This is a genomic window from Actinomadura montaniterrae, assembly GCF_008923365.1.
GTDB lineage: Bacteria > Actinomycetota > Actinomycetes > Streptosporangiales > Streptosporangiaceae > Spirillospora > Spirillospora montaniterrae.
Window position 1 is genome coordinate 1 of the sequence record NZ_WBMR01000032.1, and the last position, 55,797, is coordinate 55,797.

The window sequence follows — 55,797 nt, forward strand, 5'->3', positions numbered from 1 at the left end:
ACGCGGCCCCGGCGCCCGAGGGCGCCCCGGCCGAGCAGCTCGCGCTGCGCGGCCGCACCGAGAAGATGTCCCGGATCCGGCAGACGATCGCCCGCCGCATGGTGGAGTCGCTGCAGGTGTCGGCGCAGCTGACCACCGTGGTCGAGGTGGACATCACCAAGATCGCGCGGCTGCGGGAGCAGGCCAAGGCCGACTTCCAGGCCCGCGAGGGCGTCAAGCTGTCGTTCCTGCCGTTCTTCGCGCTCGCGACCGTCGAGGCGCTGAAGGCGCACCCGAAGGTCAACGCGGTCATCGACAGCGAGACCAACGAGGTCACCTACCACGACGTGGAGAACCTCGGCATCGCCGTCGACGTGCCCGAGCGCGGCCTGATGGTCCCGGTCGTGCACAACGCCGGGCAGCTGAACCTCGGCGGCCTGGCGCAGCGGATCGCCGACCTCGCCGAGCGCACCCGCACCAACAAGGTGCACCCGGACGAGCTGGCCGGCGGCACGTTCACGCTGACCAACACCGGCAGCCGCGGCGCGCTGTTCGACACCCCGATCCTCAACCAGCCGCAGGTCGGCATGCTCGGCACCGGCGCCGTCGTCAAGCGGCCCGCCGTCATCGACGACCCCGACCTCGGCGAGGTCATCGCGGTCCGGTCGATGGTCTACCTGGCGCTGACCTACGACCACCGGCTGATCGACGGCGCCGACGCCGCCCGCTTCCTCGGCACGATCAAGCACCGCCTGGAGGAGGGCAACTTCGAGGCCGACCTCGGCCTCTGACCCCTCCGGCACGTCCGGGACCCCGGCGCCCCACGCGGGCGGCGGGGTCCCGCGCGTCTCCGGGGAACCCCGGGAACGTCCCGGCGGAAACCCGGGACCGCGGTGAGAATCTCACCGCACGCCGGGGGCGTCCCCGTAGGGTGGGGACATGAGGGTGACCGTGACGGGCTCGTCGGGCCTGATCGGATCGGCGCTGGTGCGGGCGCTGCGGGAGGACGGGCACGACGTCGTGCGGCTGGTGCGCCGCGAGCCGGCGGCGCCCGACGAGGCGCGCTGGTCCCCGCCGGACGGCTGCGTCGAGGCGGCGGCGCTGGAGGGCGCCGACGCCGTCGTGCACCTGGCGGGCGCGGGCGTCGGCGACCGGCCGTGGACCAGGGCGTACAAGCGCCGGATCAGGGACAGCCGGCTCGACGGCACCCGGACGCTCGCGGAGGCGATCGCGGCGGCCGGCCACCGCCCGCCGGTGCTGGTGTGCGGGTCCGCGATCGGGTTCTACGGCGACACCGGCGACCGGGAGGCCGACGAGAAGTCCCCGATGGGCGCCGGGTTCCTCGCCGCGCTCGTACGGGACTGGGAGGCCGCCGCCGCGCCCGCGCGCGAGGCGGGGGTCCGGGTCGTCCACCCGCGCACCGGGGTGGTGCTGGCGCGCGGCGGCGGGATCGTCGGGCGGACGCTGCCGCTGTTCCGGCTCGGGCTCGGCGGCCGGCTCGGCGACGGGACGCAGTGGACGAGCTGGATCTCGCTCGCCGACGAGGTCGCGGCGCTGCGGTTCCTGATCGAGCACGAGGTGTCGGGTCCGGTGAACCTGACCGCGCCGAACCCGGTGACCAACGCCGCGTACACCGCGGCGCTGGCGCGGGCGCTGCACCGCCCGGCGCGGCTGGCCGTCCCGAAGGCGGTGCTGCGGGCCGCGCTGCGCGACTTCGCCGACGAGGGCCCGCTCATCAGCCAGCGGGTGCTGCCGCGGCGGCTGGAGCACGCCGGGTTCCGGTTCCGGCACGCCGACGTCGACGCCGCGCTCGCCGCCCTCCTGTGACCTTTGCGACCGGCCCGCTGCGACCGGCCTGCTGTGACCGGCCCGCCGCGGCGCGCCGAGACCAAGATTCGCTAAAGTCGCGGCCGCTCCCGCCCGGTGGCCATACGGTGACATTGAGAGAGCTTGCCGACGTGGAGGGCGAATGAGCACCGACGGACAGCCGCACATCCTCGCCATCGGCGGGGGCACGTTCGTCCCGGACGGCCGGGAGGGCATCGCGCCGAGCCCGCTGATGCGCTACGCGCTCGACCTGACCGGGCAGGACCGTCCCCGGATGTGCTTCCTGACGACGGCGGTCGGCGACGGCGCCGAGTACGTCGCGCGCTTCTACGCGGGGTTCTCCCAGCTGGACGCCGAGGTCAGCCACCTGTCGCTGTTCCCGATGCCGAGCGTCGCCGACATGCGCGCGCACCTGCTCACCCAGGACCTGATCTACGTGTCCGGCGGCAGCGTCGCGAACCTCCTCGCCCTGTGGCGGCTGCACGGCCTGGACGAGATCATGCGGGAGGCGTGGCAGGAGGGCGTGGTGCTGTCCGGGCAGAGCGCGGGCGCGCTGTGCTGGCACGTCGGCGGCAACACCGACTCCTTCGGCCCGCAGCTGCGGCCGCTCACCGACGGGCTCGGCTTCCTGCCGTACTCGTGCGGGGTTCACTACGACAGCGACCCGCAGCGCCGCCCGCTGCTGCAGCAGCTCGTCGGCGAGGGCACGCTGCCCGGCGGGTACGCGGCGGACGAGTCGGTCGGCCTGCACTACGTCGGCACCGAGTTCGTCCAGGCCGTGTCGTACCGGCAGGACGCGGGCGCCTACCGGGTCGAGCCCGACGGCCCCGGCACCGCCAAGGAGACGCGGCTGGAGCCCCGCCGGCTGGCGTCCCTCTGAGGAAGCGGTCCGCGGGCGGCATAGGCTGGCGTGCGTGAGTGATCTGGACGTGCGGGGGGCCGCGCCCGAGACGCCCCCCGGCAAGGCGCCGGCGACCGGCCGGCTGGTGGTCGTCCACGCGGGCTTCGGGACCGCGGCCGTCCCCTACCTGGACGGCTGGGACCTGCAGAAACGCACGCACGCCCTGCGGGTCGACGACGTGATCCCCGACACGGTCCTGCTGATGGAGCACCAGCCGGTGTACACCGCGGGCAAGCGGACCGGGGACCTCGACCGGCCGTTCGGCGACCCCGGCGCCCCGGTCGTGGACGTCGACCGCGGCGGCAAGATCACCTGGCACGGCCCGGGGCAGCTCACCGGCTACCCCATCGTCCGGCTGCCCGATCCCGCCGACGTCGTCTCCTACGTGCGGCTGCTGGAGCGGATGATGATGGCGGTGTGCGCCGAGTTCGGGCTGGAGACCACCACGGTCGAGGGCCGCAGCGGGCTGTGGGTGCCCGGCACCCCCGACCGCAAGATCGGCTCGATCGGGATCCGGGTGGCGCGGGGCGTGGCCATGCACGGGTTCATGCTGAACTGCGACAACGACATGGGCTGGTTCGACAGGATCGTGCCGTGCGGCATCCGCGACGCCGGGTCCACGAACCTCAGCCGCGAGGTCGGCCGGGACGTCCCGGTCGCCGAGGTCACCCCGCTGGTGGAGCGCCACCTCGCCGAGGCGCTCGGCGCGCGGGAGACCCTCCACCGCACGACGGCCCAGCTCGCCGCCCTCGGCGCCTGAGCGCCGCCTGAGCACCGCCTGACCGGTTCGCGCCGCCGCCTGAGCGCGGTCTGGGCACGGCCTGGGCGCGGCCCACGCGGCGGTCAGTGGTTCGGGAACATCACCTTGAAGACGGCCTGCCCCTCGTCCGCCGCGGCCTGGTAGAACGCGACCAGCGCCTCGTAGGCGGGCTTCAGGACGCGGTCGCGGGCCGCGGCGTCCATCCGGCCCGCGTCCTGCACGCCGGCCTGCACCATCACCGCGGGCTCGAAGCGGCCCGCGACGCCGGCGAACGGGGTGGCGGCCAGATGGTCGGCGGCGGGCTTCACCCGGTCGGGCGCGAGGTAGATCACGTCCATGCCGAGCTCGTCGGCGCCGTCCTCGGTGAGCAGCCGGCCGCCGCACACCACGTCGGCCTCCGGCTGGCGCCCCTCCCAGGGGTCGCCGGTCACCAGGTAGTGCAGCGCCTGCCACGCCCCGCCGACGTCCAGCGGCGCGAACGGCACGCGGCGCCGCCAGTCCGGCTCGCCGAACACGCGACGGGCGACCCGGGCGGGATCCGGCTCACCCTCCAGCACCGGCGGCACCCTGAGGTACGACATTGCCAGACCCACTGCGGTCCTCCATGCGAACGCTGTTGCGTGACGACAGGGAGTCACCCTAGAGAGAACCGCCGGTGGTCATGGACCGAAACACGCGAATCGACGGTGTGAGCGGGGTAACGTCACACGTTCGAGATCGGTCCGATACGGGTGCGTTAACCCCGGGGGCGCGCGGCCGCGATGTGCCGGCGCGCTGATCGCGACGTACCCTGAACGGGTGACGACGGTGACACCCGAGGGGCGCAAGCTCCTGCGCATAGAGGCCCGCAACAGCCAGACCCCGATCGAGCGCAAGCCCGAATGGATCAAGACGCGGCTGAAGATGGGCCCGCAGTACAAGGAGCTCATCGGGCTGGTGAAGTCCGAGGGCCTGCACACGGTGTGCCAGGAGGCGGGCTGCCCCAACATCTTCGAATGCTGGGAGGACCGCGAGGCCACCTTCCTCATCGGCGGCGACCAGTGCACCCGGCGCTGCGACTTCTGCCAGATCGACACCGGCAAGCCCGCCGCGTTCGACCGGGACGAGCCCCGCCGCGTCGCCGAGTCCGTGGCGACGATGGGCCTGAAGTACGCCACCGTCACCGGCGTCGCCCGTGACGACCTGGAGGACGGCGGCGCCTGGCTGTACGCCGAGACGGTCCGGCGGATCCACGCGGCCGTCCCCGGCTGCGGCGTCGAGCTGCTGATCCCCGACTTCAACGCGGTGCCCGAGCAGCTCGCCGAGGTCTTCTCGTCGCGTCCCGAGGTGCTCGCGCACAACGTCGAGACCGTCCCGCGGATCTTCAAGCGGATCCGCCCCGGGTTCCGCTACGAGCGGTCCCTCGAGGTGATCACCAGGGCCCGGGAGGACGGCCTGGTCACCAAGTCGAACCTGATCCTCGGCATGGGCGAGACCCGCGAGGAGGTCTCCGCAGCGCTGCGGGACCTGCACGAGGCGGGCTGCGAGCTGATCACGATCACCCAGTACCTGCGGCCGAGCCCCCGCCACCACCCGGTGGAGCGGTGGGTGAAGCCCGAGGAGTTCGTGGAGCTGAACGCCGAGGCCGAGGAGATCGGCTTCGCCGGCGTCATGTCGGGGCCGCTCGTCCGCTCCAGCTACCGCGCCGGACGCCTCTACAAGCAGGCGATCGAGGCCCGCCAGGCCTGATTCCGCGGCGGCCGGCCGTCCTCGCCCGCGTTTCGCCCGGCGAGGACGGTGTCGGGACGGGGGTCCCGGCCGACTATCCTTGGGTTCATGTCGAAAACGCCCGCGGACGGGAGCCAGGAGCGTCCGGGCCGCCTCAAGCAGATCCGCATGGTCGCCCAGGTGCTCCGCCAGGCCGACCCGAAGGCCCTTCCGATCGTCGCCGCGTCGGCGATCGGCACCCTGATCGTCGTCATCGTGATCGGGCTGGTGATCGGCCGGCTGTGGTTCTTCGTCCCGCTGGGCGTCCTGGCCGGCGCGGCCGTCGGCATGATCGTCTTCGGTCAGCTGGCGCAGCGCGCGCAGTACAAGGTGATCGCCGGGCAGCCCGGCGCGGCCGCCGCGGTGCTGAAGAACATGCGCGGCGACTGGACGGTCACCGAGGCGGTCAGCGGCAACCGGAACCTCGACATGGTGCACCGCGTGGTGGGCCGTCCCGGCGTCATCCTCGTCTCCGAGGGCCCGCGCAACCGGGTCGGGCAGCTGCTGGGCGCGGAGAAGAAGCGGATCTCCCGGGCCGCGCAGCAGGTGCCGATCTACGACGTGCAGGTCGGCGACGACGAGGACCAGATCACCGTCGGCCAGCTGCAGCGGCACCTGATGAAGCTGCCCCGCAACCTGACCAAGGCGCAGGTCGGGGAGCTGAACGACCGGCTCCAGGCGCTGCCCCGGTCCATGCAGATGCCGAAGGGCCCGATCCCGAAGGGCGCGAAGATGCCGAAGGGCCCGAAGCCCAAGATGCGGTGACCGCACGCGGTCGGAGCGCCCCTTCGGGGGCGCTTTCCGTTTTCCTAGATGTTCACGACGGCGGTGTTGGACGCGCGGTCGTGCATGCCGCGGTAGTCGCGGTCCCAGATCAGCGCCGGGACGACGAGGACCAGCAGGAGCGCGCGGGCGAACCCCATGAGGAACCCGACGGGGCGGCCGTCCAGCCGGACGACCCGGATGCCGCACAGCCGCTTGCCGATCGTGGTGCCGATCGTCGCGGTGAGCAGCCAGCCCTGGACCCCGAAGATCACCAGCGTCCACAGGCTGCGCTGCGGCGCCGACCAGTCGAGGGCGCTCGCCAGGCCGCTCGCGACCAGCGTCGACAGCGCCCAGTCGATGAACAGCGCGAGCAGCCGGCGGCCGTAGGACGCGACGGCGCCGCTGCCGCTCTCCGGCAGCCCGAGGCGCTCGCCGGGGCGGCCGAGGTCGGCGCCCGCCGCGCGCGCGCCGCCGAGCCACGTCTGCGTCCAGCGGGGCCGTGCGGCCTGCTGCTCTTCACCACCGCTCATGGCCTCTACGCTATCCGCTCCCCTGGCGGGTTCCGACCCGGCTCCCCCGGGGAGGGAACCCTGAGGAGCAGGACGCCCGGTGATCCGCGTAACACAGTCGAAACATATGGGACACGGCCGGGAAACGGCCCGGCCGTAGCCTGCGAGATGCCCAAGAGCGCACCAAGGAGGCTGGATGTTCAGCAGCGCCGAAGAGGTCCTGAGCTACCTCAGGAACGAAGGTGTTCGGTTCGTCGACTGCCGGTTCGTGGACCTGCCGGGCAAGATGCAGCACTTCACGTTCCCCGTCGAGAACTTCGGCGAGAGCGTCTTCACCGAGGGGCTGATGTTCGACGGCTCGTCGGTGCGCGGGTTCCAGGAGATCCACGAGTCGGACATGCTCCTGCTCCCCGACCCCGCGACCGCCGTGGTGGACCCGTTCCGCCAGCACAAGACCCTCATCCTGAACTTCTTCGTGCACGACCCGCTCACGGGCGAGCCGTACAGCCGCGACCCGCGCAACATCGCCAAGAAGGCCCAGGACTACCTGCGCGGCACGGGCATCGCCGACACGGTCTACTGCGGTCCCGAAGCCGAGTTCTACATCTTCGACGACGTCCGCTTCGAGACGAAGCAGAACGCCGGCTACTACTACCTCGACTCGGTCGAGGGCGCGTGGAACACCGGGCGCGAGGAGGAGGGCGGCAACCTCGGCGCCAAGCCCCCCTACAAGGGCGGCTACTTCCCCGTCCCGCCGATGGACCACTACACCGACCTGCGCTCGGAGATGGTCGCGCAGCTCATCGACTCCGGCATCGCCGTCGAGATGCAGCACCACGAGGTCGGCACCGCCGGCCAGGCGGAGATCGACTTCCGGTTCGACACGCTGCTGAAGACCGCCGACAACCTGATGCTGTACAAGTACATCGTCAAGAGCGTCGCGCGGCGGGCCGGCAAGACCGTCACGTTCATGCCCAAGCCGATCTTCGGTGACAACGGCTCCGGCATGCACGTCCACCAGTCGCTCTGGAAGGACGGCTCGCCGCTGTTCTACGACGAGGTCGGCTACGCGGGCCTGTCGGACGTCGCCCGGCACTACATCGGCGGCCTGCTCCGGCACGCCCCGTCCCTGCTGGCCTTCACGAACCCGACGGTGAACAGCTACCACCGGCTCGTCCCGGGCTTCGAGGCGCCGGTCAACCTGGTCTACTCGCAGCGCAACCGGTCGGCGTGCATCCGCGTCCCGATCACCGGCTCGAACCCCAAGGCCAAGCGCATCGAGTTCCGTGTGCCGGACCCGTCCTGCAACCCCTACCTCGCCTTCTCGGCGATGCTGATGGCGGGCCTGGACGGCATCAAGAACAAGATCGAGCCGCCGGAGCCGATCGACAAGGACCTCTACGAGCTGCCGCCCGAGGAGGCGCGGGCGATCCCGCAGGTCCCCGGCACGCTGCCGGCCGTGCTGGACGCCCTGGAGGCCGACCACGACTACCTGCTGGAGGGCGGGGTCTTCACTCCGGACCTCATCGAGACCTACGTCACGATGAAGCACGAGTTCGAGATCGACCCGATCCGGCTGCGCCCCCACCCGCACGAGTTCGAGATCTACTACGACGTCTGATCGGGCGAGCGCTCGGGAGCACGTGGCGGCCGCCACCATGGCCGAGGATCGAAACGAGATGTACGACGACGTCTGATCGTTGTTCCGGAAGGCCCGCGAGAACGCCTCGCGGGCCTTCCGCGTTTCCGGGGTCAGCCGATCCTGCGGGTGTAGACGACGCGGTCGAGCAGGCGTCCCTGCCGGCCGGGCGGCCCCGAGGCGGTCAGGCGAAGGACGCGGCGTGCGCGGCGGCCCACTGCTCGAAGGTCCGGGGCGGGCGGCCCGTCACGTCGCGGACGGTGGTGGTCACGACCGATTCGTCCAGCGAACCGGCCACGTAGAAGTCGAAGAACGCGTCGACGTACTTCTCGGGCATGTTCTGGAGCATCTCCGCGCGGGCCTCGTCGTCCGGCTGGGCGTCCAGCCGGAGGTCGCGGCCCAGCACGCCGCCGAGGATCCGCAGCCGGTCGGCGGGCCGCAGCGGCTCCGGGCCGGTGACGCGGAGCACGCGGCCCCGCTGGTCGTCCCTCAGCAGCGCGGCCGCCACGACGGCGCCGATGTCGGCCGGGTCGATCACCGCGATCGGCACCCCGGCGAACGGCGCGCGCACCACGTCACCGGCCTTGAGCTGCGGGATCCACTCGAACGTGTTGGACATGAACCCGCTCGGCCGCACGATCGTCCAGGCGAGCCCCGAGGCGCGGACCGCGTCCTCCGACTCGATCATGTAGCGGCTGACGGCGTTGGCCATGTCGCCCGACTCGGCCGACGAACCGGACAGCAGCACCACGTGCTCGACCCCGGCGCGTCTCGCCTCGGCGAGCAGCTCGGCCATCCCGTCGTAGCCGGGCAGCAGGAACAGCCCCCGCACGCCCTCCAGGGCCGGTGCGAGCGTCTCCGGCTTGTTCAGGTCGCCGGTGATGTACTCGACGCCGTCCGGACCGTCCGCCGGGGCCCCGCCCCGGGTCAGCGCCCGTACCGGCTCCCCGGCGACCGCCAGCGCCGCCGCGACCTCGCGCCCGACATTGCCCGTCCCGCCCGTCACCAAGAACATCGCTCCGCGCTCCCCTCTTTGTTAGGGAACGTTCCCTAACAAAGAGGTACGCTAGAACCATGCGTCGGATCTGGCAAGGGGTCCGGTGATGCGCCGCAGCGCCGCCGAGACACGCGAGCACCTCCTCGAGGTCGCCCACGACCTGTTCTACTGGCAGGGCATCAAGGGCGTCGGCGTGGACAAGATCGCCGCCACGGCCAGCGTCGCGCCCACGACCCTCTACCGGCTGTTCGCGTCCAAGGACGACCTGATCACCGCCTACGTCACCCGCGCGGACGGCCTCTACAAGGAGTGGTTCGACGCCACCGCCGCCGACGGGGACCGGCCCGCGCGCGCCCGGATCCTCGCGCTGTTCGACGCGCAGACCGAGCAGATCCAGCCGGACCGCTGCCGCGGCTGCCCGTTCCTCATGGCGCTCGCCGAGATTCCCGACGCCGCCCATCCCGCCCACCAGGCCGCCGCCGGGACGAAGCGGTGGGTCCGCGCCCGCTTCGCCGACCTCGCCGCGTCCGCCGGGGTCACCGACCCCGACATCGTCGGCGACCAGCTCGCGCTGGCCTTCGAGGGCGCCTACGCGTCCGTCCAGGCCCTCGGCACCGGCGGCCCGGCCCGCCACGCCCGCCGCCTCGCCGAACTCATCCTCGACGCCGCACCACGAACCCCCTGACCCGCCGCCGCTCCGCCTCCCCGCGCAGAACCTCCGCCGCCCGCCCGAACGACCCCACCCGCGCCCTGATCTCGACGATCGCGCGTCCCGTGTCATGGCACGGCGCCAGCGGATCACCGGTGGACGCGACGAACCACGGCACCCCGCCCACACCCGCCTTGACCCGCACGCTCTCGCCGAGCCGCGCCGAGAGCAGGACCCGCACCGACGCCGGATCGTCCCCGAAACACCGTTGCACGGCCAGCCCCGCCCGCTCCAGCGCCCCGGCCAGCCGCTCCAGATGGACGACGTCCTCTCGCCCGCGCTCCGTCATGCTTCGTGCCAGGTGACGGTGGACGCGGCGCCACGCCGGGCCTCGGCGACCAGCCCGAGGTCCACGTAGACGGCCCGGCCGAGTGGACACAACGCCACACTCCGCACGCAGCCCCGTGTCCCCGGCGGCGCCCCTGCCAGAGCCTCGCGAACATGCCGCCGCGCCGCGTCCCGGTCGTCGGTGACACCACCCGCCCCGCCCTCCGCGAATACATCCCAGGTGAAGAGCTCGCAGCCCGTGCGTTGTGGTTCTGTGTACGACATGTAACGCAGAGTGCCCGGACGGTCGACGCCGAGGGGACAGGGTTCCTGTCCCCTGGTTCAGACCAGCAGGCCGATGCGATCCGCCAGGGTGCGAGCGCCGCGCCGCACGTCCGGCGAGCCCTCGGAGGCCAGCTCGACGGTCATGCGCCGGGCGTAGCCGTTGTAGCGGACGGTTTCAGGGGCGGCGGTCTGGGCGTCGTCGAGCGCGGCGAGGGTCGCGGCCTGGTCGCCCGTGAGCTGCCAGGCGCGCGCGACCTCGACGAGGTGGCGGCCGCGGCGGGGCCGCGAGGGGATGGTGGCGCGGGACGCGCGGACGGCGTGCCGGCGCGCCTCACCGGCCTGACGGAGTTCGACGGCGATGGTGACGGCGTGGGCACCCATGATGACCTGCGAGAACGAGGTCATCGGGTCGTAGTGGGCGGCCGGGAGCGTGCGGGCGATGCGGTCGGCCTCGTCCCACCAGCGCCACGCGGTGCCGGGCTGCCCGGCGCGCGCGGCGGTGTAGGCGACCTCGTGGTGGAGGGCGCCCCACATGGCCCGGAGAGCGGCGTCGTCCCTGGTGAGGCGGGGCCGCAGCCACTCGAGGCCTTCGCGGTTAACCGCCTCGGCCGCGTCGAAGTCGCAGGCGTCCCGGTGCGCCTGGGCGGCGAGCCAGACGGCGCCGCCGAACGCCTTCGGGTCCTCCGATTCCTCGGCCGCCATGATGCTGCGCTCGACGACGCGCCAGAGGAGGTCCGCGGACGGCTGGTAGGCGAGGAAGAACTGGGCGAGGTTGTAGATCTGCGCGAGCAGCGCCAGGGCGCGGCGCCGCTGCGCGCCCTCGTAGGCCCGGACGGCGCGCTTGGCGTCCCTGATCAGGTCGGGCAGCAGGGCGCCGAGCACGGTGCGGTGGTCGGGTGCGGCGTGCCGGGCCCGCCACGCCGCGTCCAGCCTTGCCTGGAGGTGGGCGAGCGGCGGGGGCGGGTCGGTCATGGAGACGGCGACGGCGTTGATCGCGTCGCGGACGGCGCCCAGCGCGGGGTGCCCGGGCCCCCGGAGCATCCTCGTGGGCATCGGGCCGCCGCCGGTGAGGCGCGCCACGTCCCGCAGCTTCAGCGCTTCGGCGAGCCCCAGCAGGGTGGGGAGCTTCGGTTCGCCGATCTCGCCGCGTTCGACGGCCTTGACCCAGCGCGCGTTCCTGCCGATGAGGCCGCCGAGCACCTCGCGGGACATCCCGCGCCGTTCGCGGAAGTAGCGGATGCGCTGCCCGACGGTCAGATCGGGGTCGGCCGGATCGATGCCTCGCTCGTCCATGGGCCCGCCGCCTTTCGAGGGGTGTCTTTTTTCAGGTTAGGCGGGGTGGGCGCCGTGGACGGGGGTGTCGAGGACGAAGTCCTGGCGGTGGGTGCGGCCGGCGGTGAGGAGGACGCGGGCCACGGCGGGGGTGTGGCCTCGGGCGAGGAGGAGGACGGTGACGAAGTCCTCCGGGAGGCCGGCGGCGGCGTAGCGGCCCTCGTCGTCGGTGCGGGTGCGCATGAGCTGGTGGCCGCCGGTGGCGAGGACGGTGACCAGGGCGTCGGTGACGGGGTCGCCGGACGTGGTGCGGACGGTGCCGACGAGGCCGGGGATCACGTCGCCGAAGTGCTCGTGGTGGGCGGGGCTGACGGCGTGCGGGACGGGGGCCTCGAAGGTGGGGTCCTCGACCATCTCCTCTTCGGCGGTGGCGCCGGCTTCGGCCTGGGCGGCCTTGCGGCGCTGGAGGTAGGCGCCGACGCCGATGAGGACGAACCCGGCGGCGGCCCAGCCGCACAGGACGAGGGTGGGGCGCAGCAGGCCCTCGTTGTCGAAGTAGAAGATGCCGTGCAGGGCGTCCAGGAGGTTGCCGAGGGGCATGACGGGGTGCAGGGCGCGGAAGAAGCCGGGGACGAGCTGGTACGGGATGGCGCCGCCGCTCGACGGGATCGAGAGCAGCACGAACAGGGTGATCGCGACGCCGGGGATGAACTGGCGGACGAACGGGACGAGGCCGTAGCTGAACTGGGCGACCGCCTGGGTGATGAGGAAGCCGTAGGCGATGGCGAGGGGGTCGTTGGGGACGACGTCCATGGCCAGGGCGATGTAGAAGCCGACGACGGCCATGAACGCGCCCATGCCGGCGAGGGTGAGTACCTTGGCGCGGCGGCTGAGGGTGACGGCGCGCATCAGCATCATGACGGCGATGTAGGGCGCGATGTTCCAGGCCATGGACAGGTAGAACAGGCCGGTGCCGGTGACGTCGCCCTTGGCGGTGGGGACGAGTTCGACGGTCCGGATGGTCTGCCCGCCTTGCTTCGCGACGGCGGTGAAGGTGCTGGTGGCGGCCTGTTCGAGGAAGGTGCCGTCGGCTTTGGCGATGTAGAGGGTGGCCTGGGCGGGTCCTTCGACGGTGTAGGCGGCGACGGCCTGGCGGGTGAGGATCTTCTTGCGGGCGGCGGACGCGTCCTTGACGGGGATGACCTCGAACGCGCCGGGCGCCTTCTGGTCGAGCGCGGGGCCGAGCCGCTGCGCGACCGCCGGCGGGGCCACCGCGACGCGGACGTCGTGCGGCGACGGGGAGTGGAACGGCAGCATGTAGCAGATCAGGAAGCCGAAGAAGAACAGCAGCGGGAACCAGAGGCTTCCGGCGAGCGACATGAGCAGGTTCGGCTCGTCCTCGGGGTCGTCGGTCACGCGCGGGGACCTTTCTGGACGGATCGGGCGCCGTGCGGGCGGTGCGGCGGCGCGGCGCTGGCATCATGTGCCGGGAGATCGCGGCGGAGGGAGCGGCGGGCGGGATGGCGGGCGAGCCCAAGGAGGTCCTGCGGAACGGTCGCGTTCTGCTGGACGCCGCCCATGCCCTGATCACCGATCATCGGCGCGCGGTCGCGGAGGTGCACGAGGCGCTGGGGCCGCTGCGGGCGGAGGCGGCGCGCGGGCAGCTGGCGGAGATCCCGGTCGCGCGGCTGAAGGACGTGACGGACGGACGGCTGCGCCTGACGCCGCTGGAGCAGGCCGGGCTGACGAGCGTCCTGGACGTGCTGGACGCGACGCAGTACCGGCTGCAGCTGATCCCGGGCGTAGGGCCGCAGACGGCGGCGCAGATCCGGGCGGCGGCGGGGAGCCTGGCGGAGGCGGCGGAGCGGGCGGCGGGGATCCGGATCGACGCCGGGCGGCGGGATCCGGCGACGTCCGCGCTGGTGGTGGCGCTGCACCGGCTCGTGAACGCGGGCCCGGACCTGCCCCGCGCCCGCAAGGCGGCCGACGAGCTGGACGAGCGGCTGAGCCCGCTGGTACACGACGCGCTGCCCGCGGCGTCGTGGTGGCGGCGCGTCTTCGCGGGCCCGGCGCGCCGGGAACGCGCGCGCGGCGCGCTCGCGGAGCTGGCGGACGCGGTCGAGCGGGCCCGGGACGCGCACCTGATGATCGCGCAGGCGTCGGTGGACCTGCTGCGTCCGGGCGTGTCGGCGGACGAGGCGTGGATCGACTACGAGCTGCGCGGGTCGGACTACCAGACGCTGCTGGCGGAGCTGGCCGCCGTCGGCCCCGAGCGGGCGGCGGCGGAGGGGTACCTGCCGGACGATCTCGCCGCGCGGGTCAAGGCGCAGCCGCTGGACGAGACGTACCGGCGGGTGTCGCTGCGCGGCTACCAGTCGTTCGGGGCGCGGTTCGCGCTCGTCCAGCGGCGGGTGATCCTCGGCGACGAGATGGGGCTGGGGAAGACGGTCCAGGCGATCGCGGCGATCGCGCATCTGCGCGCGGAGGGCGCGACGCACTTCCTGGTGGCGTGCCCGGCCAGCGTGATGATCAACTGGGTGCGGGAGATCGAGGACCGCAGCCGGCTGGCGGCGCATCCGCTGCACGGGCCGGGGCGGGCGGCGGCGCTGGCGGCCTGGGCGGACGCGGGCGGCATCGCGGTGACCACGCTCGACACGCTGCACGCGCTGGACGTCCCGGACGGGGTCCCCGTCGCGATGGTCGTGGTGGACGAGGCGCACTACGCGAAGAACCCGGAGACGCGGCGGGCGAAGGCGGTGGCCGCGTGGTGCGCGCGGGTCGAGCGGGTGCTGTTCCTCACCGGGACGCCGATGGAGAACCGCGTCGAGGAGTTCCGCAGCCTGGTCGGGCACCTGCGGCCGGACCTCGTCCCGTCGATCAGGCCGAGCGACGCGGCGGTGGGGCCGCGGGCGTTCCGGCAGGCGGTCGCGCCCGCGTACCTGCGCCGCAACCAGCGCGACGTCCTGGTGGAGCTGCCCGAGGTACAGGAGATCGAGGAGTGGGAGGAGTTCAGCGCCGCGGACGAGGCCGCCTACCGGCGCGCCGTCGCGGACGGCAACTTCATGGCCATGCGGCGCGCCGCGTACGCCGATCCGAAGCGGTCGGCGAAGCTGGCCCGGCTCACCGAGCTGGTCGACGAGGCGGACCGCAACGGGCTGAAGGTCGTGGTGTTCTCCTACTTCCGGGACGTGCTCGCGGCCGTCGAGCTCATGGTCGGCCCGGCGGCGCGCGGGCCGATCTCCGGTTCGATGCCGGCGGCGCGGCGCCAGCAGCTCGTGGACGACTTCACGGCCGAGCCGGGGCACGCGGTGCTGCTGGCGCAGATCCAGGCGGGCGGCGTCGGCCTGAACCTGCAGGCCGCCTCCGTCGTGATCATCTGCGAGCCGCAGGTGAAACCGACCATGGAGGAGCAGGCGATCGCCCGCGCGCACCGCATGGGGCAGGCCCGGACCGTCCAGGTCCACCGGCTGCTCACCCCGCGCGGGGTGGACGAGCGGATGCTGCGGATCCTGCGGGGAAAGGCCCGGTTGTTCGACGAGTACGCGCGCCGCAGCGATCTCGCGGAGCGCACGCCGGACGCGGTGGACGTCTCCGAGCAGGCGCTGGCGCGGCAGATCGTCCAGGAGGAGCAGGAGCGGCTCGGCACCGCGCCGTGAGCGCGCGGCACGGCGCCGTGAGGGCGGGAAGAAGCATCGTGCCCGGCGTGTTCGGGCAGGCGGGCCCGGTACGGGCCGCCGAGGATCGGAGGGGATGACATGGCCGAGGTCAGGGTGGAGCGCACCGAGGACGGTTTCCAGGCCGTCAACGGGCGGGGCGCCCGCGTCGCCATCGGGGACGGGGACACCGAGGGGGCGTTCACGCCGGTCGAGCTGCTGCTGGCGGCGCTCGGCGGCTGCGAGCTGGTGACCGTGGAGCCGCTGACGGCCCAGCGCGGCCACCGGATGGCGCGGCTCGCCGCGACCGTCCAGGCCGACAAGGTCGAGACCAGCAAGCTCGGCACGATCACCGTCACCTACGACGTCGAGCTGCCCGAAGGCGACGACAAGGCCGAGGACGTCCTGAAGGCGGTGGCGAAGCGCGTCCACGACCGGTACTGCACGGTCGGGAACGCGCTGAAGGAGCCGATGAAGGTCGACCAGATCGTCTGACCCCGCCTCGGCCGGCACCGGGTCAGTCACACGTCGCGCCGTCCGCCGGGAGCAGGCCGTCCAGCAGGTAGGAGTCGACGACGCGGCGGACGCAGGCGTCGCCGGTGTCGTACGCGCCGTGCCCCTCCCCCTTGAGGGTGAGGAGCGCGGCGCGGCCGCCGAGCGACCTCACCAGCGCGGACGCCCACGCGTACGGGGTGGCGGGGTCGCCGGTGTTGCCGACGACCAGGACCGGCGCGGCGGACGGCGCGGACACCTCGCGCGCCGCGTCGTCGCCCTTCACCGGCCAGCCCGTGCACTGCAGCAGCCCCCACGCCATCGACGGCCCGAACACCGGCGACGCCTTGCGGAACCTCGGCATGAGCCGGCGGACGTCCGCGACGGTGTAGCGGTCGGTGCCGTCCGCGCAGGTGATCGCGGTGTTCGCGGCCGTCAGGTTGTCGTAGGTGCCGTCGTTCTTGCGGCCGTTCTGCAGGTCGGCGAGCATCAGCAGGAGCGTCCCGTCGTGGCGTTTGACGGCGTCCACGAGGCCCTGCGCGAGGTAGGGCCATGCCTGCTTGGTGTAGAGGGCCGCGGCGGCGCCCGTGTCGCCGAGGCTCTGGGTGAGCCGGCGGCCCCCGGACGTCTTGAGCGGCTTGCGGTCGAGGCCGGCGAGGATCTTCCCGGTGGCGGCCGCGACGGACTCGCCGTCGCCGCCGAGCGGGCACGCCTTCGCGCCGAGCCGCGCGCAGGCCGCGCCGAAGTCGAGCAGCGCGTGCTGGAACCCGGCGGCCTGCTGGAGGCCGAGGTCCGCGGTGGTCAGCCGCGTGTCGACGGCCCCGTCCAGCACGGCGCGGCCGACGTTTCCGGGGAACTGGTGCGCGTAGTTGCCGCCGAGCCAGGTGCCGTAGGAGATCCCGAAGTAGTTGAGCTTCGGGTCGCCGACCGCGGCGCGGATCGCGTCCAGGTCGCGGGCGGCGCTGAGCGTCCCGACGTGCGGCAGCAGGCGCCCCGACGCCGCCTCGCACGCCTTGGCGTAGGACGCGCGGCGCGCGAGGTAGGCGGTCTCCTCGGCGGAGGTGTCGGGCGTGTCGTCCTCGGCGGTGATCTGGTCCATCGTCCGGTCGTTCACGCAGGTGACCGGGGAGCTGCGGCCGACGCCGCGCGGGTCGAAGCCGATCAGGTCGTAGCGGGCGTTGAGGGTCGTGTACTCGGACGCGGCCTGCGCGAGGGTGTCGACGCCGTCGCCGCCGGGCCCGCCGAAGTTGAACAGCAGCGACCCGATCCGGTGGCCCGGGCCCGTCGCGGGGATCTTCACCAGCGCGAGGCCGATCGTCCCTGAGGACGGGTCGGCGTAGTCCAGGGGGACTTTCAGGGTCGCGCACCGGTAGCGGGACTGCGAGGTGCCGGGTTCCGGGGCCGGCAGGCCGGTGCAGCGCTTCCACTCCGCCGCCGGGACGGTCCCGCCGGCACCGGCCCCATCATCGGTGCCGGTCCCGTCGGTGCCGGTCCCGTCGGTGCCGGTTTCGTGGGTACTGGTCCCGTCCGTGCCGGTCCCGCCCGTGATGGTCGCGGCCGCGTTGACGGCCGCCGCCCGGCCCGGGCGGTCCGTCCACCCGGAGCACGAGATCAGTCCGAAAGCGGCCAGCGTGGCCGTGCTTGCCGTCGCAATGCCGGGTATGGACCCGATCGAGGCCATTCGTCCCCCTGCTCGTTCGTGGGGGGCCGAACGTGATCTACCCATGGCCTCCTATGCTGATTCCTGATCAAGTTCACAGGCTCCAAACGGAGGCAGGACCCCGGCACCCCGGGGCCCCTCCCCCGAAAGTCCGGATGCCGCGTCAGGGTCGTACTACTCAGGTCTGAGACGAAGACCATTCGCGGCGGTGATCTCAAAAGGGGGCCGCGAGGCAAAGATAGGTAGCATGGCTCATTCCGCCCCCCCAGCAGCGCACCGAGGCCGGTCCGGCACCGGCCGTGGTGAGCCGCGAAGCAGCGCCGCGACGAAGCGGCCCCGGGTGCTCACGGCGCCGCCGGTGTGGCGCGAGCTGCTCCTGCTCGTGCTCTTCTACACGGGCTATACGCTCACGCGCATCGTCCTGGTTCAGGACGGCACCGGCCCGGCGTTCACGCACGCCTACCAGATCCTGCACGCGGAGAAGCTGCTGGGCCTGGACGTGGAGCTGGGCCTGAACAAGACGCTGATCAACGTGCCGTGGCTGGCCCGCACCGCCAACATGTTCTACGCCACCATGCACTTCATCCTGACGGCGCTGGTCGTCGTCTGGCTGTACCGGTACCGGCCGCGGGAGTACCGCTGGCTGCGCACCGGCATCATGGCGGCGACCGCGCTGGCCCTGATCGGCTTCTGGCTCTACCCCCTCGCGCCGCCGCGGTTCCTGCACAGCGCCGGGTTCGTCGACCCGGTCACCGCGCTGCACTCCTTCGGGCTGTACTCCAGCGACGCGTCCGGCAGCCTCACCAACCAGTACGCGGCGATGCCGTCGATGCACGCCGGCTGGGCGCTGTGGTGCGGGTTCGTGCTGGTCAAGTTCGTCTCGCAGCGCTGGGCGAAGGTCCTCGGGGTGATCTACCCGGCCACCACCGTGTTCGTGATCCTGTCGACCGCCAACCACTACGTGCTGGACGCCGTCGTCGGGATGGCGCTGATCGGCGGGTCGCTCGGGGTCGCCTGGCTGCTCTACACCCGCTGCCCGCAGCCCGTCATCGACCTGCGGGACCGGGCCGTCCAGCGGATCCGGCACCCGCACGGCGGCGGCGCCGCCCGCCGCGCCGACCCGGCCGCGGGATCACGCTGCTGACCCTGCCCGGCCGGGCGCCGGGCGGGATCACCCGCGCCCGCTGATCAGGCCTCGGCGCCGTAGAAGACCCGGTCCACCACGGCGCGGGCGCGGCGGGCGTGCCGGCGGTAGTCCTCCAGCAGGTCCCCCGTCCCCGGGTAGCCGAGGACGCGGGTGACGGCGGTGCGCTCCCGGTGGTGGTCGGTCGGCAGCAGGTCCGACGCCCGGCCCCGCACCAGCATGAGCGAGCCGCGGATCCGGGTCGCCAGGCACCACGCGTCCGTCAGCACCTCCGCGTCGCCAGGGTCGAGCAGCCCGGCCTCCGCCGCCGCCTCCAGCGCCGCGAGGGTCCGGGTGGTGCGCAGCGCCGGGACGTCGTGCGCGTGCCGCATCTGCAGCAGCTGCGCGACCCACTCCACGTCCGACAGGCCGCCCGGTCCGAGCTTGATGTGCAGCCGGCGGTCGACGCCGCGCGGCAGCCGCTCGGACTCCATCCGCGCCTTCAGCCTCCTGATCTGCCGCAGCGCGTCGTCGCCGACGCCGTCCTCCGGCCAGCGGATCGGGTCGATCAGCGCGCGGAACCGCTCGCACAGCCCCGGGTCGCCGATGACGGGGTCGGCGCGCAGCAGCGCCTGCGCCTCCCACGGCTGCGACCAGCGCCGGTAGTACGCCGCGTACGAGGCGAGGGTGCGGACGAGCGGCCCCTGCCGCCCCTCCGGCCGCAGGTTCGGGTCGATCTCCAGCGGCGGGTCGGGGGCGGGCAGCGCGAGCAGCCGGCGCAGCTCCTCGGCGACGGCGTGCGCCGCGCGGCCCGCGGCCCGCTCGTCGGCGCCGGGGTGCGGGTCGTGGACGAACATCACGTCGGCGTCGCTGCCGTAGCCGAGCTCGTGGCCGCCGAACCGGCCCATGGCGACCACCGCCACCCGGGTCGGCAGCGGCTCCCGCGCCTCCATCTCGATCTTGGTGACGGCGGCGCGGAGCGCGGCCTCGATCGTGACGGCGGCGATGTCGGTGAGGGCCTCCCCGACCGTCTCCACCTCGGCGAGCCCGAGCAGGTCGGCGACCGACACGCGGAACAGCTCGCGGCGGCGCAGCCCGCGCACGACCGCGACCGCCTCCTCCGCGGGCCCGCCGCCCTCGGCGTGCCTCCGGACCGCCGCGAGCATCTCGGCCCGCAGCGCCTCCAGCGGGCGGGGCGCCAGCCCGTCGGTGGCGCCGAGCAGCGCCACCGCCTCCGGGGCGCGCAGCAGCAGGTCGGTGGCGTACCGGCTGGACCCGAGCACCCACGCCATCCGCTCGGCGACCGTCACCTCGTCGCGCAGCAGCCGCAGGTACCAGGGCGTGGTCCCGAGCGCGTCGCTGACCTGCCGGAACCCCAGCAGCCCGGCGTCCGGGTCGGGCGCGTCGGCGAACCAGCCGAGCATCACCGGCAGCAGCGTCCGCTGGATCGCCGCGCGCCGCGACACGCCGGAGGTCAGCGCCTCGATGTGCCGCAGGGCGCCCGCCGGGTCGGCGTAGCCGAGCGCCTCCAGCCGAGCGCGGGCGGCCTCGGGGGTGAGCCGGGCCTCCTCCCCGGGGAGCCGCGCGACGGCGCGCAGCAGCGGCCGGTAGAACAGCTTCTCGTGGATGCGGCGGACCTCGCGGGCGTGCCGCCGCCACAGCGCGGTGAACTCGCCGACTGGGTCGGTGCGCAGCCCGAGGGCCCGGCCGAGCCGCCGCAGGTCCGCCTCGTCGTCCGGGACGAGATGGGTGCGGCGCAGGTGGTGCAGCTGGATCAGGTGCTCGACGCGCCGCAGGAACCGGTACGCCGACGTCAGCGCCGCCGCGTCGTCGCGCCCGACGTAGCCGCCCTGCGACAGCTCGGCGAGGGCGTCCAGGGTGTTCGGGCTGCGCAGCGTGTCGTCGGCGCGGCCGTGCACGAGCTGCAGCAGCTGCACCGCGAACTCGACGTCGCGCAGCCCGCCGGGGCCGAGCTTCAGCTGCCGCTCGGAGTCGCCGGTGCGGCGGTCCAGGTCCTTCTCGACGCGGCGCCGCATGTCCTGGACGTCCTGGACGAAGCTCTCGCCCTCGGCGGCCTCCCACACGATCGGGGTGATCGCGTCCATGTACCGGGCGCCGAGCCCGGCGTCCCCGGCGACGGGCCGGGCCTTCAGCAGCGCCTGGAACTCCCAGGTCTTGGCCCACCGCTCGTAGTAGGCGCGGTGGCTGGCGAGGGTCCGCACCAGCGGGCCCGCCTTGCCCTCGGGACGCAGCGCCGCGTCCACGTCCCAGAGGGCGCCCTCCTCCGTCGAGGCCGAGCACGCCCGCATCATCGCCGAGGCCAGCCGGGTCGCGGTGCGCAGCGCGGCGTCCTCGTCCTCGCCCTCGCGGGCCTCCGCCACGAAGATCACATCGACGTCGCTGACGTAGTTCAGCTCCCGGCCGCCGCACTTGCCCATGCCGATCACCGCGAGACGGCAGGCGGCGTGCCCGCCGACCTCCGCGCGGGCGACCGCGAGGCCCGCCTCCAGCGCGGCGGCGGCGAGGTCGGCCAGCTCGGCGGCGACCTCGGCGACGTCCGCGGCGCCGATCAGGTCGCGGCCCGCCAGCGACAGCAGCCGCGCCCGGTACGCGGCGCGCAGCGCGACGAGCGTCTCCGTGCCCGCGCCGGACGCCACCGGGTCCTCGGCGGACGGGTCGGCGCCCACCGCCTCCAGCAGCGCCGCGCGCAGCGCCCCCGCGGACGGGCGGCGCGGTGCGTCCGGCTCGTCCGGCTCGCCGGGCGCGCCGTCGTCGCGCAGCACCCGCCAGTGCCCGGGATGCCGGACGAGGTGGTCGCCGAGGGCGTCGCTGACCCCGAGGACGGCGGCGATCCGCTCCCGCGTGCCCGGTTCGGCGCGCAGCGCGGCGCGCAGGTCCGTCCCGGCGCCGCGCTCGTCCGCCGACGCCAGCACCCGCAGCAGCCCGCTCAGCGCGAGATCGGGGTCGGCGGTGCCGCCGAGGGCGTCGAGGAGATCGTCACCGATCCCCGCGCCGGCGTCCCGCTCGGCCTCCGCCAGCAGCCGCTCGGCGTGCCCGGCGTCGGTGAAACCGAGCCGCGCCAGCCGGCCGGCGAGGGAGGGACGGCGACGATCGGTGGTCCACGGCTCGCTCACGTTCCAACCGTATTCCGGTCAGAGCACCGCCAGCAGCCTCTTGCGCTCGAACTCGGTGACCTGCCGCCGGTAGTCCTCCCATTCCTGGCGCTTGTTGCGCAGGAAGAAGTCGAACACGTGCTCGCCGAGGACGTCCGCCATCAGCTCGCTGCGCTCCATCGCGCGGACGGCCTCGTCCAGGTTCTGCGGCAGCGGCTCGATGCCGAGCGCGCGCCGCTCCGCCGGGGTGAGCGCCCACACGTCGTCCTCGGCGCCCTGCGGCAGCTCGTAGCCCTCCTCGATGCCCTTGAGGCCGGCGCCGAGGATCGCCGCGAACGCCAGGTAGGGGTTGGCGGCGGTGTCCAGCGACCGGAACTCGATGCGGGTCGAGTGGCCCTTGTGCGGCTTGTACATCGGCACCCGGACGAGCGCCGACCGGTTGTTGTGGCCCCAGCAGATGTAGGACGGGGCCTCTCCCCCGGCGCCCGCCGCGGACCCGACGTTGCCCCACAGCCGCTTGTAGGAGTTGACCCACTGGTTGCACACCGCGGTGATCTCCGCGGAGTGCCGCAGCACGCCCGCGATGAACGCGCGGCCGACCTTGGACAGCTTGAACTCCGCGCCCGGCTCGTAGAACGCGTTCCGGTCGCCCTCGAACAGCGACATGTGGGTGTGCATGCCGGAGCCGGGGTGCTCGGTGAACGGCTTCGGCATGAACGTGGCGTGCACGCCCTGGTCGAGCGCGACCTCCTTCATCACCAGCCGGAACGTCATGATGTTGTCGGCGGTGGTGAGCGCGTCGGCGTACCGCAGGTCGATCTCCTGCTGGCCGGGGGCGCCCTCGTGGTGGCTGAACTCCACCGAGATGCCCATGGACTCCAGCATCATGATCGCGTTGCGCCGGAAGTCGTGGGCCGCGCTGTGCGGGGTGTGGTCGAAGTACCCGCCCGCGTCCGCCGGGTCGGGCTCGCGGCCGTCCTCCGGCTTGTCGTTGAGCAGGAAGAACTCGATCTCGGGATGGGTGTAGAAGGTGAACCCGAGGTCGGCGGCGCGCGCCAGCGCCCGCTTGAGCACGTAGCGCGGGTCGGCGAAACTCGGCGTGCCGTCCGGCATCAGGATGTCGCAGAACATCCGGCCGACGCCGGGCGACTCCGAGCGCCACGGCAGCACCTGGAACGTGGACGGGTCCGGTTTGGCGATCATGTCGGCCTCGTACACGCGGGCGAAGCCCTCGATCGCCGACCCGTCGAACCCGATGCCCTCGCCGAAGGCGCCCTCCAGTTCGGCGGGCGCCACGGCCACCGACTTCAGGAACCCGAGCACGTCGGTGAACCACAGCCGGATGAAGCGGATGTCGCGCTCCTCCAGCGTGCGGAGCACGAACTCCTGCTGACGGTCCAAAGCCTTCTCCCTCGGTGACGCGGTGCCGGCCGCACTTGTCCGGCCCGACCTGCAGTATGCCCGGACGCTGTTACCGCGACGTTACGCGTTCGCCCCGTCAGAACCGAACTTATCCGACGGACCGGAACCTTCTACCCGCGCGGCCGCCGGATCGAGCACCCGGGACAGGAAGGCGCGGGTCCGCTCGTGCTCCGGATCGGCGATCACCCGGGACGGCGGGCCCTCCTCGACGACGACGCCGCCGTCCATGAAGACGACCCGGTCGGCGACCTCGCGCGCGAACGACATCTCGTGGGTGACGACGAGCATGGTCATCCCGGTCTCGGCGAGGCCGCGCATGACGCCGAGCACGTCGCCGACGAGCTCGGGGTCCAGCGCGGACGTCGGCTCGTCGAACAGCATCACCTCGGGGCCCATCGCGAGCGCGCGGGCGATCGCCACGCGCTGCTGCTGCCCGCCGGACAGCTTGGCGGGGTAGGCGTCCACCTTGTCGGCGAGCCCGACCCGCTCCAGGTTCTCCCGGGCGATCCGCTCGGCCTCCGCCCTGTCCCGCTTCAGCACCTTGCGCTGCGCGATCGTGACGTTGCCGAGCGCGGTCAGGTGCGGGAACAGGTTGAACGACTGGAACACCATGCCGATCCGGCGGCGCACCGCGTCGATGTCGACGTCGGGGTCGGTGACCTCCACGCCGCCGACCCGGACCGTCCCCGCGGTCGGCTCCTCCAGCAGGTTCACGCAGCGCAGCAGCGTCGACTTGCCCGACCCGGACGGGCCGATGACGCACACCACCTCGCCGCGCTCGACGTGGAAGTCGATGCCGCGCAGCACCTCGTTCGCGCCGAACGACTTGCGCAGCCCGCCGATCTCGACGGCCCGGCCGGCGCCGGGCGTGTCCAACGTGGTCATCGCTGCTCCCTGCGCTGCCGCGCCTCCAGCCGCCTGGCCAGCAGGCTCAGCGGGATCGTGATGATCAGATAGCAGATGCCCGCCACGATGATCGGCGTGGTGTTGCCCTGCTGGCCGGCGAGGTCCCGGCCGAACTTGGTGAGCTCGCGCTGCTCCAGCGTGATGCCGAGGAACAGCACCAGCGAGGAGTCCTTGCACAGCAGCACCAGCTCGTTGGTGAGCGGCGGGATGATGATCCGGAACGCCTGCGGCAGGATGATCGACCGCATCGCCCGGCCCTGCGACATGCCGAGCGAGCGCGCCGCCTCCAGCTGCCCCCGCGGGACGGCCTCGATGCCGGCCCGGATCGTCTCGGCCATGTACGCGGCGGCGGCCAGCCCGAGCGCGAGGCCCGCCTGCCCGACCGCGCCGCCCGGGATGGTCGTGCCGGGGAACGCCAGCGGTACGCCGACGCCGACGAAGATGAAGATCAGCAGCAGCGGCAGGCCGCGGAACATCTCGATGTAGGCCGTCGCGAACCAGCGGTACGGCAGCACGGGCGACAGCCGCATCAGCGCGATGACCAGGCCCAGCACCAGCCCGATGCCGAACCCGACCGCCGTGTAGAGGGCGGTGTTGCGCAGCCCGACGGTGATGATGTCGGGGAACAGGCCCTTGGCGACCTGCCAGTTGGCGAAGTTCGTGTGCAGCTGGCGCCAGTTCGCGAGCGCGCCGATCAGCACGACGATGACGACGAACAGCCCGTACTGGCCGCCGAGCGACAGCCGCCGGCGGCTCCGGCGGGACAGCCCGCCGGAGCGCGCCGGGAGGGCCGCCTCGTCCGCGGTCACGACGGCTTACCGGCGGCGGCCGGCATTGGACCGATCCACTTCTCGTAGATCTTCTTGTAGGTGCCGTCCTGCTTCGCCTGCTCGATCGCCTGGTTCGTCAGCTCGACGAGCTTCTTGTTGTGGTCCTTGCGGATCCAGAACCCGTACTGCTCGCCGGTGTTGAGGTTCGCGACGATCTCGTACTTGGCGTTCGCCGGGTCCTTCAGCCAGCCCTTCACGACCGGGTCGTCCTGCACGATCACGTCCACCTGGCCGGTGCGCAGGCCGTCCAGCTCGGCGTTGGAGTTGTCGAACGAGGACGGGTCGAACCCCTTGCCCTTGACGAAGTCCTCGCCCGTGGTGCCCGCCTGCGAGCCGAGCTTCAGCTTCCTGGACTTCACGTCCTCCAGGCTCGTGATGCCGCTGCCCTTCTTCGCCATCAGCGACTGCGTGGCGTCGAAGTACGGCTCGCTGACGTCCATGAACTTCACCCGGTCGGGCTTGATCGTCATGCCGCCCATGACGATGTCGCACTTGCCGGCGTTCAGCGCCGCGCCCGTCTTCATCGTCTCGAACGGGGTGTCGACGACCTTCTGCGTGACGCCGAGCTTCTTGGCGACGAGGTCGATCATGTCGACGTCGAAGCCGACCACCTTGCCGCCCTGCTCCACCTGGAACGGCGGGTAGGGCAGGTGCGTGCACGACGTCAGCGCGCCCTTCTTGATCAGCTTGACGCCCTGCACGGTCGCGCCGTCGCTGCCGCCGCACGCCGAAGCGGTCAGCGCCAGGGCGGCGACGCCCGCGCCCAGTGCCCAACGCCTGGTCCGTCTGGACACGATTCCTCCTGAGTCGAGCTCTTCGCGATCACCGAACTATGCCATGCCGGCCCGGGCGCACGGCATACCCCACGCTGACCCTGCGCGCCCGGCGTTTCCCGAGAATTGACGTTGCGATCATGGTCCGCCCGGACGTTGATCATTAGCGTGGGCCGTGTCGTGGACATCTCTCTTCTTCTCTCGATGACCGACCGGGCCGCCGCGCTGGCCGCCCCGTCGGCCATGCACCCGGAGTCCTGGCAGCTGGGCGCGCAGGTGGAGGCCTGGGCGCGCGGCCGCGGCCTGGTGCTCGGAGATCCGGACACCTCGCCGCTCGGCCGCGCCCGCTGCGAGCGACTGGCCGCCCGCGTCTTCCCGGACGCGGACCTGGCCGCCGTCGACCTGTTCGCGCGCTGGCTCACCTGGGCGCTCGCGCTGGACGACACCCTCGACCATCCGCCGCTCTCCGACAGCGGCAGCGCCGTGCACGCCCTGTACGACGACCTGCTCCGCGCGATGCGCCGCGGCCACGCCCGGCCCGGCGCCCGCCCGCTGGAGTCCGCGCTGGTCGAGCTCTGGCAGGCCACGTCCAAGGGCATGAGCCGGGACTGGCGGCGCCGGTTCATCCTGCAGCTGGAGGCGCACCGCGACGGCTGCGCGGAGGAGGCCGTCAACCGGCGCATCCGGCACGTCCCGACGCCGGTGGAGTTCCCGGCGCTGCGCCGCCGGGCCTGCGGCCCGTTCCTGTACGACCTCGTCGAGCCGGTGCTCGGCGTCGAGCTGCCGGCGCGGCTGCTGCGCACGCCCCGCTGGCTGACGGTCGCCGAGAGCGTCGCCGACGTCGTCGCCTGGTCCAACGACCTCGCCTCGCACGAGATGGAGACCGCCCGCGGCGACGTGCACGGGCTGCCCGCCGTCCTCGCGTCCGCGCACCGGCTCGCCCCGGAGCAGGCGGCCGCCATGGTCACCGACAAGATCGCGGCGCGGCTGGACCAGGCGTGGAAGGCGGCCCGCCGGCTGCCGGAGATGCTCGACCGGCTGCAGCTGACGGTCGCGCAGCGCGCCGCCGCCGCGCAGGTCGTCAAGGTCCTGCTGGACACCCCGCGCGCCCACATGGACTGGCTCGCCGAATCCGGCCGCTACGAGTCCGCCGCCCCCGCCCAGCTCCGCCTGGACGCTCTTTCTGATTGCAGAGCCCTTGGCGTCGGGCGCTAGGGCGCCCTCCTTCGGCGGGCCCTGCGGCGATCGCTGCATCGCTCCGGCTCACCCGGGGGCTCGCTGCGCGATCGGATTCTCGCTTCGCTCGAATCCGGCTTCGCTCGCGATCGCAACGCTCGGGTCGCCGTGGGGCCAGGGTCAAAGAGCTGTGCGACCGGCACTGTCGGCGAGGGTGTCGCCGGTGGGGGTGCGGGCGTAGAGGACGCGGCGGCCCAGGCGATGGCCGGTGACGAGGCCGCAGGCGCGCAGGACGCCGAGGTGCTGGCTGACCGCGCCCGCCGTCACGCCCATCCGGGCGGCCAGCTCCGTCGTGGACGCGGGCGTGGCGAGCGCCGTGAGCAGCTCGGCGCGGCGGCGGCCGATCAGCGCGGCGAGCGCGCGCGGGCCCCCGCCCTGGTCGCGGCCGGTCTCCCACAGCGTCGCGACGCCGGTCGGCGGGTAGCTGAGCATCGGCTGGTAGGGCGGCACCATCACCGACACGTTCGGCCACACGAACGCGCTCGGGACGAGCAGCAGGCCGCGGCCGAGCAGCTCGCCGCGGAAGTCCCACCGCCGGTCGATCATCAGGGTCCCCGCGCGCCAGGAGACGTCCTGGTGCAGGTCGCCGAACACCCCGGCGGTGCCGTGCGCCGCGAGCGCGCGGGTGCGGCGCAGGACGTCCCCTTCGAGGAGGTCGCGCAGCCGCGGCCAGTACGGTTCGACGGCGGCGGCCCAGTACCGCTCCAGCAGGCCGGCGAGGGTCTCCAGGGTCCGTTCGGGCTCGGCGGCCATCGCGAGGCGCTCGGGCCCGGCCCGGCCGCCGCGCTCGGTCCACAGCAGCTCGGCGGCGACGACCTCGGGCGGCGTGCTCCGGACGACCTCCAGCTCGGCGTCCAGGTCGGGCAGCGGCGTGTCCGGCGGCGGGGTGAGGAAGTCGGGGATGTACCCCCATGACGGGACGGCCGCCAGCAGCGGCCCCATGTCGAGGCCGCGCAGCCGGGGCCGGACGCCGTGCACCCACGGCAGGTGCAGGGCGTGCCCCGACGGGTCGGTGAGCACCCGCAGGCTGCGCACCAGCTCCCACAGCGGCGAGAACGCGAACCGGACGCGGGCGGCGTCGTCCGGCGCGAACACGAACTCGATCACGGCACGACCTCGGTCATTTAGCCCAGACTAAATCAGTGCCGCGGTCCGCGGCGTTCCCGGACCATCGTGCAAGTGACCACATTGGACGACACTCCTGTCGGTCCCCCGCCGGGGCGGATCGCGGCGTTCCTGCGGCCGCGGGTCGGCGGTCTCCCCCGGACGTTCTGGGTGCTGTGGGCGGGCACCCTGCTCAACCGGCTCGGCACGATGGTCGAGCCGTTCCTCGGCCTGTACCTGACCACCGCGCGGGGCCTGTCGCTCGGGCAGGCGGGCGCCGTGATGGCGGTGCTCGGCGCCGGCTCGTTCGGCGGGCAGCTCGCGGGCGGCGCGCTCGCCGACCGGCTCGGCCGGCGCGCGACGCTGACCGGCGCGACGGTCGGCACCGGCGCGGCGATGCTGGCGCTCGGCTACGCGCACGGGATCGTGACGATCATCGTGGCGGCGCTCGTCCTCGGCCTGCTCCTCGACATGTACCGGCCCGCGGCCCAGGCGATGGTCGCCGACATCATCTCCCCGGCGGAGCGGCCGCGCGCGTTCGGGCTGCTGTTCTGGGCGGTGAACCTCGGCTGGGCGTTCTCGATGGTGCTCGGCGGCACCCTCGCCCGCGAGGGGTTCCAGCTGCTGTTCTGGATCGACGCCGCCACCTGCGCGGCGTTCGGGCTGCTGGTGTGGCGCGCCGTCCCGGAGACCCGGGTGCGCGGCGCCGGCCGGGACGGCGACGGGCCGGGCGGGTTCGTCCAGGTGCTGCGCGACCGGGTCATGGTCGGCTACGCGACGGTCATGCTGTGCTACACGTTCGTGCTGATGCAGGGCATGACCACGATGCCGCTCGCGATGCGGGAGGCCGGGCTCGGGCCGCAGGACTACGGCATCGCGATCGCCGCCAACGGCGTGCTGATCATCATCGTGCAGCCGCTGGTCAACGCGTGGCTGAGCCGCCGCGACCACAGCCTGGTCATGGTCGCCGGGTTCGTGCTGGTCGGCGCCGGCTACGGGCTGACCGCGCTCGCGTCCTCCACGGCCGGCTTCACCGCGACGATCCTCGTCTGGACGCTCGGCGAGATCACCGCCGCGTCCGTGCTGCAGGCCGTCGTCGCCGACCTCGCGCCGCCGCACCTGCGCGGCCGCTACAGCGGCCTGTACGGGATGGCGTGGTCGGGCGGGTTCCTGCTGGCGCCGCTCGGCGGCACCCAGCTGCTCGGCGCCGGCGGTCCGGCGCTGCTCTGGCTGAGCTGCACGGGCCTGGCACTCGGCGCCGCCGCCGGGCAGCTCGCGCTCGCGCCGGCGATCCGCAGGCGGCGCGCCGCAGTGATCGACCCCACCTTTTCGTCATAGTGACGAGACTGCGTGCGCCGAACTAGGCTGGGGCCGTGGCACAGCTCAGGATCGCGCTCGCGCAGGTGAACCCGACCGTCGGCGACCTCGACGGCAACGCCGACCTGATCGTCGACTGGGCCGCCCGCGCCGCCGGCGCGGGCGCCCACCTGGTCGCGTTCCCCGAGATGATGCTGACCGGATACCCGGTCGAGGACCTCGCCCTGCGCGCCTCCTTCGTCGAGGCGTCCCGCCGCGCCCTGGAACGCGTCGCCGCCCGGCTCGCCGCCGAGGGCCTCGGCGACCTCCCCGTCGTCACCGGCCACCTCGACCGCCCGCCCGTCGGCCTCGTCCGCGCCGGGCAGCCGTCCGGCCTGCCGCTGAACGCCGCCGCCTGGCTGCACGGCGGCGAGGTCCTCGTCCGGACCGCCAAGCACCACCTCCCCAACTACGGGGTGTTCGACGAGTACCGCGTCTTCGTCCGCGGCGACCGGCTCCCCGTCGTCCGCGTCCACGGCGTTGACGTCGCCACCGCCATCTGCGAGGACCTCTGGCAGGACGGCGGCCCCGTCAGCGTCGCCGGAGAGGCGGGCGCCGGGCTCCTGCTCGTCCTCAACGCCTCCCCCTACGAACGCAACAAGGACGACGTCCGCCTCGACCTGTGCTCCGCGCGCGCCCGCGAGGCCGGCTGCGCCCTCGCCTACGTCAACACGGTCGGCGGCCAGGACGAGCTCGTCTTCGACGGCGACTCCGTCATCGTCGGCGCGGACGGCTCCCTGCTCGCCCGCGCGCCCCAGTTCGTCGAGCACCTCCTCGTCGCCGACCTCGCGCTGCCCGCCGCCGACCCCGCCGCCGGGCCCGGCCGCACCCCGGCCGACGCCCGCGACGGCACCACCATCACCATCGACCGGCTCGCGCTGTCCGCCGACCCGGTGCCCGCCTACCCCGTCGCACCGCAGACCGTCGCCGAGCCCCTCGACGACCTCGCGGAGATCTACGCCGCGCTCGTCCTCGGCACCCGCGACTACGTCCGCAAGAACGGCTTCCGCTCGGTCATCCTCGGGCTGTCCGGCGGCATCGACTCCGCGCTCGTCGCCACCATCGCCTCCGACGCCCTCGGCCCGGAGAACGTGCACGCCGTCCTGCTGCCGAGCCGCTACTCCTCCGAGGGCTCCGTCACCGACGCCGAGGAGCTCGTGAAGCGCCAGGGGATCGGCTCCCGGATCGTCCCGATCGCCGGGATGGTCGAGGCGTTCGAGGCCGAGCTGGACCTGCACGGCCTCGCCGCCGAGAACCTCCAGGCCCGCATCCGCGCGAACGTCTGGATGGGGCTGTCGAACGAGCACGGCCACCTCGTCCTCACCGGCGGCAACAAGAGCGAGCTGGCGACCGGCTACTCCACCCTCTACGGCGACTCCGCGGGCGGCTTCGGCCCCATCAAGGACGTCTTCAAGACCACCGTGTGGGACCTCGCCCGCTGGCGCAACACGCAGGCGGGCGTCGACCTGCCGTTCCTGCACCCGTTCGCGCAGGAGCCGATCCCGCAGGTGATCATCGACAAGGAGCCGTCCGCGGAGCTGCGGCCCGGCCAGCGCGACAGCGACAGCCTGCCCGACTACGCCGTCCTCGACCCGCTCCTCGCCGACTACGTCGAGCACGACCTCGGCCGCGACGCGCTCGTCGCCGCCGGCCACGACCCCGCCCTCGTCGACCGCGTCATCCGCCTCGTCGACCTCGCCGAGTACAAGCGCCGCCAGTACCCGCCCGGCCCCAAGATCACCCCGAAGAACTTCGGCCGCGACCGCCGCCTCCCCATCACCACCCGCTGGCGCGAGCAGTAGCCCTGCCTTCCCAGGGGGGCGACCCCCTGGAACCCCCGTCACGACCGGCAGGCCGTTTCCCGCTCCGCTGGAGCTCCGCGCGAAACGGCCTGCCGGTCGACGGGCGGGCCCGCTCCGCTCGCTGCACTCGCTCCGCGTGCCCGCCCGCGACCGGTGGCCGGGGTTCGCCCCGCCGGGGCTCGGTCGCCCCTCACCCGCGTCGCGCGCCCGCGCATGGGGTTCGAGCGGCGTGGGCGGGGGTTACTCCCGGTGGTGTGATTCGCCGGGCCAGCTGGAGTCGAGGTCGACCGGGTCGGGGTCGATGCCGGGGACGATCTGCTCGCACCAGACGACCTTGCCGGCGGCGGTGCGGCGGGTGCCCCAGCGGTGCGCGAGCTGGCTGACGACGAGGAGGCCGCGGCCGTTCTCGTCGTCGTCCTCCGCGCGGCGCAGCCGGGGCAGCGCGGCGGACCGGTCCAGAACCTCGCACACGAGGGTGCGCTCGAAGAGCAGGCGCAGCTCGATCGGGCCGGGGGCGTAGCGCAGCGCGTTCGTGATGAACTCGGACGCGAGGAGCTCGGTGGTGTAGTCGAGCTCGTCCAGGCCCCACTCCGCCAGCCGGGTGCGGACGAGGCCGCGGGCGCGCCGGACGGCGGCGGGGTCGGCGGGCAGCGTCCAGGAGACGAACCGGTCCTCGGGGATGCGGCGCAGCCGGGCGATGAGGACGGCGATGTCGTCGCGGTGCTGGTCGGCGTAGACGCCGGCGAGGGTGGCCTTGGCGAGGTCCTCCATCGGGCGGTCGGCGGCGCCGGGGCCGAAGATGCCCTTGAGGCGGGCGAGGCCGTCGTCGATGTCGCGGCCGCGGTTCTCGACGAGGCCGTCGGTGTAGATGACGAAGAGGCTGCCGTCCTCGACGGTGAACTCGCGGCTCTCGATGGCGGCGCCGCCGGCGACGCCGAGCGGCGGCGCGGGCGGGACGGTCAGGTACTCGTTGTCGCCGGACGGGCTCGCCAGCAGCGGCGGCAGGTGCCCGGCGGAGGCGATCTCGATGGTGCCGGTGGTGGCGTCGTAGACCGCGTACACGCAGGTGGCGAAGTGCGGTTCCTGCTCGCCGAGCTCGATCATCAGCTCGTGCATGACGTGCAGGGCGTCGGCGGGCGGCAGTTCGAGGTTCGCGAGGGTGTGCAGGGCGGTGCGCAGCCGGCCCATGGTGACGGCGGCGCGGACGCCGTGCCCGGCGACGTCGCCGACGATGAGGGCGACGCGGGCGCCGGGCAGCGCGATCGACTCGTACCAGTCGCCGCCGACCTCGACGAGCTTGCTGCCGGGCAGGTAGCGGTGCCGGACCTCGACCGAGGACGGCGCGGACAGCCGCAGCGGCAGCAGGCTGCGCTGCAGCGCGAGCGCGGTGGAGCGCTCGCGGCTGAACTGCCGGGCGTTGTCGATGACGATGGCGGCGCGGGCGGCGAACTCCATGCCGATCTCGACGTCGTAGGCGTCGAACTTGCGGAAGCCGGGGATGCGGGTGCAGGCGATGAAGCCGAGCAGGGTGTCGCGGGCGATCATCGGCAGCAGCACCATGGAGACGCCGCTGAGCAGGTCGCCGGCGGGGCGGCGGCGCCATTTGGCGCCGATGTCGCCGGCGGCGTCGGCGTCGATGTGCGGCAGGTGGACGGGCTGGGCCGTCTCCATCACCTGCCGGTAGGGGGTGCCCTCAGGGAAGACGAGGACCTCGCCGACGGGGAACGTGGCGCCCCAGGCGGGGTTGCCGTCGTCGGAGGTGACGGCGATGCGGCGCAGCACGGCCGCGCCGGACTCGCTGTGCACCTCGTCGGCGGCGACGAGGCTCTCCAGCACGAGCACGGACGCGGCGTTGCAGTAGTGCGGGACGACGACGTCGACGAGGCCGCGCGCGGACTGGTCGAGGTCGAGGGACGCGCCGAACCGGGTGAGCTGGTCGTCCATGAGGGCGCGGCGCATGAGCGCCGGGTCCTGGTAGCGCTCGCTGGGCGGCAGCGGCACCCGCACGTACAGCAGGCCGGCGGGGCCGGTGCCGGTCTCGCCGCCGAGCATCGGCTGGGCGGTGACGACCGCGTCCGGGGAGGGGCCGCCGTCGCCGCGCGGGACGGCGAGCACGGCGGTGCGCTCCTGCCCGGCGGCCAGGGCCTCCAGCAGCGTCTCGAGCTCGGCCTTGGCCTCGTCGGCGACGAGGTCGGCGGCCGGGCGGCCGATCAGCTCCTGCGGGGCGCGGCCGATGACGGCCGCGCTGTTGGGTCCGCACTGGACGATCCGCCGTCCCCCGTCGATGCCCAGGACCAGGGTCCGGGACGCCGAATCGGTGGCGGGCGCATCGCCTCGCGGCGCCATGACGGATCTCACCTGACGCGCTCCAGACAGCCGGTCGTCTTAGCACTACCCAGCGACAGTATGGGGCATGACGCGTGATCGGCGGGAGAAGATCACGGTTACCGCGCCGAAAAGCGTGCGGTATGCGGGTTCCCGGGCGATATCTCCCGAGGGCAGGGCCCTCCGCGGCGCCCGCCGGCGCCGCCGGATCCGGTCAGGACGGGCCCCGGTCCCGGTCAGGACGGGGCCCCGATCCCGGTCAGGAGGAGGTCCACGACGGTCTCCGCGTAGCCCTCCGGGAAGGTCTCCTGCGGGGTCTTGGTGGACAGCGACCCGGTCAGCATCGAGATGCCCGCCTCGATGTCGAGGTCGGCGCGCAGCTCCCCCGTCTCGACGCCGCGCCGCAGCACCTCGCGGATGACGGCGCGGCGCGGCTCGATGACGTCCTGCTTGTAGCGGGCGTACAGCTCGGGGTACTTCTCCGCGCCGCCGACCACGTTCCAGAAGCAGCGCGAGTACCGCTTCTTGCGTTCGGCGGCGAAGGTCCGCGCGATCTCCAGGAGGTCCTCGCGGGCGGACGCGCCGGACGGCGCGGGCAGCTCGCCCTTCGCCGCGCCGAGCGCGCCCACGATCAGCGCCTCCTTGCTGGGCCAGCGCCGGTAGATCGTCGTCTTGCCGACGCCGGCCCGGGCGGCGACCGCCTCGATGGAGACGCCGGCCACCCCGGACTCCGCGGCGAGCAGGTCGAGGGTGGCCTCGATGATGGCCTTCTCGGCCCGCTCGCTGCGCGGACGTCCCGGGGCGCGGTTGGTCGTCGTGTCGTTCATGGCATGCTCACGTTCTCACACGCGGGCCTTCTCCGGTTCCGGAGCCGCCTGCTCCGCCTGCCCGGCCTCGGCCGGGGCGGCGGCGCGTCCGGGCATCCACTTCAGCACGACCAGGGCGCCGAGGAAGGACACGACGGCCGCGGCGATCGACGCGGTGTGCATGGCGTGCACGAACGCGGTGTCGGCGGGGCCGATCAGGCCGTGGCCGGCGGTGCCCATCCGGGCGGCGACGGCGTGCGCGCCCTCGATGGACTCGCCGGCGGCCTGCCGGGCGCCGGCGGGCAGCGCGGCGAGCCGGTCGTGCAGGTCGCCGCGGTAGACGGACGCGACGACGGAGCCGAGGACGGCGACGCCCATCGCGACCGCGACCTGCCGGGCGACGTTGTTGACGGCCGATCCGGCGCCGGCCTTCTCGCGCGGCAGCGCGGACATGACCGACTCGGTGGCGGGCGGCATCACGTTGGCCATCCCGGCGCCCTGCACGAAGAAGATCACGCCGAGGATCCACATCGGGGTGTCGGTGCCGACGAACTGGTAGCTCGCCAGCGCGACGGTGACCAGCAGCAGCCCGGACGTGCAGACGGCCTTGGCGCCGAACCGGCGGACCATGCCCGCGCTGCGCGGCGAGAAGATCAGCTGCGCGGCCGCGAAGGGCAGCACCATCGCGCCGGACTCCAGCGCGCTGAGCCCCCGCACGGACTGCATGTAGAAGCTGGTGAAGAAGAACACGCCGGTGGCGGCGAAGAAGCACAGCGCGATGGACGCGACGGCGGCCGACATGCGGGCGTCCTTGAACAGCCGGACGTCGAAGGCGGGCGAGGCGGTACGGGCCTCGTGCCAGACGAACAGGGCGAGGACGGCGAGCCCGGCGAGGATCGGGCCGAGCGTGCCCAGGGTCAGCCATTCGCCCTTGTCGCCGCCCTGGATGATGCCGTACGACACCACGACCAGGCCGACGACCGACAGCAGGACGCCGATCGGGTCGAGCCGTCCGGGGTTCGGGTTGCGCGACTCGGGCACCAGGAAGGCGATCAGCGTGACGCCGGCGACGATGACCGGCACGTTGATGAGGAAGACCGAGCCCCACCAGAAGTGGGCGAGCAGCAGGCCGCCGGTGAGCGGGCCGATGGCGACGCCGAGGCCGACGGCGCCGGCCCAGATGCCGATGGCGCGGGCGCGCTCGTGCGGCTCGAAGACGTTGGAGATGATCGACAGCGTCTGCGGCATGATCGCGGCGCCGCCGAGGCCCATCAGGGCGCGGGCGTAGACGAGCTGGTCGGGCGACTGGGCGTACGCCGACGCCAGCGAGGCGAGGGCGAACACGGCCATGCCGCCCATCAGCACGCGCTTGCGGCCGATCCGGTCGCCGATCACCCCGAAGGTGAACAGCAGCCCGGCGAAGACCAGCGTGTAGGAGTTGATCGACCACTCGAGCTGGCTCTGGGTGGCGCCGAGGCCCTTCTCGGGGTCGGCGATGGTCTTGAGCGCGACGTTGAGGATGGTGTTGTCGAGCACCACCACCAGCAGGCTCACGGTCAGCACGCCGAGGATGTACCACCGGCGCCGCTGGACGGTCTGGGAGTCCACAGCGCTCCTTGGATCGTGGACGGAGGGAATGCGATACGGGTACGTCTCGTTTCGTAAGGAGCGTACGCCGCCCTACACCGATACGCAACCGTAGCGTTTCGTAATTTGTTCCGGCCGGCGCCCGGAAGATCCGGGAATCTCGGGGGCTACCCGAATCGTTTTCGAAGTGGCACCATCGGATCCGTCTGGGTACGCCACCGTGGCGCCTCAAGACCGGAGGTTCTGCATGTCTTCATCTGTAGCGCCGCCCGCGCAGCCGACCGCACTCTACGGCGGTACCGGCGGGCGAAGGGTCACCGTACGCGACATCGCGGCCGCCAAGGAGCGGCACGAGAAGTGGCCGATGCTCACCGCCTACGACGCCCTCACCGCGCGGATCTTCGACGAGGCCGGCATCCCCGTGCTCCTCGTCGGCGACTCCGCCGCCATGGTCGTCTACGGCTACGACTCGACCATCCCGGTCACCGTCGACGACCTGATCCCGCTCGCCGCCGCCGTCGTCCGCGGCTCCAAGCGCGCCATGGTCGTCGCCGACCTGCCGTTCGGCTCATACCAGACCGGCGTCCCCGAGGCCCTCTCCGCCGCCACCCGGTTCCTCAAGGAGACCGGCGCGCACGCGATCAAGGTGGAGGGCGGCCGCCGCATCCTCCCGCAGGTCGAGGCGATGGTCTCCGCCGGCATCCCCGTGATGGGCCACCTCGGCCTCACCCCGCAGTCCGTCAACGTCTTCGGCGGCTACCGGGTGCAGGGCCGCGGCCAGGCCGGCGAGGAGCTGATGGCCGACGCCAAGGCGCTCGAGGCGTCCGGCGCGTTCTCCGTCGTCCTCGAGTGCGTCCCCGAGGACCTCGCCGCGCGCGTCACCTCGTCGCTGTCCATCCCGACGATCGGCATCGGCGGCGGCAACCAGACCGACGCGCAGGTGCTCGTCTGGCAGGACATGGCCGGCCTCACCCCGCACACCGCGAAGTTCGTCAAGAAGTTCGCCGACATCGGCACCGTGCTCGGCGACGCCGCGCGCAGCTACGCCGAAGAGGTCGTCAGCGGCGCCTACCCCGCCCCCGAGCACACCTACCACTGAGTTCGCCCGCCGACCGGCGAGGGCCGGGAGGGCGGCGGCTACTGGTCCGGGTTGGAGCGGACCAGCTCGCCGCCGTTCGCCCGGCCCTCGCCGGCCTGGCCGTTGCGCGGCGCCGGGACGGCGGGCGGAGCGCCCGCCATGATCTCGTCCCGCAGCGTGTCGACGGCGGAGCGCAGCACGTCCGGGCCCGCCACGTTCATCAGCAGCAGCCCCAGGTTGAGGGCCATCTGCCCGTCGGTCATCTCGCTGCCCGCGAGCGCGTCCACCGCCGTGCGCAGGTCCGCCTGGTCCTCGGCGGAGACGTTCTGCAGCAGCCCGAGGCAGTACGTCGGCAGCGCCAGCCTCGACTTGGCGAACGAGACCCCGCGCATGATCTCCCCCGCCTCCTGCGCGCGGGTCTTGGCCTGCATCCGGTCGACGCCCCGGTCCGCGGCGGCCAGCAGCGACGTCAGCAGCGTGCTCGGCCCGACCGCGACGTCCTCGTCCCCCACCCGGACGGTGAACACCGCGCTGCGGAACACCATCATCGAGCCGAGGCTCGCGACCAGCACCTGCGTCGCCGCGGCCACGTCCGGCGCCGCCACCCCGAACCGCCAGCCGAAGGTGTGCAGGAGCAGCAGCGACCCGGCGCCCGCGCCCCCGTTGATCAGCACGTAGGCCCAGGTGCTCGGCACCCGGACCAGCGTGGTGGGACGGTCCCGGTACCGGCTGACCAGCTCGGCGACGCCGACCAGGCAGCTCAGCGAGACCGTGACGAGGTATCCGACCATCCGGTCCCGATCACCGCCCGGTCAGCCGGACGACCTCGTCGATCTCCCGCTCGATCGAGACCAGCCCGCGGTCGCGCAGCCGCTCCACCGCGCCCGCCACCTCCAGCAGCCCGAGCCCGGTCGCGTGCCGGATCTCCGCCAGCGACAGCGGACCGTCCGCGGACCGCAGGTGGTCGAGCACCCGCCCGTACACGTCACCGCCGCCGGCCTCGCCCGCCTCGCCCGCGTCACCGCGCGCGTGCGGCGCCCCGGGGGCGTCCGGCGCGGCGGGCACCCCGGACCCGGCGGCCCGCCCCGGAGGGGCCAGGAACGTGCTCCACGGGTCCGCGGACCGGATCTGCCTCATCTTCACCTGCCCTGTCGCATGCCGATCATAGGCGGCGCCGGAGCCGGCGCGGCGGGACCGCCGCCACAGAACCCACGGCGGGCGCCGCCGTGCGCCGCGCCCGCCCGTCTCGTCCATGCCCCAACGTCAGCACTTGGACGCGCCGCGGTCGGCTACCGCTCCCGCCATTGTCGCCTTCCTGGCCGGAACGCGCCACGCCCTGTCCCCCGCGCCCCCGCGCGGCACGGGCGCCCAGCCCTGTCAGCCGAGCCGCACCCGCGGGTCGATGACCGCGTACAGCAGGTCGACGACCAGGTTGAACACCACCACCGAGACCGCGGTGAGCAGCGTGACGCCGAGGACCATCGGCAGGTCGCCGCTCTGGATCGACGTGATCGCCAGCTCGCCCAGGCCGGGGATGCTGAAGGTGTTCTCGGTCAGCACCGCCCCGCCCAGCAGGAGGCCGAGGTCGAGGCCGAACACGGTGACGATCGGCGTCATGCAGGCGCGCAGCGCGTGCTTGACGACGACGGCCGCCTCCGGCAGCCCCTTGACGCGGGCGGTGCGGACGAAGTCCTCGTTCATCGTCTCGAGCATCCCCGCCCTGGTCAGCCGCGCGTACATGGCCGCGTAGAGGAAGGCGAGCGTCACCCACGGGAGCACCAGCGCCCGGAACCACATCCCCGGATCGGTGGTCAGCGGCCGGTAGCTGCCGCCGCCGGGCAGGATCCGCCACGTGTAGGAGAACAGGGCGAGCGAGACCAGGCCGGTGAAGTAGATCGGCAGCGACACCCCGCTCAGCGCGACGATCATGGTCGCGCGGTCCCATAACGACCCCTTGCGCAGCGCCGACACCACCCCGGTGGCGATGCCCCCGGCGAGCCACAGGAGCGCGGCGCCCGACGCCAGCGACGCCGTCGCGGGCGCCCGGTCGAGGAGCGTCCCGAGCACCGGCTGGCTGCTGCGGAACGAGTAGCCCAGGCACGGCGCCGGGCAGTGGTCGGTGACCGGGCCGGCGTCGTAGTCCCGGCCGACCGCGATCGCCTTCAGGTAGTGCCAGTACTGGACGAGGACCGGCTGGTCCAGGCCGAGCCGCTCCTTCGTCGCCTCGATCGCCTCGGGCGTCGACGCCCGCCCGGCGTACGACGCGGCGATCTGGTCGGTCGTCTGCCCGGCGAGCTTCGGCAGCCAGAAGAACGTGCCGAACGTCACGAGCGTGACCAGCAGGAGCATGACGGCGGCGCTCAGGAAGCGCCGGACGATGTATGCGAGCACGGCAGTCCACCCCGTCGGCCCGCCGGACGGGTCCGGCCGTCGCCCGGCCGGCGCGCGTGGTCCGAGGGCCGGTCCCTCGACGGCCCATCACCGGCACACTAACCGGGGGACGCCTCCGGACGCTTGGTCGGAAGTCCCCAACAAACCGCCGCGATCTTGGCCGGAAATGTCGTCGGGCCCGCGTGACGCGAAGGGCCGCCCCCGGCCGCTGCCCGGAGCCGCCCTTCTCGGACAGGAGCGGCCCTCCGCAGCCGGAGCGGCCCTTCGCGGACGGGACCGCCCGTCAGACGTCGGTGATGCGCAGGCCGGCGTGGGCCTTGTAGCGGCGGTTCATCGAGATCAGGTTCGCGGTGAACGCCTCGACCTGCCCGGCGTTGTGCAGCCGGCCGCCGTAGACGCCGCGCATGCCGGGGATGCGTCCCGCGAGCGCCTGCACCAGGTCGGTGGCCTCGCGGTCGTTGCCGAGGACGAGGACGTCCAGCTCCATCTCGTCCACCTCGGGGTCCAGCAGCAGCTTGGCGGACACGTGGTGGAACGCGGCGACGACGCGGCTGTCCGGCAGGACCGACGCGGCCTGCTCGGCGGCGCTGCCCTCCTCGACCGGCAGGGCGAACGCGCCCTTGCCCTTCTCGAAGCCGAGCGGGTTCACGCAGTCCACGACGATCTTGCCGGCGAGCACCTCGCGCAGCGACTCCAGCAGCGCCTTGTGCCCCTCCCACGGCACCGCGACGACCACCACGTCGGCGCCGCCCGCGGCGGCCTCGTTCTCCGCGCCCGACACCGGCAGGTCCGCGCCGAGATCGTCAGCCGCCTGCTGCGCGCGCTCCGCCTTCCGCGACCCGATGACCACGCGGTGCCCGGCCAGCGCGAACCGGCGCGCCAGGCCCTTCCCCTGGTCCCCGGTGCCGCCGAGGATGCCGATGGTGAGGCCGGTGACGTCGGGGAGGTCGTAGGGAGTCCTCTGCTGCTGCTCAGTCATGCCGCCGAGTCTGCCAGGCGGCCCTCCGGCCGCCGCGCGTCGCCCTCCCGGCTCGCGCGAAACCGGCGTGCCGCCCGCGTCCCGTGCGGCACCATGGACCGGTGGACGCCGAGCAGATCGTGATGTTGCGCGAGGTGCTGTCCGCCACCGGCTGGCTGGAGCGCACCCAGGACTTCGGACGCGCGCTGCGGGTCACCTCCCGCACCCCCGGCGGGCTGCTGCTGGTCGGCACGCCCGGCGGCGACCCCTGGCACCTCGCCGCGCACCTGGACGACGAGTCGCGGCTCGGCGACGCCCCGGGCCTCGCGCCCACCCTGGTGCGCTGGTCGCCGCCGCAGGACGCGCCGCCGCACCTCAGCATCGGGCTGTCCCGGCTGGAGGAGGCGCGCCGCGGCGAGACGCTGTTCGTCGTCGCCGAGGACGAGGCGCCCGTCCCGCTGCTGGAACGGGTCGACGACGCGCGCCGCGTCGGCGCCACGATCCTCGCCCTCGACGGCGGCGACCGCGAGCTGGAGGGCCTCGCGCACGAGGCGCTGACCGTCCCGGCGGGCGAGGCGCTGCTGTCGTTCGACGGCGCGCAGCACCTGGTGAGCGCCGCGGCGGGCGAGGAGCCCGCGCGCGGCGCCCGCGGCCTGCGGCACCGCCTCGCCCGGCTGCTCGAGGCGGTCACCGGCCCGACCGTCGACTAGCCCCGGCTAGTCCTCTCCGTTGTCCTTGCGCCAGGCCTCGTTGCGCTCGCGGGCCAGCGCCAGCGCGCCGGCGGCGGCGCTCTCGGTCGGGTACGGGCCCATCCGGTCCTTGTTCGGGCAGCCGGGCCCGTGCTCGACCTTCATGTGCTTCAGGCAGAACCACCAGTCACCGTCGTCACCGGCCATCGGCGCTCCTTCCGATCCAAGGCTCGGCGGGATTCGTTGCCCGGATCCCGCTGACTACACTCCATCACTATGACGACCCAGCTTCTCCGTCCCGGCAACGTCTCGCCCATGCGCAAGGTCCCGGCGCAGATCCCGCGCCCGGAGTACGTGGGGAAGAAGCGGCCGAAGACCGGCGAGCCGGACGTCAAGACCCCTGAGATCATCGAGAAAATGCGGGTCGCCGGCAAGATCGCGGCGCAGGCGCTGGAGGAGGTCGGCAAGCACGTCCGGCCCGGGATCACCACCGACGAGCTGGACCGCATCGGCCACGAGTTCATGCTCGACCACGGCGCCTACCCGTCCACCCTCGGCTACCGGGGCTTCCCGAAGTCGCTGTGCACCTCGATCAACGAGGTGATCTGCCACGGCATCCCCGACGACACCGTGCTGCGCGACGGCGACATCATCAACGTCGACATCACCGCGTTCATCGACGGCGTACACGGCGACACCGACGCGACGTTCCTGTGCGGCGACGTGGACGAGGAGTCGCGGCTGCTGGTGGAGCGGACCCGCGAGGCGACGATGCGGGGCATCAGGGCGGTCAAGCCGGGCCGCGCGCTGAACGTGATCGGGCGGGTCATCGAGTCCTACGCCAAGCGGTTCGGGTACGGGGTCGTCCGCGACTTCACCGGGCACGGCATCGGGACCACGTTCCACTCGGGGCTGGTCGTCCCGCACTACGACGACCCGAACGCCACGACGATCATCGAGCCGGGCATGACGTTCACCGTCGAGCCGATGCTGACCCTCGGCACCTACGACTACGACATCTGGGACGACGGCTGGACCGTCGTCACCAAGGACCGCAAGCGCACCGCGCAGTTCGAGCACACGCTGCTGGTGACCGAGGACGGCCACGAAATCCTCACCCTCCCGTGACCGTTCCGTCGACCTAGCGTCCCGTTCAGTCTGCGACCCGGCCGGGAGAATCCGCCTGATGAACGCTCCAGCGCCGTACGAGCCGAGGGTCCCGTCCGACAGCATGCCTCCCGGGCGGGCCGCGCTGAGCGTGACGTGGGCGGCGCTGCCGTTCCTGACGCTCGGGTACGCGACGCCGTTCACGTTCGCGGCGGCGGCGCTGTGGCGGCGCAGCGCGCACCTGCTGGTGTCGTCGGCGGTCTACATCGGCATCTTCTCGCTGATGCTGTACCTGCTGCCGGACATCGGCAAGCAGGACGGCACGCAGCAGGCCGTGGGGGTGCTGCTGTTCCTCCTCGCGGTGGTCGGTTGCGGACACGCGTTCCTCATCCGGCGCCGCGTGTTCGACCCGCACGGGCTGGCGGGCATCGACAACGAGGCCGTCGTGGAGCGGGTGCGGCGGCAGCGGCTGCTGCGCGAGAAGGCGCGGGAGCTCGCGGCGAGCGACCCGGGCCTCGCCAAGGAGCTCCGGATCGGCCGCCCCGACCTGCCGCGCCAGTACCAGGACGGCGGGCTGATCGACGTCAACCACGCGCCGGCGGAGGCGCTGACGCTGCTGCCCGGCATCACCCCGGAGCTGGCCGGGAAGATCGAGCGGGTGCGATCGGAGACCGGCGGGTTCGTGTCCGCCGAGGAGATGTCGGCGGTGGCGGGCCTGCCGCCGCAGCTGACCGGCGACCTCGCCGACTACGCCGTCTTCATCCGCTAGCTGTACCCGGCCGTGCTCGCCGCCGCCGGGGCCGTCTTCATCCGCTGATCGCGGGTATGTGGCGGGCGTGACGGAGAAGAAGGGCAAGAAGGACGCGCGGAAGGGCGACCGGCTCGCCGAGTACCGCGGCAAGCGCGACCCCCGGAAGACCCCCGAGCCCGTCCCCGAGGAGAAGGCGCTGCCGCACGGCGACGACGACACGTTCGTCGTCCAGGAGCACCACGCCTCCAGCCTGCACTGGGACCTGCGGTTCGAGCGGGACGGCGTGCTCGTCTCGTGGGCCGTGCCGAAGGGCCTGCCGTGGAGCCCGAAGACCAACCACCTGGCCGTCCACACCGAGGACCATCCGCTGGAGTACGCGACGTTCGAGGGCGACATCCCGCAGGACGAGTACGGCGGCGGCACGGTGATGATCTGGGACCGCGGGACGTACGAGACGGAGAAGTGGTCCGAGCGCGAGGTGAAGGTCGTCATCCACGGCTCGCGGGTGTCGGGCCGGTACGTGCTGTTCAGGACGCGCGGCAAGAACTGGATGATCCACCGGATGGACCCGCCGGCGGACCCGGACGCCGAGCCGCTGCCGGAGTCGCTGCGCCCGATGCGGCCGGTGCGGCGGGCCCGGCTGCCGCGCGACCAGGACGCGTGGGGGTTCGAGTTCGCGTGGGGCGGCCGGCGGCTGCTGGCGTACGTGGAGGGCGGCCGGACGCGGTTCACCGACGGCCGGGGCCGCCCGGTGGACGGCCCCGGCGGGCTCGGCTCGCGGCTCGGCGGCCGGCTCGGCGCGCGCCCGGCGGTGCTGGACGGGGAGCTGGCCGTGCTGGACGGCCGCGAGACCTACATGATCTTCGATGTGCCGCATCTGGACGGGCGGCCGCTGCTGGACGTCCCGTACCGGGAGCGCCGCGCCCGGCTGGACGAGCTGGACCTGTCGGGGCCGACGTGGCAGACGGCGCCGTGGTACCCGGGCGACGGCGACGCGGTGCGGGCGACGGCCGCGGAGCAGGGGCTGCCCGGCGTCCTCGCGAAGCGGCTGGACTCTCCGTACGAGCCGGGCGAGGAGTCCGGCGCGTGGCGCCTGATCGGGGCGCCGTCGCGCAAGCACTGACCCCCGGCGGTTCGGTGCGCGGTGCAGCCGGCGGTTCGGTGCGCGGTGCGGCCGGCGGCTCAGTACGCGACGGTGATGCGGCGGCCGATCGCCTCGTTGTTCTCGAGTTCGTCGACGAGCGCGACGGCGTAGTCCTCGGCGCTGATACGGCTGTCGCCGGCGGCGTCGCGGAGCAGCTGGTCGCCGCCGAGGCGGAAGACCCCGGTCCGCTCGCCGGGCTCGATCACCGCCGCGGGCGAGACGTAGGTCCAGTCGAGGTCGCCCGCCTCGGCGCGGATGGCGTCGAGCAGGGCGGCGTGGGCCAGCGCCTCGGGCTTGTAGGCCTCGACGAAGCCGGGCTCGTCCACGTGCCGGACGCCGGGCGCGACCTCCAGGCTGCCCGCGCCGCCGACCACGACCAGCCGCCGGACCCCGGCCCGGCGCACCGCGTCCAGCACGGCGCGGCCCGCCTCCAGCACCGGCCCCTCCGGGTCGGAGCCGTCGCGGGGCGGCGAGATCGCCACCACCACCGCGTCGTGGCCCTCCGCGAGGGCGGCCACGGCGGCGGCGTCGGCCGCGTCGGCCTTCCGCGTCCCCTCGTTGCCGCTGCGGGTCACGCCGGTGACCTCGTGGCCGCGCCCGCGCGCCTCGGCGGCGATCCGCCGCCCGATCATCCCGGTGGCGCCGATCAGCAGAATCTTCATGTCGTCCTCCTGGAACTCCGTGCCGAGTGAAGGTATCCATCGGATACTGGTTACTTCAACGTGACATTGGTACCCTCTGGAAACCATGAGAGGCGACGCGTTCGATCCCGGCTGCCCGACCCGGCTCATCCTCGACCGGATCGGCGACAAGTGGTCGGTGCTGGTCGTGCTGAGCCTCACCGACGGGCCGCGCCGCTTCACCGAGCTCCGCCGCCTGATCGGCGGCGTCACCCCCAAGGTCCTTACCCAGACGCTGCGGGCCATGGAACGCGACGGCCTGCTCACCCGGCACGTCTTCGCCGAGGTGCCGCCGCGCGTCGAGTACGCGCTGACCCCGCTCGGCCTGTCGCTCGGCAAGCCGATCCAGGCGATCACCGACTGGGCCGAGGAGAACGTCGAGGCCGTCGTCGCCGCCCGCGCCCGCCACGACGGGCTCCCCGCCTGAGCGCGGAACCCACGCGCCGCATTCCGCATCAAAGGGACGTGGCATCCGCTTCGGCGCGCCGCCGCTGAAAACGATCAGTAGCGGGCTAGAGTCCCGCCCTGAACCGGGCGGCGGACGGTGTGCGGAAGGCGGGGGAACTGCCCATGATGGGGAAGACGCACGCGCTGAGCGGCGCGCTGGCGTGGCTGGCCGCGGTGCCGGTGCTCGGACAGGAGAAGCTGCTCGGCGACTTCGCGGTGTCGCTGTCGCCCGAGCAGGTCGCGGCGGGCGCGGTGGTCTGCGCGGGCGCGGCGATCCTGCCCGACATCGACCACCACAACGGGCGCATCGCCAACACCTACGGGCCCATCACCCACCACATGTGCAAGTGGATCGGGAAGATCTCGGGCGGGCACCGGCACGCCACCCACTCGATCCTGTTCGCGGTCGGCATCGGCTGGGCGATGGACACCCTCGCCACCCACTACGTGTACGCGTGGTGGGCCTGCCTGTTCATGATCGTCGGGCTGGGGCTGCGCGGCGTCGGCCTCGACTTCGAGGGCCGCGAGCCGCAGTCCGCGCTGGCGGACTGCGCGCTGGCGCTGATCGCCGTCTGGCTGATGCACAACATCGACATGAGCTTCGTCGGGTTCGCGGTCACCCTCGGCTGCCTCGCGCACGTGGCCGGGGACTGCCTCACACCGCGCGGCTGCCCGGTGTTCTGGCCGCTGCCCTGGCGGATCGAGATGCCGGTGGTCCCCCGCACCAACGGCAAGGTCGAGCACTGGGTCGTCGGGCCGGTGCTGATGCTCGGCATCGCGATCCTCGCGATCCGGTCGGTGCTCGGCGACGTCGCGACCCGCTGGCTCACCAAGGGCTGATCAGCGCAGGTCGGCGAAGTCCCCGCAGTCCAGCGGGACGCGGTCGTGCCCGGACGCCTCGTCGGGCGCCTCCAGCAGCACCCCCTTCACCCCGGGGACGGCCTGGGCGGTGCAGGCGACCTGCGCGAGCGCCAGCCGCGGCCAGCGCGACCCGGGCCCCGGCCGCAGCCCCCGCGGACCCGGATCGTCCACCCACACGGTGAGCGTGCCGGGCGGGCCGTCCTGCGTCACGCTGATCTCCTGCGGCCGGACGTCGGTGTACAGCCCGGCGCGGCGCTCCTCGGAGGTGACGGGGACGCCGAGCTGCGCGAGCGCGAGGTACGGATGGCCCGGCAGCCCCGGGCGGACGGCCGGGTACAGGGCGCGGTCCTTCACCAGGTAGACGGTGATGGTGGAGGCCCTCCCGTCGGCGACCGGCATGCTGCCCGCGCTGAGCACGCTCGTCGGACGGACGCCGCAGCCCGCCGCCGCCGCGATCACCGCCGCCGCCGTGGCCGCCATGGCGAGCGCTCGGCCCGCTCGTCCCGATGGCTTCCTCACGCGTCCTCCCCGTCCTCGCTCCCGTCCGCGCCGCCCTTGCCGTCCCCGCCGTCCTCGTCGCCGTCCTCGTCGTCGTGGCGGGCGGGCAGCCACAGCGTGAACACCGCTCCCCCGTCCGGCCCGTTGGCGGCCTCCAGCGTCCCGCCGTGCAGGACGGCGTTCTCCTTCGCGATCGACAGCCCGAGCCCGCTGCCCTCGCTGCGGGATCGGGCCGCCTCCGCCTTCACGAACCGGTCGAAGACCACGCCGAGCAGGTCGTCCGGTATGCCGGGGCCGCGGTCGGCGACGGTGACCACCACGCCCGGCTCGTCCCGCCGCTCCGGGCCGAAGCGCAGCGTGACCGGCGGGCCGCCGTGCTTCAGCGCGTTGCCGACCAGGTTCGCCACGATGACGTCGAGCCGGCGCGGGTCCGCCCGGACGAACAGGTCCGCCGGCCCCTCCACCGCCACCCGGCCCGGCCAGCCGCGCGCCGACAGCGTGCCGGCGACCGCCTCCGCGACGTTCACGTCGTCCAGCACGAGCGCCGCGGCGCCCGCGTCGAACCGGCTGATCTCGATCAGGTGCTCCACCAGCCCGCCGAGCCGGCGGGTCTCCTCCGCCACCAGCCGCGCCGCGCCCCCGTCGTCCCCCGCCTCCTCCGCCAGCACGTCCGTCATCGCGATCATCGAGGTCAGCGGCGTGCGCAGCTCGTGCGAGACGTCCGCGACGAACCGCCGGGACGCCGCCTCCATCGCGCGCAGCTCCGTCACGGTCCGCTCCAGCGCGGCGGCGGCGTGGTTGTAGGTGTGCGCGAGATCGGCGAGCTCGTCGTGGCCCCGCACCCGGACCCGCGTCGACAGCCGCCCGTCGCCCAGCGCGCGGGCGGCCGCGCCGAGCCTGCGCACCGGCCGCAGCACCCCGCGGGTCGCGAGCAGCGCGAGCAGCAGCGCCGCGAGCAGCGCGGCGGCGTCCGCGACGACGAGCGCCCGGGTCAGCGAGCGCAGGTCCGCCGCCTCCCGGGACAGGCTCACCGACACGAACACCATCGGCGGCGTGGTCCGCTGCGGCTCGTCCACCGTCGTGCTGTAACCGGTCGCGCGGGCGCCGACCAGCAGGTACGGATGCCCCTCCAGCCCCGGACGGGACTTGACCACGATCCGCTGGAACACCACGCCGTGCGTCGCCCGGCGCGCGAAGTCCCTGCTCACCGGCACGTCCAGTGAGCCGGGCGGGGGCACCGGGGCGCTCCCGTCGAGCGGCACGGGCACCGCCACCACCGTCCGCCCCGGCGCGGAGAGCACCCGCTGCACCTGGTCGGCGATGAGCAGCTCGGTGTCGGGCGGCATCTGCTCCGGGATCTGCTGCGCGAGGGTGTTGCGGATCTGGGTCAGCACCGCGTCCTGCGTCCGCTGCAGCATCACCCGCCGCAGCAGCACGTACGAGATGCCGGACGCCAGCACCGACGCCAGCAGCGCCACCACCGTGAACGCGGCGACGAGCCGGATCCGCAGCCCGGTGACCCGCCGCAGCAGCCTCACGGCGCCGTGAACCGGTAGCCGAAACCGCGCACGGTCTCGATCAGCCGCGGCTCCGCCGGCTCGTCCTCGATCTTCGCGCGGACCCGCTGCACGCAGGCGTCCACCAGCCGCGAGTCCCCCGGATAGGTGTGCTCCCACACCTCCGCCAGCAGGTGCTGGCGGGTCAGCGCCTGCCCCGGCCGCCGCGACAGCTCCAGCAGCAGCCGCAGCTCCGTCGGGGTGAGCCGGACGTCGGTCCCCGCCTTGGTGACCTTCAGCGACGCGCGGTCGATCACGAGGTCGCCGTACGCGGCGATGTCGGCGCGGGTCTCCGCGCGGCGCAGCACCGCCCGGATCCGCGCGTCCAGCACCCGCGGCTCGACCGGCTTCACCACGTAGTCGTCGGCGCCCGCCTCCAGGCCGAGGACGACGTCCAGGTCGTCGCCGCGCGCGGTGAGCAGGATCACCGGCAGCGGGTCGCCGCGGCGGATCCGCCGGCACACCTCGATCCCGTCGATGCCCGGCAGCATCACGTCCAGGATCGCGATCTCCGGGCGGCGGGCGCGCAGCGCCTCCAGGCCGTCCTCCCCGGTGGCGCGCGAGGTTACGCGGTGCCCCTGGCGGGTCAGCGCCAGCTCCAGCGCGGTCCGCGCCGACGGATCGTCCTCGACAAAGAGAATGCTCGCCACCCCGACATTATTGGGCGGACCGGTCACGTCCTCCCACTCATGTCACAGGATCCGGACATTCCGCCGACACGGCGATGACGTCCCGCCCGGACGGTGGGGCCCATGACCCTCCAGATCGCTCCGGTCCTGCGGCCCGCCCCGGACGCTCCCCCGCGCACCCGGCGCCACCGCGCCCTGCCGTGGCTGCTCGCCGCCGGTTTCGCCGCGCAGGTCTGCGTCCGGCTGTGGTTCGCCCGCGCGCGCACGGGTCCCGTCGCCAACCCCGACGAGACCGGCTACCTGCTCGCCGCGCGCCTCCTGTCCGGCGGGCACGGCGGCGACATGTCCGGAAACACCTTCTACCAGGGCGGATACGCGGCACTACTCGCCCCCGCCTACGGGTTCTCGCACGACCCCGTCACCGTCTACACGATCGCCCTCGCGATCAACGCGGTGATCGGCGCGGCCCTGTTCCCCCTCGGCTACCTCGCCGCCCGCCGGTTCGGCCTCTCCCGCCGCACCGCGCTCCCCCTCGCCTGGGGCGCCGCACTCCTCCCCGCCACCGCCTTCTTCGGCGAGTTCGTCCTCGCCGACGCCGTCCTCCCCACGATCGTCCTCACCTGGGTGTGCCTATTGCATCGCCCTTGGCGTCAGGCCCTGGGGGGCCTTCCTTCGGCGGGCAATGCGCGCGATCGCTGCATCGCTCCGACTCGCCTGGCGGCTCGCTGCGCGATCAAGTTCTCGCAGGCTCGAACTTGGCTTCGCACGCGATCGCGACGGTTCCGGTCGCCGCGTGGCCGGGGTCACTGGCTGGGGCTTGCTGGTCAGGCCGCGTCTGACGGGCCGCTCCGTTTCCGGGGCGCGGCGATGGTTCGGGATGCGGGGGTGGCGAGTTTGGTGGCGGTGTTCGCGGCGGCGGTGCACAGCCGCGGCGAGGTCGTCCTGGCCGTCCATGTCGTGACGCTGGCGGCGCTCACGGTCGTCGGCATCGTGCGGAGGCGCTGGGCCACCATCGCCGCCGGAGGCGCGGGGCTGGCGGTCGCTGCGGGCGGCTACTTGGTCGCGGCGGCCGTCAACGGGCACGTCCGCGCCGAGCTGTACCCGGCGGGGGCGCGCGACCTCGCCGAGAACCTCGGTGCGCGGTTCACCACGGGCGCGGGGCAGGCGTGGGCGCTGTCCGGGGCGGCCGGGCAGATCTGGTACCTGGCCGTCTCCACGTGGGGGCTCGGCGGGGTCGGCCTGGCGGCCGTCGTCGCCGTGCTGGTGCGGCGGCGGGCGGACGCCGCGGACCGGGTCATGGCGGGCGTGCTGCTCACCGTGACGTTCGGGATCGCGTACGCGTCGTCCGCCGCGCTGCCGGACGAGCACCGCGTGGGCAACTACGCGTACGGGCGGTACCTGTCGTGCGTGGCGCTGGTGTACGCGCTGGCGGGTGCGGCGGCGCTGTTGCGGGTGGGCCTGCGCAGGGCGGTGGGGCTGGTCGTGGCCGCGGCCGCCATCGTCGGCGCGGCGGGGCTGTGGGTGCACCTCTACGCGGGCGAACGGCTGCACACCTACAAGTTCATCGGGTTCGACTTCCCGGAGACGTCGTTCCTGACGGGCGACCGCGGCGCGCTGCACCTGACGGCCGCATCGTTCGCCGCGCTCGGGCTGCTGTGCGGGTTCGTCGCGCTGGGCCGCGTCCCGAGGGCGGGGACGGTCGTGGCGGCGTCCGCGCTGGCGGTGACGAACCTGGCCGCGCTCGTCTTCCTGTTCGGCATGCATCCGGACCGGGTGCGGCCCGCGTCGCCGCTGCCCGGCGCGCCGGAGGGCGGCGTCGTCGCGGACGCGTCGGTCGGCTGGGAGGTGCGGACGATGCTCATCCATCCGGTGTGGTGGACGCGCATCGGCCGCATCGACGTCCGCCGCGAGCAGCCCGCGTCCGGTGTCTGCACGGTCCTGGTGCAGACACCGGACGGGACGTCCCCGGACGCGTCGTGGCCCGGCCACCCGGCCGGATGGCAGCCCCACGCGAACACGTCGTGGGCGACGATCCACTGGGTCGCGTGGCACGACCCGTCCTGCGGTCAGTAGCGGGTGACCAGCGCGATGCGGCCGTGGTCGACCAGGAAGCCGTCGGAGACGAACGTCACCTCGCCGCCGTACTCCAGGGCCGTCTCGATGACGTCGTCCACCACGTCGTCGACGACGTCCGCGCCCTTGAGGACGCCCGGCATGCCGTCGACCGGGACGAGCTCGCCGTCGGTGCGCACGGCGGGCGCGTAGTAGCCGCGCTCGACGACCAGGTGCTCGCCGCGGCCCTCCTCGACCAGCCGGGCCACCTCGAGGAGGCCGCCGGCGTAGCGCTGGATGCTGCGCGCCGCCTCCAGCTCGGCGAGCACCCCGACCTCGCGGAGGTCCTCGTAGGCGTGCAGGGCGGGCCGGGCCGCCTCGATGAGGGCGCTCGGCGCGGCGCCCTCGTAGCTGCCGTCGACGCGCCCGGCGACGCTGATGTGGGAGCCGGCGGCCTCGTCGAAGAACGCCTGGTGGCGGGTGACGCCGGCGACGAGGACGGGCCGCCGGTCGCGGGCGAGGACGTGGTCGAGGGCGGCGACGACGTCGCGGGCGGCCCGTCGGTGCGGCTCGTCCTCGCTGTCGCGGGCGCTGCGCCGCGCCATCCGCCCCGCGTCGATCTCGTCGACGGGTTCGGGGACGATGGGGAACCCGTCGCGGGTGTGCTCGGTCAGCTCCTCGCCCTGCCCGCCCCAGAGCCGGGTGCGCTGGTCCGACAGCGACAGCAGCCAGTAGCGCGGGGAGCGGGTGTAGGCGGCGACGAGGTCGCGGGTGGCGAACCCGGTGTCGACGACGACGCGCTCGTCCACCGGCTGGGAGATGGTGAACGCGTGGTGCTCGCCGTCGGGCGCCGCGAACAGGACGAGGCCGTCGGAGGCGTGCCGCAGGTCGATCTCGGCGGCGGCCCGCTCCAGGGCGTGCACCACGTGGTCGGCGGTGCCGCCCGTCACCCGGATGTCGTCGTGCAGCCGGCGGCGGGCCTCGGCGAGCAGGTTGCGGAGCCGGATCGGGTCCTGCCGGTTGCCGGGCGCGGACCGGTGCGTCGGCATCAGCACCGAGACGGCCGGGTAGGGGCGGGGCTTGCGCAGGTCGGACAGGGTCGAAGCGTCCATGATCCCCCGATCGTCACCTTTTGTATCTACTGTCTCTTTTGTAGCTACTCGCAGGTAAACGAGGTGTAAGCGGCGATTGAGGATCCGGCGGGGTCCGCTCAGGGCCGGGCGCGCAGGCCGTCCAGCACCACGCGGGTGACGGGGTCGCCCGCGCGGGCGCCGGGGCGGCAGACGGCCATGCTGATGATCTCGATCACCTCCGCCGGGCGGATGTCGCCGCGGACCGTCCCCTCGTCCTGCGCCGCCGCGGCGAGCTCCGCCAGCCGGGCGTCGACCTCGGCCTGGAGCTCCAGCCGCTCGGGCGGCGCGGGCCCGTCCCCGGCGAGCGACTTGATCAGCGCGAACGGCTCGCCGGCGCAGTGCTCCACGGCCAGCGCCAGCGCCTCCCCTGGCGGGACGGCCCGCAGCTCGGCGATCCGGTCGCGGAACCGCAGCAGCGCGGACACGGCGATCTCCTCGACGAGGGCGCGCCGGTCCGGGAAGTGCCGGTAGAGCGTGCCCACGCCGAGGCCGGCCTCGCGCGCGATGTCGTCCATGCTCACCGCGCATCCGCGCGCGGCGAACAGGTCCAGCGCGGACGCGACGATGCGCTCGCGGTTGCGGCGGGCGTCGGCGCGCACCGTCCCCCTCCTCCGGTCAAGCGGAACCTCAGGTTCAGGTTACCCTGTGCCCGTAAGCAGAAGCGGAACATCAGGTTCATGTTAGGAGCGGTCCATGCGCATCGGAATGTTCGCCATCGCCGCGGGGGCACCGCTGGACGACGTCGTCGCCCAGGCCCGCCTGGCGCGCGACGCGGGGCTCGACAGCGTGTTCTTCGGCCACGTCCCGTCCTGGGACGGCCTCATGGCCGCCGCCCTCGCCGGGCGGGAGACGCCCGGACTGGAGGTCGGCACCGCGGTCGTCCCGACCTGGCCGCGGCACCCCATCGCGCTGGCGAGCCAGGCTCTCACCGCGGCCGCGATGGCCGGCGGGCGCTTCACGCTCGGGATCGGGCCGAGCCATCCACCGGTCATCGAGGGCGGGCACGGCATCCCCTACGAGCGGCCCGCGCGGCACGTCCGCGAGTACCTGTCGGCGCTGCGCCCGCTGCTGCGCGGCGAGGACGTCGAGTACCGCGGCGAGACGCTCACCGCGGTCGGGACGGTGGACGCGCCCGGCGCGACACCGCCGCCGGTGATCGTCTCCGCGCTCGGCCCGGCGATGCTCCGGGTCGCCGGCGAGCTCGCCGACGGGACCGTGACGACCTGGACCGGCGCCGCCGCGATCGCCGACCACATCGTGCCGTCGATCACCCGGGCCGCCGAGGCCGCCGGACGGCCCGCGCCGCGCGTGCTGGCGGGCGTCGTCGTCGCGCTCACCACCGACCCCGACCGCGCCCGCCGGGAGCTGGCCGAGCAGTACGCCGCCGCGTCGGGGTTCCCCGGCTACCGGGCGATCCTCGACCGGCAGGGGCTGTCCGGCGTGCACGAGACGGTCGTCGCGGGCGACGAGGCGGCGGTGGAGCGGGAGCTGCGCCGCTTCGCCGACGCCGGCGCGACCGACCTGCTGATCAGCCCGCGCGGCGACGCGGCGCGGGTGCTGGAGTTCGCCGCGTCGCTGCGCTGAGCGGCCGTCACAGCGACGCGCGGAGCTCCCGCTTCAGGACCTTGCCGGCGGCCGACACGGGGATCTCGTCGACGAAGCGGACCTCGCGCAGCTTCTTGTAGTGCACGACGGCGGCGTTGACGTGCGCGAGCAGCTCGTCCGCGGTCACCTCGCCGGAGCGGACGACGAACGCGGTCGGCAGCTCCCCCGCCTTCGGGTCGGGGCGCCCGACCACGGCCGCGCCCGCGACGGCGGGGTGCGCGAGCAGCTTCTCCTCCAGCTCGCGCGGGTACACGTTGTAGCCGTTGTAGAGGAGCATGTCCTTCTTGCGGTCGACGATGGACAGGTAGCCGTCCTCGTCGAGCACGCCGACGTCGCCCGTGCGCAGCCAGCCGTCCGGGCTCAGCACCGCCGCGGTCTCGTCCGGGCGGTTCAGGTAGCCGGCCATGACCTGCGGGCCGTGCACGCACACCTCGCCCTCCGTGCCGGGCGGCAGCGCGGGGGTCGACTCGTCCACCGCCGGGGCGTCCGCCGCGACGATCTTCACCCGGACGTCCGGGACCGGCACCCCGACCGTGCCGGTCCTGCGCACGCCCGACCGGTGCGTCGGGTTCGCGGTCGCGCCCATCGTCACCTCGCTGAGCCCGTACGCCTCGACGACCACCGCGTCCGGGAACGCGGCGTGCAGCCGGGCGATCATCTCGTGCGACAGCGGCGCGGCGCCCGACCGCACGCCCCGCACGGACGACAGGTCGCGGTCCGCGAACGACGGGTCGGCCAGCAGCGCGGAGAACATCGCGGGCGCGCCGCCGAGCGCGGTGGCGCGGAACCTCTCCATGTCGGCCAGGAACGCCGGGACGTCCAGGCGCGGGTGGCTGACGATCGTCGTCCCCGTCATGAACTGGGAGTTGAGGTAGCCGACCGTGCCCATCGCATGGAACCAGGGCGCGACGCTGACGATGACGCCCTCGCCGAGCGGCGTCGGGTACTCGCCCTCCGGGCCGACCGCGCGGATCGTCAGGCCGCCGTGGCCGTCGAGCTCGGGCACCGACCCGGTCCCGGAGCAGGCGAACTGCAGCGTGTTCACCACCACGTTGCGGTGCGGGAGCATGACGCCCTTCGAGCGGCCCGTCGTCCCGCCCGTGTAGGCGATGTGCGCCAGGTCCCGGCGGACGTCGATCTCGACTTCGGGGAACTCCTCCGGACGGCCCGCGCCGACCTCCTCGAACGCGACGCCGCAGCCCGCGAACGCGCCATCGCACAGCCCCGCCACGTCCGCCGGGGCGCCGGCGCCGCCCGCGCCCGCGACGACGACCGAGCGGACCTTCGTCCGGCCGAGGGCCTCCGCGACCGACCCGGCGAGCAGGTCGAGCGTGACGACCACCGCCGCGCCGCAGTCGGCGAGCTGGAAGGCCAGCTCGCCGGGCGGCAGCAGCGGGTTGCACGGCGAGAACGTCGCGCCCGCCAGCAGCGTCCCGTAGTAGGCGATCGCGAACTGCGGGACGTTCGGCAGGTGCAGCGCGACGACGTCGCCTCGGCCGACGCCCCGCGCGATCAGCCCGTGCGCGAACCGGGCCGACGCGCGCGCCAGGTCGGTGAACGACAGGTCGCGTCCGGCGTGGTGCAGGGCCGTCCGGTCGCCCCAGCGCCGCGCGGCGCCCGCGAGGATCGCGCCGACCGGGACGTCCGGGTAGTCGAGCGAGTGCGGCACACCGGCGAACCAGTGCGGGGTGGTCTCGGAAGACGTCGCGCCCATCGTCGTCCTTTCCAGAGGCTCGTTCTAGAATCTCGTTCGCTCACTCTAGGAGACGGGCCGGACGCCCCGGTGCGGCGGGTCAGCGCAGCCGCTCGACCACCGGGCCGAAATCGTCCATGAACGGCCCGTGCACCGTCACGTACGAGAAGCCGAACCGCTCGCGCCGCTCCCGCACCTGCTCGGCGATCTGCTCGTGCGTGCCGATGAACGCGAACGGCGTGTCCAGCACCTCCTCGACGGTCATGTGCGGCGCGCGCGCCGCCTGGAGCCGCTCGGCCGCGGCCCGCCGGTCCGGGGTGACCTCGACGAGCTGGACGAGCACGTTCCACTCGATCGCGTCCGCCCGGTCCCCGGCGTGTGCGCGCGCGAACGCCACCCGCTCGGCCGCCTGCTCGGCCGTCCCCAGCCGGAACGTCCCCGGCGGCTCCCCCTTGATCTGGTACAGCCCGGCGATGCCGACGATGTCGGCGTGCTCGGCGGCGGCCCGCAGCACCGTGTCGCCGGTGCCGCCCACCAGCAGCGGCGGGCCGGACCCGCCGAACCCCGACCGCTGCACCGGCGCGAGGTCGGCGAGCCCGTAGTGCTCGGCGACCGGCCGGCGCTCGGCGTAGTCCGGGCCGCCGAACAGCCGCCCGAGCTCCCCGATCAGCGCCGTCATCC

The 55,797-nt window shown here is 73.6% G+C and carries 52 protein-coding genes (1 of these 52 only partly in view); 23 read left to right on the plus strand and 29 right to left on the minus strand.

The features are described from left to right. The 4 genes from sucB to lipB form a co-directional block, all read left to right on the plus strand. Window positions 1-770: 2-oxoglutarate dehydrogenase, E2 component, dihydrolipoamide succinyltransferase (gene sucB / locus F9B16_RS14240; RefSeq protein ID WP_151540526.1), on the plus strand; the 770-nt coding region annotated here is incomplete at its 5' end. A 148-nt stretch (window positions 771-918) separates the two neighbouring features. After that, window positions 919-1,806 (plus strand): TIGR01777 family oxidoreductase, encoded by an 888-nt coding sequence (locus tag F9B16_RS14245; RefSeq protein WP_151540527.1) that lies wholly within the window; start codon window positions 919-921, stop codon window positions 1,804-1,806. Between the two features lie 142 nt (window positions 1,807-1,948). After that, on the plus strand, window positions 1,949-2,686 hold the full coding sequence (locus F9B16_RS14250; protein ID WP_151540528.1) for a Type 1 glutamine amidotransferase-like domain-containing protein: 738 nt from the start codon (window positions 1,949-1,951) through the stop codon (window positions 2,684-2,686). 49 nt (window positions 2,687-2,735) lie between these two features. Further along, window positions 2,736-3,467, plus strand: coding sequence for a lipoyl(octanoyl) transferase LipB (lipB, locus tag F9B16_RS14255; protein ID WP_404800497.1), 732 nt, complete (start codon window positions 2,736-2,738; stop codon window positions 3,465-3,467). An 83-nt stretch (window positions 3,468-3,550) separates the two neighbouring features. Here the strand turns inward: lipB and F9B16_RS14260 are convergent, their stop codons facing one another. Then, window positions 3,551-4,048: a DUF1877 family protein gene (locus F9B16_RS14260; protein ID WP_225991618.1), complete on the minus strand. Its 498-nt coding sequence runs from the start codon at window positions 4,046-4,048 to the stop codon at window positions 3,551-3,553. Between the two features lie 217 nt (window positions 4,049-4,265). Between F9B16_RS14260 and lipA the strand changes: the two genes are divergently transcribed. Together lipA and F9B16_RS14270 are read left to right on the plus strand one after the other, a co-directional pair. Further along, complete coding sequence (lipA, locus tag F9B16_RS14265) at window positions 4,266-5,195, plus strand: lipoyl synthase (protein WP_151540530.1); 930 nt, start codon at window positions 4,266-4,268, stop codon at window positions 5,193-5,195. A gap of 87 nt (window positions 5,196-5,282) precedes the next feature. Further along, window positions 5,283-5,978: a DUF4191 domain-containing protein gene (locus F9B16_RS14270; protein WP_151540531.1), complete on the plus strand. Its 696-nt coding sequence runs from the start codon at window positions 5,283-5,285 to the stop codon at window positions 5,976-5,978. A gap of 44 nt (window positions 5,979-6,022) precedes the next feature. Here F9B16_RS14270 and F9B16_RS14275 read toward each other — a convergent pair whose 3' ends face one another. Then, window positions 6,023-6,508, minus strand: a complete 486-nt coding sequence (locus F9B16_RS14275) for an RDD family protein (RefSeq protein ID WP_151540532.1) — start codon at window positions 6,506-6,508, stop codon at window positions 6,023-6,025. Window positions 6,509-6,683: 175 nt separating this feature from the next. On the opposite strand from F9B16_RS14275, the gene glnA reads away from it, so the two are divergent. Continuing rightward, window positions 6,684-8,108: a type I glutamate--ammonia ligase gene (gene glnA, locus F9B16_RS14280; RefSeq protein WP_151540533.1), complete on the plus strand. Its 1,425-nt coding sequence runs from the start codon at window positions 6,684-6,686 to the stop codon at window positions 8,106-8,108. Between the two features lie 202 nt (window positions 8,109-8,310). Here the strand turns inward: glnA and F9B16_RS14285 are convergent, their stop codons facing one another. Continuing rightward, window positions 8,311-9,141 carry an NAD(P)H-binding protein gene (locus F9B16_RS14285; protein ID WP_151540534.1) on the minus strand — a complete coding sequence of 277 codons (831 nt, stop codon included), beginning with the start codon at window positions 9,139-9,141 and terminating at the stop codon, window positions 8,311-8,313. Between the two features lie 88 nt (window positions 9,142-9,229). On the opposite strand from F9B16_RS14285, the gene F9B16_RS53580 reads away from it, so the two are divergent. Continuing rightward, window positions 9,230-9,808, plus strand: coding sequence for a TetR/AcrR family transcriptional regulator (locus F9B16_RS53580; RefSeq protein ID WP_151540535.1), 579 nt, complete (start codon window positions 9,230-9,232; stop codon window positions 9,806-9,808). On the opposite strand, the gene F9B16_RS14295 is transcribed toward F9B16_RS53580, so the two are convergent. The 3 genes from F9B16_RS14295 to F9B16_RS53585 form a co-directional block, all read right to left on the minus strand. Then, entirely contained in the window at window positions 9,777-10,121 is a 345-nt protein-coding gene (locus F9B16_RS14295) for a hypothetical protein (RefSeq protein ID WP_151540536.1), read from the minus strand. The genes F9B16_RS53580 and F9B16_RS14295 overlap by 32 nt on opposite strands. A gap of 320 nt (window positions 10,122-10,441) precedes the next feature. After that, window positions 10,442-11,677 carry a helix-turn-helix domain-containing protein gene (locus F9B16_RS14300; protein WP_151540537.1) on the minus strand — a complete coding sequence of 412 codons (1,236 nt, stop codon included), beginning with the start codon at window positions 11,675-11,677 and terminating at the stop codon, window positions 10,442-10,444. A gap of 36 nt (window positions 11,678-11,713) precedes the next feature. Continuing rightward, window positions 11,714-13,072 carry a carboxypeptidase regulatory-like domain-containing protein gene (locus F9B16_RS53585; protein ID WP_264159702.1) on the minus strand — a complete coding sequence of 453 codons (1,359 nt, stop codon included), beginning with the start codon at window positions 13,070-13,072 and terminating at the stop codon, window positions 11,714-11,716. 32 nt (window positions 13,073-13,104) lie between these two features. On the opposite strand from F9B16_RS53585, the gene F9B16_RS14310 reads away from it, so the two are divergent. Both F9B16_RS14310 and F9B16_RS14315 read left to right on the plus strand, forming a co-directional pair. Then, window positions 13,105-15,312, plus strand: coding sequence for a DEAD/DEAH box helicase (locus F9B16_RS14310; protein ID WP_225991619.1), 2,208 nt, complete (start codon window positions 13,105-13,107; stop codon window positions 15,310-15,312). A gap of 99 nt (window positions 15,313-15,411) precedes the next feature. Further along, window positions 15,412-15,804 carry an OsmC family protein gene (locus tag F9B16_RS14315; protein WP_151540538.1) on the plus strand — a complete coding sequence of 131 codons (393 nt, stop codon included), beginning with the start codon at window positions 15,412-15,414 and terminating at the stop codon, window positions 15,802-15,804. 22 nt (window positions 15,805-15,826) lie between these two features. On the opposite strand, the gene F9B16_RS14320 is transcribed toward F9B16_RS14315, so the two are convergent. After that, the gene (locus F9B16_RS14320) at window positions 15,827-17,482 is read right to left on the minus strand and encodes an alpha/beta hydrolase (protein WP_151540539.1); all 1,656 of its coding nucleotides are present in this window, start codon (window positions 17,480-17,482) and stop codon (window positions 15,827-15,829) included. A 319-nt stretch (window positions 17,483-17,801) separates the two neighbouring features. Here F9B16_RS14320 and F9B16_RS14325 point away from each other — a divergent pair, with 319 nt between their 5' ends. After that, window positions 17,802-18,605, plus strand: a complete 804-nt coding sequence (locus tag F9B16_RS14325) for a phosphatase PAP2 family protein (RefSeq protein WP_225991620.1) — start codon at window positions 17,802-17,804, stop codon at window positions 18,603-18,605. A gap of 44 nt (window positions 18,606-18,649) precedes the next feature. Here F9B16_RS14325 and F9B16_RS14330 read toward each other — a convergent pair whose 3' ends face one another. The 5 genes from F9B16_RS14330 to F9B16_RS14350 form a co-directional block, all read right to left on the minus strand. After that, window positions 18,650-21,718: a bifunctional [glutamine synthetase] adenylyltransferase/[glutamine synthetase]-adenylyl-L-tyrosine phosphorylase gene (locus tag F9B16_RS14330; protein ID WP_151540540.1), complete on the minus strand. Its 3,069-nt coding sequence runs from the start codon at window positions 21,716-21,718 to the stop codon at window positions 18,650-18,652. Window positions 21,719-21,736: 18 nt separating this feature from the next. Continuing rightward, window positions 21,737-23,098: a glutamine synthetase family protein gene (locus F9B16_RS14335; RefSeq protein WP_151540541.1), complete on the minus strand. Its 1,362-nt coding sequence runs from the start codon at window positions 23,096-23,098 to the stop codon at window positions 21,737-21,739. A gap of 81 nt (window positions 23,099-23,179) precedes the next feature. After that, window positions 23,180-24,004 (minus strand): amino acid ABC transporter ATP-binding protein, encoded by an 825-nt coding sequence (locus F9B16_RS14340; RefSeq protein WP_151540542.1) that lies wholly within the window; start codon window positions 24,002-24,004, stop codon window positions 23,180-23,182. Further along, a complete protein-coding gene (locus F9B16_RS14345; protein ID WP_151540543.1) occupies window positions 24,001-24,834 on the minus strand; it encodes an amino acid ABC transporter permease in 834 nt (277 codons plus the stop codon). The genes F9B16_RS14340 and F9B16_RS14345 overlap by 4 nt, the downstream gene beginning before the upstream one ends. Then, window positions 24,831-25,649, minus strand: a complete 819-nt coding sequence (locus F9B16_RS14350) for a transporter substrate-binding domain-containing protein (RefSeq protein WP_151540544.1) — start codon at window positions 25,647-25,649, stop codon at window positions 24,831-24,833. The genes F9B16_RS14345 and F9B16_RS14350 overlap by 4 nt, the downstream gene beginning before the upstream one ends. A 183-nt stretch (window positions 25,650-25,832) precedes the next feature. Here F9B16_RS14350 and F9B16_RS14355 point away from each other — a divergent pair, with 183 nt between their 5' ends. Continuing rightward, window positions 25,833-26,843 carry a terpene synthase family protein gene (locus tag F9B16_RS14355; RefSeq protein WP_225991621.1) on the plus strand — a complete coding sequence of 337 codons (1,011 nt, stop codon included), beginning with the start codon at window positions 25,833-25,835 and terminating at the stop codon, window positions 26,841-26,843. A gap of 141 nt (window positions 26,844-26,984) precedes the next feature. Here F9B16_RS14355 and F9B16_RS14360 read toward each other — a convergent pair whose 3' ends face one another. Next, on the minus strand, window positions 26,985-27,971 hold the full coding sequence (locus F9B16_RS14360) for an ArsR/SmtB family transcription factor (RefSeq protein ID WP_151540546.1): 987 nt from the start codon (window positions 27,969-27,971) through the stop codon (window positions 26,985-26,987). A 72-nt stretch (window positions 27,972-28,043) separates the two neighbouring features. Between F9B16_RS14360 and F9B16_RS14365 the strand changes: the two genes are divergently transcribed. Together F9B16_RS14365 and F9B16_RS14370 are read left to right on the plus strand one after the other, a co-directional pair. Continuing rightward, the gene (locus tag F9B16_RS14365) at window positions 28,044-29,306 is read left to right on the plus strand and encodes an MDR family MFS transporter (RefSeq protein WP_318839233.1); all 1,263 of its coding nucleotides are present in this window, start codon (window positions 28,044-28,046) and stop codon (window positions 29,304-29,306) included. Between the two features lie 35 nt (window positions 29,307-29,341). After that, window positions 29,342-31,126: an NAD+ synthase gene (locus F9B16_RS14370; RefSeq protein WP_151540547.1), complete on the plus strand. Its 1,785-nt coding sequence runs from the start codon at window positions 29,342-29,344 to the stop codon at window positions 31,124-31,126. A 240-nt stretch (window positions 31,127-31,366) separates the two neighbouring features. Here F9B16_RS14370 and F9B16_RS14375 read toward each other — a convergent pair whose 3' ends face one another. The 3 genes from F9B16_RS14375 to F9B16_RS14385 form a co-directional block, all read right to left on the minus strand. Next, a complete protein-coding gene (locus F9B16_RS14375) occupies window positions 31,367-33,472 on the minus strand; it encodes a SpoIIE family protein phosphatase (RefSeq protein ID WP_151540548.1) in 2,106 nt (701 codons plus the stop codon). A 215-nt stretch (window positions 33,473-33,687) separates the two neighbouring features. Further along, on the minus strand, window positions 33,688-34,278 hold the full coding sequence (locus F9B16_RS14380) for a TetR/AcrR family transcriptional regulator (protein ID WP_151540549.1): 591 nt from the start codon (window positions 34,276-34,278) through the stop codon (window positions 33,688-33,690). A gap of 15 nt (window positions 34,279-34,293) precedes the next feature. Next, window positions 34,294-35,865, minus strand: a complete 1,572-nt coding sequence (locus F9B16_RS14385) for an MFS transporter (protein ID WP_225991622.1) — start codon at window positions 35,863-35,865, stop codon at window positions 34,294-34,296. A 226-nt stretch (window positions 35,866-36,091) separates the two neighbouring features. Here F9B16_RS14385 and panB point away from each other — a divergent pair, with 226 nt between their 5' ends. Further along, entirely contained in the window at window positions 36,092-36,943 is an 852-nt protein-coding gene (gene panB / locus F9B16_RS14390; RefSeq protein ID WP_151540550.1) for a 3-methyl-2-oxobutanoate hydroxymethyltransferase, read from the plus strand. A gap of 38 nt (window positions 36,944-36,981) precedes the next feature. Here the strand turns inward: panB and F9B16_RS14395 are convergent, their stop codons facing one another. From F9B16_RS14395 to npdG, 4 genes are all read right to left on the minus strand, one after another. Next, window positions 36,982-37,713: a hypothetical protein gene (locus F9B16_RS14395; protein WP_151540551.1), complete on the minus strand. Its 732-nt coding sequence runs from the start codon at window positions 37,711-37,713 to the stop codon at window positions 36,982-36,984. A gap of 10 nt (window positions 37,714-37,723) precedes the next feature. Then, complete coding sequence (locus F9B16_RS14400; protein WP_151540552.1) at window positions 37,724-38,059, minus strand: hypothetical protein; 336 nt, start codon at window positions 38,057-38,059, stop codon at window positions 37,724-37,726. Window positions 38,060-38,299: 240 nt separating this feature from the next. Next, window positions 38,300-39,313 carry an ABC transporter permease gene (locus F9B16_RS14405; protein ID WP_151540553.1) on the minus strand — a complete coding sequence of 338 codons (1,014 nt, stop codon included), beginning with the start codon at window positions 39,311-39,313 and terminating at the stop codon, window positions 38,300-38,302. A 283-nt stretch (window positions 39,314-39,596) separates the two neighbouring features. Then, entirely contained in the window at window positions 39,597-40,292 is a 696-nt protein-coding gene (gene npdG / locus F9B16_RS14410) for an NADPH-dependent F420 reductase (RefSeq protein WP_151540554.1), read from the minus strand. Between the two features lie 122 nt (window positions 40,293-40,414). On the opposite strand from npdG, the gene F9B16_RS14415 reads away from it, so the two are divergent. After that, on the plus strand, window positions 40,415-40,981 hold the full coding sequence (locus F9B16_RS14415) for a hypothetical protein (protein WP_151540580.1): 567 nt from the start codon (window positions 40,415-40,417) through the stop codon (window positions 40,979-40,981). 6 nt (window positions 40,982-40,987) lie between these two features. Here the strand turns inward: F9B16_RS14415 and F9B16_RS14420 are convergent, their stop codons facing one another. After that, a complete protein-coding gene (locus F9B16_RS14420) occupies window positions 40,988-41,167 on the minus strand; it encodes a hypothetical protein (protein ID WP_151540555.1) in 180 nt (59 codons plus the stop codon). Between the two features lie 69 nt (window positions 41,168-41,236). On the opposite strand from F9B16_RS14420, the gene map reads away from it, so the two are divergent. The 3 genes from map (at window position 41,237) to F9B16_RS14435 (ending at window position 43,941) form a co-directional block, all read left to right on the plus strand. Further along, on the plus strand, window positions 41,237-42,088 hold the full coding sequence (gene map / locus F9B16_RS14425; RefSeq protein ID WP_151540556.1) for a type I methionyl aminopeptidase: 852 nt from the start codon (window positions 41,237-41,239) through the stop codon (window positions 42,086-42,088). Window positions 42,089-42,146: 58 nt separating this feature from the next. After that, window positions 42,147-42,836 carry a ComEA family DNA-binding protein gene (locus F9B16_RS14430; RefSeq protein WP_151540557.1) on the plus strand — a complete coding sequence of 230 codons (690 nt, stop codon included), beginning with the start codon at window positions 42,147-42,149 and terminating at the stop codon, window positions 42,834-42,836. Between the two features lie 67 nt (window positions 42,837-42,903). Continuing rightward, window positions 42,904-43,941, plus strand: a complete 1,038-nt coding sequence (locus tag F9B16_RS14435) for a DNA polymerase ligase N-terminal domain-containing protein (RefSeq protein WP_151540558.1) — start codon at window positions 42,904-42,906, stop codon at window positions 43,939-43,941. A 59-nt stretch (window positions 43,942-44,000) separates the two neighbouring features. Here the strand turns inward: F9B16_RS14435 and F9B16_RS14440 are convergent, their stop codons facing one another. Continuing rightward, window positions 44,001-44,624 carry an NAD(P)-dependent oxidoreductase gene (locus tag F9B16_RS14440; RefSeq protein WP_151540559.1) on the minus strand — a complete coding sequence of 208 codons (624 nt, stop codon included), beginning with the start codon at window positions 44,622-44,624 and terminating at the stop codon, window positions 44,001-44,003. A gap of 85 nt (window positions 44,625-44,709) precedes the next feature. Here F9B16_RS14440 and F9B16_RS14445 point away from each other — a divergent pair, with 85 nt between their 5' ends. Next, window positions 44,710-45,069: a winged helix-turn-helix transcriptional regulator gene (locus tag F9B16_RS14445; protein WP_151540560.1), complete on the plus strand. Its 360-nt coding sequence runs from the start codon at window positions 44,710-44,712 to the stop codon at window positions 45,067-45,069. Between the two features lie 143 nt (window positions 45,070-45,212). Then, complete coding sequence (locus F9B16_RS14450; protein ID WP_192808787.1) at window positions 45,213-45,929, plus strand: metal-dependent hydrolase; 717 nt, start codon at window positions 45,213-45,215, stop codon at window positions 45,927-45,929. On the opposite strand, the gene F9B16_RS14455 is transcribed toward F9B16_RS14450, so the two are convergent. The 3 genes from F9B16_RS14455 to F9B16_RS14465 are packed head-to-tail and all read right to left on the minus strand — an operon-like array spanning window position 45,930 to window position 48,654. Further along, entirely contained in the window at window positions 45,930-46,469 is a 540-nt protein-coding gene (locus F9B16_RS14455) for a hypothetical protein (protein ID WP_151540561.1), read from the minus strand. It abuts the gene before it with no gap. Next, window positions 46,466-47,986 carry a sensor histidine kinase gene (locus F9B16_RS14460; RefSeq protein ID WP_151540562.1) on the minus strand — a complete coding sequence of 507 codons (1,521 nt, stop codon included), beginning with the start codon at window positions 47,984-47,986 and terminating at the stop codon, window positions 46,466-46,468. Before F9B16_RS14460 ends, F9B16_RS14455 begins: the two co-directional genes overlap by 4 nt. Beyond that, a complete protein-coding gene (locus tag F9B16_RS14465) occupies window positions 47,983-48,654 on the minus strand; it encodes a response regulator transcription factor (RefSeq protein WP_151540563.1) in 672 nt (223 codons plus the stop codon). Before F9B16_RS14465 ends, F9B16_RS14460 begins: the two co-directional genes overlap by 4 nt. Before the next feature lie 102 nt (window positions 48,655-48,756). Between F9B16_RS14465 and F9B16_RS14470 the strand changes: the two genes are divergently transcribed. After that, entirely contained in the window at window positions 48,757-50,706 is a 1,950-nt protein-coding gene (locus F9B16_RS14470) for a hypothetical protein (RefSeq protein ID WP_151540564.1), read from the plus strand. Here the strand turns inward: F9B16_RS14470 and F9B16_RS14475 are convergent. Together F9B16_RS14475 and F9B16_RS14480 are read right to left on the minus strand one after the other, a co-directional pair. Then, on the minus strand, window positions 50,700-51,797 hold the full coding sequence (locus F9B16_RS14475; RefSeq protein WP_151540565.1) for a baeRF3 domain-containing protein: 1,098 nt from the start codon (window positions 51,795-51,797) through the stop codon (window positions 50,700-50,702). The genes F9B16_RS14470 and F9B16_RS14475 overlap by 7 nt on opposite strands. A 98-nt stretch (window positions 51,798-51,895) precedes the next feature. After that, window positions 51,896-52,417 (minus strand): TetR/AcrR family transcriptional regulator, encoded by a 522-nt coding sequence (locus tag F9B16_RS14480; protein ID WP_151540566.1) that lies wholly within the window; start codon window positions 52,415-52,417, stop codon window positions 51,896-51,898. Between the two features lie 94 nt (window positions 52,418-52,511). On the opposite strand from F9B16_RS14480, the gene F9B16_RS14485 reads away from it, so the two are divergent. Then, window positions 52,512-53,402 carry an LLM class F420-dependent oxidoreductase gene (locus tag F9B16_RS14485; RefSeq protein ID WP_151540567.1) on the plus strand — a complete coding sequence of 297 codons (891 nt, stop codon included), beginning with the start codon at window positions 52,512-52,514 and terminating at the stop codon, window positions 53,400-53,402. A gap of 7 nt (window positions 53,403-53,409) precedes the next feature. Here F9B16_RS14485 and F9B16_RS14490 read toward each other — a convergent pair whose 3' ends face one another. Both F9B16_RS14490 and F9B16_RS14495 read right to left on the minus strand, forming a co-directional pair. Further along, window positions 53,410-55,137: a class I adenylate-forming enzyme family protein gene (locus F9B16_RS14490; protein ID WP_151540568.1), complete on the minus strand. Its 1,728-nt coding sequence runs from the start codon at window positions 55,135-55,137 to the stop codon at window positions 53,410-53,412. Between the two features lie 79 nt (window positions 55,138-55,216). After that, window positions 55,217-55,797, minus strand: partial view of a TIGR03621 family F420-dependent LLM class oxidoreductase gene (locus tag F9B16_RS14495; RefSeq protein WP_151540569.1) — the 3' portion only. The gene runs 358 nt beyond the window's last position; only the last 581 of its 939 coding nucleotides appear in the window; its start codon lies beyond the right edge, outside the window — the gene reads right to left on this strand; it ends in the stop codon at window positions 55,217-55,219.

What these genes read in the sequence shown, in the direction of transcription:
- F9B16_RS14245 (WP_151540527.1), top strand. Translation starts at nt 919, where the DNA reads ATGAGGGTGACCGTGACGGGCTCGTCGGGCCTGATCGGATCGGCGCTG.
- F9B16_RS14250 (WP_151540528.1), top strand. Translation starts at nt 1,949, where the DNA reads ATGAGCACCGACGGACAGCCGCACATCCTCGCCATCGGCGGGGGCACG.
- F9B16_RS14260 (WP_225991618.1), bottom strand. Translation starts at nt 4,048, where the DNA reads ATGTCGTACCTCAGGGTGCCGCCGGTGCTGGAGGGTGAGCCGGATCCC.
- F9B16_RS14270 (WP_151540531.1), top strand. Translation starts at nt 5,283, where the DNA reads ATGTCGAAAACGCCCGCGGACGGGAGCCAGGAGCGTCCGGGCCGCCTC.
- F9B16_RS14275 (WP_151540532.1), bottom strand. Translation starts at nt 6,508, where the DNA reads ATGAGCGGTGGTGAAGAGCAGCAGGCCGCACGGCCCCGCTGGACGCAG.
- glnA (WP_151540533.1), top strand. Translation starts at nt 6,684, where the DNA reads ATGTTCAGCAGCGCCGAAGAGGTCCTGAGCTACCTCAGGAACGAAGGT.
- F9B16_RS14285 (WP_151540534.1), bottom strand. Translation starts at nt 9,141, where the DNA reads ATGTTCTTGGTGACGGGCGGGACGGGCAATGTCGGGCGCGAGGTCGCG.
- F9B16_RS53580 (WP_151540535.1), top strand. Translation starts at nt 9,230, where the DNA reads ATGCGCCGCAGCGCCGCCGAGACACGCGAGCACCTCCTCGAGGTCGCC.
- F9B16_RS14295 (WP_151540536.1), bottom strand. Translation starts at nt 10,121, where the DNA reads ATGACGGAGCGCGGGCGAGAGGACGTCGTCCATCTGGAGCGGCTGGCC.
- F9B16_RS14300 (WP_151540537.1), bottom strand. Translation starts at nt 11,677, where the DNA reads ATGGACGAGCGAGGCATCGATCCGGCCGACCCCGATCTGACCGTCGGG.
- F9B16_RS14315 (WP_151540538.1), top strand. Translation starts at nt 15,412, where the DNA reads ATGGCCGAGGTCAGGGTGGAGCGCACCGAGGACGGTTTCCAGGCCGTC.
- F9B16_RS14320 (WP_151540539.1), bottom strand. Translation starts at nt 17,482, where the DNA reads ATGGCCTCGATCGGGTCCATACCCGGCATTGCGACGGCAAGCACGGCC.
- F9B16_RS14340 (WP_151540542.1), bottom strand. Translation starts at nt 24,004, where the DNA reads ATGACCACGTTGGACACGCCCGGCGCCGGCCGGGCCGTCGAGATCGGC.
- F9B16_RS14355 (WP_225991621.1), top strand. Translation starts at nt 25,833, where the DNA reads ATGACCGACCGGGCCGCCGCGCTGGCCGCCCCGTCGGCCATGCACCCG.
- F9B16_RS14375 (WP_151540548.1), bottom strand. Translation starts at nt 33,472, where the DNA reads ATGGCGCCGCGAGGCGATGCGCCCGCCACCGATTCGGCGTCCCGGACC.
- F9B16_RS14380 (WP_151540549.1), bottom strand. Translation starts at nt 34,278, where the DNA reads ATGAACGACACGACGACCAACCGCGCCCCGGGACGTCCGCGCAGCGAG.
- panB (WP_151540550.1), top strand. Translation starts at nt 36,092, where the DNA reads ATGTCTTCATCTGTAGCGCCGCCCGCGCAGCCGACCGCACTCTACGGC.
- F9B16_RS14395 (WP_151540551.1), bottom strand. Translation starts at nt 37,713, where the DNA reads ATGGTCGGATACCTCGTCACGGTCTCGCTGAGCTGCCTGGTCGGCGTC.
- F9B16_RS14400 (WP_151540552.1), bottom strand. Translation starts at nt 38,059, where the DNA reads ATGAGGCAGATCCGGTCCGCGGACCCGTGGAGCACGTTCCTGGCCCCT.
- npdG (WP_151540554.1), bottom strand. Translation starts at nt 40,292, where the DNA reads ATGACTGAGCAGCAGCAGAGGACTCCCTACGACCTCCCCGACGTCACC.
- F9B16_RS14415 (WP_151540580.1), top strand. Translation starts at nt 40,415, where the DNA reads ATGTTGCGCGAGGTGCTGTCCGCCACCGGCTGGCTGGAGCGCACCCAG.
- F9B16_RS14420 (WP_151540555.1), bottom strand. Translation starts at nt 41,167, where the DNA reads ATGGCCGGTGACGACGGTGACTGGTGGTTCTGCCTGAAGCACATGAAG.
- map (WP_151540556.1), top strand. Translation starts at nt 41,237, where the DNA reads ATGACGACCCAGCTTCTCCGTCCCGGCAACGTCTCGCCCATGCGCAAG.
- F9B16_RS14430 (WP_151540557.1), top strand. Translation starts at nt 42,147, where the DNA reads ATGAACGCTCCAGCGCCGTACGAGCCGAGGGTCCCGTCCGACAGCATG.
- F9B16_RS14440 (WP_151540559.1), bottom strand. Translation starts at nt 44,624, where the DNA reads ATGAAGATTCTGCTGATCGGCGCCACCGGGATGATCGGGCGGCGGATC.
- F9B16_RS14445 (WP_151540560.1), top strand. Translation starts at nt 44,710, where the DNA reads ATGAGAGGCGACGCGTTCGATCCCGGCTGCCCGACCCGGCTCATCCTC.
- F9B16_RS14450 (WP_192808787.1), top strand. Translation starts at nt 45,213, where the DNA reads ATGATGGGGAAGACGCACGCGCTGAGCGGCGCGCTGGCGTGGCTGGCC.
- F9B16_RS14470 (WP_151540564.1), top strand. Translation starts at nt 48,757, where the DNA reads ATGACCCTCCAGATCGCTCCGGTCCTGCGGCCCGCCCCGGACGCTCCC.
- F9B16_RS14475 (WP_151540565.1), bottom strand. Translation starts at nt 51,797, where the DNA reads ATGGACGCTTCGACCCTGTCCGACCTGCGCAAGCCCCGCCCCTACCCG.
- F9B16_RS14485 (WP_151540567.1), top strand. Translation starts at nt 52,512, where the DNA reads ATGCGCATCGGAATGTTCGCCATCGCCGCGGGGGCACCGCTGGACGAC.
- F9B16_RS14490 (WP_151540568.1), bottom strand. Translation starts at nt 55,137, where the DNA reads ATGGGCGCGACGTCTTCCGAGACCACCCCGCACTGGTTCGCCGGTGTG.